The organism is Achromobacter sp. LC458 (assembly GCF_001005835.2).
Lineage (GTDB): Bacteria > Pseudomonadota > Gammaproteobacteria > Burkholderiales > Burkholderiaceae_B > Achromobacter > Achromobacter spanius_B.
Genome location: NZ_LBHW02000034.1, coordinates 1 through 57,671 on the forward strand (window position 1 = coordinate 1; position 57,671 = coordinate 57,671).

The following is a 57,671-nucleotide window of genomic DNA, read 5'->3' on the forward strand; positions in this document are numbered from 1 at the left end:
CGACAGCCGCCTGGGGCCGGTGTTCGAGTTCCTGGGCGCGGGGCGCTACGTGTGGCTGCCCTTCACGGCGCTTAAATGCCTGCGCCTGCTGGCCCCCGAGGGGCTGTGCGATCTGGTGTGGTCGCGCGCCGAGATCGAACTGGTGGGCGGCCGTACGCTGCAAGGCCTGGTGCCGGCCCGTTACCCGCCGGCGCCGGGCGCACGCATGATCGACCAGCCCGATCCCGTCAAGCTGGGGCGCGTGACGGAGTGGCGGCCGTTGTATGCCGACACCTACGCGGGCGTGGGCCAGAAGATGTGGCTGACCGACGCGGGCGAGTTCGCACTGCTGGACCTGCGCCGCGTGGAGTTCGCGTGATGGGCCATGCCGACGACACCGCCCGCTGGAAGCCGGCCGTGCACGGCTCGCAGAGCGCGCAAAGTGCGCCTGCCGAGCGTACGCGGCGCGCCATGCGGGATCGCCTGCAGCCGTCGTTGCTGGACCGCTTGATGGACAACGACCCCACGCGTCGCGAAGAACCTCGCGACAGCGCCATGCTCACGCATGAGCAGCTGCGCGCGGCGGTGTTGCGGGATCTGCGCTGGCTGCTCAATACCGTCAACTTGCAGACCTCGCAGGACTTGTCGGCGCATCGTCAGGTTGCCACATCGACCGTGAATTTCGGCGTGCGCGCGATGGCCGGCAAGCGTATGTCGGAGATCGACTGGATCGACGTCGAAGAGTCCATACGCGATGCGATATCCGCGTTTGAGCCGCGCATCCTGGATTCCTCGGTCGAGGTGCGCTGCGTAACGGACACGGGCACGCTCGAACATCACAATGTGCTCAGCCTGGAAATACGGGGCATGCTGTGGTGCGTGCCACACCCGCTTGAGTTCCTGTTCCGTACCGACATCGATCTGGAAAGCGGCCACATGGATCTGCGCGATCTGGGTGGGCTCTGATGGACGCGCGCTTGCTGGACTACTACAACCGCGAGCTCGTGTATCTGCGCGAGCTGGGGGCGGAATTCGCGCAGGCGCATCCCAAGGTCGCCGGGCGGCTGGGCATGAACGCGACGGAAGTGGCCGACCCTTACGTCGAGCGCCTGCTGGAAGGCTTCAGCTTTCTGACGGCGCGCATCCAGATGAAGATGGACGCGGAGTTTCCGCGCTTCTCGCAGCGCTTGCTGGAAGTGGTGTACCCGAACTATCTGGCGCCCACGCCGTCGATGGCGATCGTGCAGTTTGCACCCAGCATGAACGAGGGCACCTTGGCCGGTGGCTTCGAATTGCCGCGCGGCACGCTGCTGCGCGGCCGTGTACCGCGTGGCGAGCAGACGCCGTGCGAATTCACGACCGGGCACGCCGTGCGCTTGTGGCCGCTGCAAGTCACTCACGCCGACTTCACCGCGGCTCCGCAAGACTTGCCGTTGGCGCGGCTGGGCCTTGCCGGCCGCGCCGCGCGCGTGTTGAGCGCATTGCGCATACGGATCGAAATCGGCGGCGGGCAGCGGCTGGAAGACCTGGACCTGGACCAACTGGTGTTCCATCTGCACGGGCAGGATTTGCAGATGCAGCGCCTGCTGGAAGTGCTGATGGGGCACACGGTGGCATTGCTGGGCCACGACACGGCCCGGCCGGTGGCGTGGATCAACAAGCTGCCGGCAGGCGCGGTGCGGCATGAAGGTTTTGCCGACGACCAGGCGCTGCTGCCGGGCGATGCGCGCGTATTCCAGGGCTATCGCTTGCTACAGGAGTACTTTGCCTTTGCGCAGCGCTATCTGTTCTTCAGCGTGAATGGCTTGAAGGCGGGATTGAAAACGGGGCCGAGGTCCGCATCGGATGCGGGCGCCGGCGGCGCGCTGCCGTCGTCATCCACCCCACGCGAGACCCGCGCATTCGATCTGACCTTCCTGTTCTCGGTGGCCGCCCCGGAACTGGAAGGCGCGATCTCCGCCGCCAATCTTGCGCTGCATTGCGCGCCCGTCATCAACCTGTTTCCCAAGCGCGCCGATCGAGTGGCGATCACGCCGCGCACGTCGGAATATCACGTGGTGGTGGATCGCAGCCGCCCGCTGGACTATGAAGTGTTCGGCGTGACGCGGGTCACCGGGCACGCGTCGGCGCAGCAACAAGAGCAGGAGTTCCGTCCGTTCTACGGGTCCTTGGGCAGCGATCCGGACGACTACGGCGCGTACTACTCCGTGCGCCGCGAGCCCCGGCTGATCTCGGACACCGCGCAGCGCAACGGCACGCGCACCGGTTACACCGGCAGTGAAGTGTTCCTGTCGCTGGTGGACCGCCAGGAAGCGCCGTTCTCCGGCCAGCTGCGCCATGTGTCGCTGGAAACGCTATGCACCAATCGGGACCTGGCGATGCTGCTGCCGCTGGGCACCGACACCGACATGACGCTGCGCGTGTCGGCGCCCGTGCGCGCGGTGAAGGTGCTGCACGGCCCCACGCGCCCCTGTGCGGCGCTGGCCGAGAACGCCGCCACCTGGCACCTGATCAGCCACTTGGGGCTGAACTACCTGAGCCTGACGGACCTGGACACCGAGCAGGGTGCGCAAACGCTGCGCGAGATGCTGCACGTGTACGGCAACCTGGCCGATCCGGTGGTGCGCAAGCACATCTCCGGGCTGCGGCACGTCAGCGCCAAGCCCGTGTATCACCGCTTGCCGGTGCCGGGTCCCATCGTCCATGGGCGCGGCGTGCGCATCGCGCTGCAAGTGGACGAGGCGGCCTTCTCCGGCATCAGCCCGTATTTGTTTGGCGCCGTGCTTGAACAGTTTTTCGCGCGCCATGTGTCGATCAACATGATGTCGGAGCTGGTCCTGTCGACCCTGCAGCGCGGCGAAGTCGCCCGCTTCAAGCCCCGCATGGGACGCCGGCCCGCGGTCTAGGCAGGCACCCCCACGAACCGGAGCGCATGATGAAATCCGCCGCAAGCTTGAACCGAATTGCCTATGACCCGGTGCATTTGCTGGGTGAGGTGCTGCATGTCGAAGCCGACGGCCGCTACGCCGTCGCGTGCGATGGCCGCACCTGGCTGGCGCGTCGCGCCGCCAGTTGCCTGCTGGCACCCCAGCCGGGTGATGAGGTGCTGATCAGCGGGCCGGACCCGTCGCGCGTGTATCTCATCGCGGTCACCGTGCAGGCGGTATCCGCCGGCACGGTGTTGGAGACCCAGGGTGATCTGGTGCTGCGCTCGCAGGGCGGCAACGTGCGCGTGGAAAGCGCGGGCGACGTGACCTTGCAAGGCCGGGACGCCGTCCACATCCGCACGCCCGAATATTCCGTGGACGCCGACGAAGAACGTCATGCCGCAAAACGCATTCGCATGGTGGCCGAACACCTGCACGCCACGATCGGTGAGACGCGGCTGGTCGGGCGCAACTACGAAGCGGTGCTGGACCGCATGACGCTCATGGCGCGCGTGTCCATGCGCAGCGTCAGTGACGTGGACCAGGTGCGTGCGGGCTCCATCGATTTCCAGGCCGAGCAAAGCGCGCGGCTGCATGCGTCATACACGCTGGTAACCGGCGCCGACCTGGTCAAGGTTGACGCCAAGCAGATTCACATGGGGTGACGGGATGGACGTCACGCATCCCGTCGCCGACGCGCAGTGGTGGCGTGCCCTGGAGCGCGAGCCCTACGCGCACGATCTGTTCCACGCCCTGCGCTGGATCGATGCGCATTGCGGCGCGCGCAAGCCGCTGGGGCGCGATACCGTGGCGCGTTACGAGCCCGTGCGCTTGCGGCAAGAGCCGTCGATGGCGTTCGCACCGTCCACGGTGGCGCGCGTGCGGCCGGCGCAGAACGGCCGGCCGGCTGAAGTTTCCATCTATGGCTTCGGCCTGTTTGGCCCCAACGGCCCCTTGCCGCTGCACCTGACGGAGCATGCGCACGAACGCATGGCGCACTACAGCGACCGCACGCTGGCAGCCTTTGCCGATGTGTTCCATCACCGCCTGATCCTGTTGTTCTACCGCGCCTGGGCAGATGCGCAAAGCACGGTCAGCCTGGACCGCAAGGACGCGCGCTTCACGCGCTATGTGGCCAGCCTGTTGCATATGGGCGAGCCGTCGATGCAGCGGCGCGATGCCGTGCTGGATCATGCCAAGTACTTCATGGCGGGGCACCTGGTGCGCCAGACCCGCAACCCCGAAGGGCTCAAGCACATCCTGCAAGCGTTCTTCGGCCTGCCGGTGCGCATCCGCGAATTCGTGCCGCAATGGATACGCCTGGAGCCCGAGCAGCGGCTTGGGCTGGGCAGCCCGATGGGCTTGGGGCGCGACTCGGTGCTGGGCGTGGCGGTGCGCGATGCCCAGCACAAGTTCCGCATCGAGGTCGGTCCGTTGACGTTCGACGATTACCAGAGCTTCCTGCCGGGCGGCTTGCGCGCGCGGCAGCTGACGCATTGGGTCAGGCATTACATCGGCGTGGAACTGGCGTGGGACGTGCGCCCGGTGTTGCGCGCCGATGAGGCCGGCGGCGTGCGCCTGGGCGCGCAGCGGCCGCTGGGCCTGTCGGCGTGGCTGGGAAGGCGCCGGCCCGCGCAGGGCGACGCCGACGATTTGCTGCTGGACTATGAACGCCGCGAACAGACGCCGGCACGTGGCCGCTTGCAGGCCCAACCTTCCAGGACACCGCGCGCTTGATCGCGCCATGACGCCATGTCGGATATCGGTCGCATCGAACTGTTCGGAAAGCTTAATCCGCTGCTCTACCAGGCGCTGGAAGGCGCAACGGCGTTCTGCAAGCTGCGCGGCAATCCTTACGTGGAACTGGTGCATTGGGTGCATCAGATTCTGCACGCGCAGGATAGCGATGTGCACCGTATTGCGCGCGCGTTCGAACTGGACCTGGGGCAGTTGCAGGCCGACCTGACGGCAGAGCTTGATCGGCTGCCGGCCGGCGCCGGATCGGTGTCCGATCTGTCGGAACACATTGATCACGCCGTGGAACGCGCGTGGGTGCTGGGCTCGCTGCGTTATGGCGCCGCGCGCATTCGCAGCGGCCATCTGTTGGCGGGCCTGGTCCGGACGTACGCGCTGCGTCATGTGCTACTGGGCATGTCGCCGCAGTTTGCGCGCATCGTGCCCGACAAGCTGCTTGAGCAGATGGACGAGATGGTGCAGGGGTCGCCGGAAGGCGTCAGTGCGACGACCGCCGCCGGCGACGACGCGCAGGCGCCGCGCAAGGACCTGGCCGCGTTGGAGCGGTTTGCCGTTGACCTCACCGCCAAGGCTCGCGCGGGCGAGATCGACCCGGTGTCGGGGCGCGACGAAGAAATCCGCCAGATCGTCGATGTGCTGATGCGTCGGCGGCAGAACAATCCACTGCTGACGGGCGAGGCCGGCGTGGGCAAGACCGCCGTCGTGGAAGGTCTGGCACTGCGACTGGCCACGGGCGATGTACCGCCGCCCCTGCGCGACGTGTCTTTGTATCTGCTGGACATCGGGCTGCTGCAAGCCGGCGCGGGCGTAAAGGGCGAATTCGAGCAACGCCTGCGCAGCGTGATCGATCAGGTCCAGGCAAGCGACCGGCCCATCGTGCTGTTCATCGATGAGATCCACACGCTGGTGGGCGCGGGCGGCGCGGCGGGCACGGGGGACGCGGCCAACCTGCTCAAGCCCGCGTTGGCGCGCGGTCAGCTGCGCACCATCGGGGCGACCACGTGGTCGGAATACAAGAAGCACATTGAAAAGGACCCCGCGCTGACCCGCCGTTTTCAGGTGGTTCAAGTGCACGAGCCGGACGAGGCGCGCGCGTTTGACATGCTGCGCGGCCTGGCCGAAACCTTGCAGGCGCATCACGGCGTACTGCTGCTGGACGAGGCCATCACGGCGGCGGTGAGCTTGTCGCATCGCTACATTCCCGCGCGCCAATTGCCCGACAAGGCGGTGGCGTTGCTGGACACCGCGTGCGCGCGCGTGGCGATCAGTCAGCACGCCGTGCCTCCCGCGCTGGAGGATGCACGCCGACGCATCCAGGCGCTGGAAACGGCGCTGCGCATTGCCCGGCATGAAACACATCTTGGCGCGGGCGACGCGCAGCGCGTTGAACGCCTGGAGGCCGAACGGGCGCAAGCCGCGCAGGCGCAAGCCCAGCTGGCCGCCAGCTGGGAGGCCGAACGCGAGCTGGCCGCAAAGGTGCTCTCGCTGCGCGAAACCTTGAGCGCGCCGGCAACGGCGGGCGTTGAGCACGCGTCGACACGGCAGGCGCTTGCGGGCGCCGCACAGGCACTGGCGGGCGGCCAGGGCGAGGCGCCGATGATACACACCGCCGTAGACGCGGCGGCTGTGGCGGCCGTGGTGGCCGACTGGACCGGCATCCCCGTGGGCCGCATGGTGCGCGACGAGGCACACGCCGTACTGGCGCTGGCGGACACGCTGGAAAAGCGCGTGATCGGCCAGCGCGAGGCCCTGGAAGCCGTGGCGCGCCGTATCCAGACATCACGGGCCGGTCTGACCGACCCGGCCAAGCCGGTGGGCGTGTTCCTGCTTTGTGGGCCCAGCGGGGTCGGCAAGACCGAAACCGCGCTGGCCCTGGCCGAAGCGCTGTATGGCGGCGAACAGAACCTGATCACCATCAACATGAGCGAATTCCAGGAGTCGCACACCGTCTCCACCCTCAAGGGCGCGCCGCCGGGTTACGTGGGCTATGGCGAAGGCGGCGTGTTGACCGAAGCCGTGCGCAGGCGGCCGTATTGCGTGGTGCTGCTGGACGAGGTCGAGAAGGCGCACCCCGACGTGCACGAGATTTTCTTCCAGGTCTTTGACAAGGGCTGGATGGAAGACGGCGAGGGCCGCTACATCGACTTTCGCAATGCGGTCATCATCCTGACGTCCAACGTCGGCACCGAGCGCATTGCCACGCTGTGCCGCGATCCCGCGTTGATGCCGGATGCCGAAGGGCTGGCGGCGGCGCTGCGCGAACCTCTGTTGCAGGCATTTCCGGCGGCGCTGTTGGGACGGCTGGTGGCGGTGCCCTATCTGCCGCTGTCGGACGACATGCTGGCGCGCATCGTGGCGTTGCAGTTTGACCGAGTACGCCGCCGTTTGCAGGAACACCACGACGTAGCGCTGGAGGTCACGCGGGAAGCAACGGCGCTGGCCGTGACGCGCTGCACGCAAGTCGAGTCAGGCGCGCGCATGGTTGACGCCATTCTTACCAACACGGTCCTGCCGCAAATCAGCCGCGAACTGCTGGGCGCGTCCATGCAGGGCCGCAAGCTGCAACGCGTGCGCCTGTCGGCCAATGGCGGGGAATTTCGCTATGACTATGACTACGCGTGAATCGCTAGCGGTCGGTGTCGTCCGGCACTTTCTTCACGGACGCGGGCCGCATGAAGCTGCCGATTTCCCGCAAGTGGTCGGCGGCGGCGCGGCTATCCGTGGCATCGCGCGGACCGCGCAGGGCGTCGTCGACGGGATGGCGCCGATGGTCGGCCAGCGGGTCGTGGGCGGGCAGCGTGGACGGCGTGCCGTCGGCGAAGACGCTGGGCGAGCCCTCATGGGCTGCGTCGAACAACGCCAGGGGGTCGGTGACCGGGCGCGAGACGGACGCGTCGCCGCGTGGCAGGTGGCGCAGCGGGTCGTCGGGGTTGCGCGCGGCGGCGGAATCCAGATCGAAAGGGTGGGTGGATACGTCTGGGGCGCTGCCCACGGGCAAGGTGCCGGGGCCGATCAGGTCGCTGAAGACGTCTTCGATGACCGGGGCGGCGGCCGGCTGGGCTTGGGCATCGGTTGCGGCGGACGCGGCCGAATCTGCTCGCAGGCGGTAGGTGCCTATTTCCAGTTCGTCGCCCGGCACCAAGGGCAGTTCCTGATCGCATTGAACGCGCTGCCCATTGATGCGCACGGTGCTCATGCTGCTCAAGTTCATCAGAAAGCCGGTGGTGTCCCCGTCGCGGACGCGCAGTACTGCCTGCACTCGGCAGATGTCGCCCGTGGGGTCGGGCAGGGCCAGCTGATTCTCGGGGCTGCGGCCCATTGTGCCGCCGGGCGCCCGGAATTCGGTCTGGATGGGAGCGAAAGCCGGGTCGCCGGCATGTTGGAACACCGTGAGCTTCATGCCTTTCTCCTTGGCGTCGGCGGCGCGTCAGCGGGCCTGGGCTGCCTTGGCCGACTTGAAAACCGGGCCCCATTGGGGATGCCCTGCTTCGTTGGGCGCAAGGTCGAACGAGGGCTGCAATTGCAGGATGCGAGTGAAGCTGTCCTCGCAAAGCTGGTGGTAGCCGATGACGCAGTAGCTGAAGGCTTGCAGCTTCAAGGCCTCGACGCGCACGGGCACCGGCGCGGTGGCCAGGGCGTCGGACGTGGCCACGGTGCGCGCGACGTCACCGAAACGGCTGGCGGCGTATTCGTTGCGCACCTGCTGCAAGGCGTCGGCGGCTTGCGGGGACGGCGAGGAACTACAGGCCGCGAGCACCGCAAGAATGGCAATCGGGCTAAGACGAACGGGCTGTTTCATGGCGCGGGCGTGTCGATGCACAAGGAAAGTGGCTCGGTTGTTCAGCCGATGATAGCGGCCCGGCGCGTGGCGGTTGCGTCGTGGCGTAACAGACGTGTGTGTTTTATTTCCGAGGACTTATGAACCGGTTTTCTTACGAGACAAGCTTGCCCACGGGGCGTCCCCGGGGGCGTTGGCCGCGCGTCGCGGCATGTCTGGCGGCGGGGGCGCTGATCGTCGGATGTTCATCCACCGCCAAGCGCGTGCCCGCGCCTTACGCCATCGAACTGCGCGCGGACCCGAAGGTAAACGCCAGCGCCAGTGGCAGGCCCTCGCCGGTGCAGGTGACCATCTATGAATTGAAGTCGGCCAGCACCTTCCAGGCCAGCGACTTTTTCACTTTGCAGGCCGATGCGCGCGCGGCGCTGGGCACCGAGCTGCTCAACACCGAACAGGTCATCTTGCGGCCGGGGGATACGAAGGTGCTGCATTACCCCGGCAACGCGGACGCGCGCGTGGTGGGCGTGGTGGCCGCGTACCGGGATCTTGAGCAGAGCAAATGGCGTTTGCTGGTGTCGCTGCCCGAACCGCAGAACACGAACATCTACAAGGTATGGCAGTTTTCACCGAATGAGGAGACGGTGAAAGTGGCCGTGACGCGCGCTGGCCTGGAAGAGGTGGACCGCAGCCGTTCGTGGTGGCCTTTCTAGCAGCACAAATCAAACGATAACAAGAGAACCTGAGCATGGTGAGCAGAGACAAAGTGATCTGGTCGGAGGGCATGTTCCTGCGGCCGCAGCATTTCCAGCAGCTGGAGCGTCATGTGCTGCACGCGGCGACGCAGCGTGCGGTGGCGGCGCAAGGGTTCTTCTGGGGGTTTTCGCATCTGTCGGTGGACCGCGAAGCACTCGCGATCGGCAAGCTGGTGTTGACTGACGCGTCAGGCGTCATGCCCGACGGCACCCCGTTCGACTTTGCCGGTCCGGCCGCCGCACCCGCCGCGCTGGAGGTGCCGGCGCGGGCGCGCGACGCGCGCGTCATGTTGGCGATTCCCCGTATACGTCCCGGCGCGACCGATGTTGTCTACGAAGGCGAAGAAGACACCCTGGCCCGCTATCTCGTGCACGAGGCCGATGTGCACGACACCGGCTCGGTGGCGCTGGAGCCCGCCCTGCTGCAACTGGGCCGCCTTCGACTGCGGCTGATGCTGGAAGACGAGCTCACCGACGATTGGCTGGGCCTGGGCGTTGCGCGCGTGGTGGAGCGCCGGCCCGACAACCGCATCGTGCTGGACGACGGCTACGTGGCGCCGTGGCTGGCGGCCGGCGAACACCCTGTGCTGCGCGGGTGGATCAACGAACTGTATGGCCTGCTGGGTGCGCGTAGCGAAGCCCTGGCCGCGCGGCTGTCGCAGCCCGGTCGTGGCGGCGTGTCCGAGGTCTCCGACTTCATGCTGCTGGAAACCGTCAACCGCTACGTCGGGGCGCTTTGGCATGCCCGCCAGAGCGCCGGCCAGCATCCCGAGCGGCTGTTCCACGACTGGTTGATGCTGGCCTGCGATCTGGCCACCTTCACGTCCACGACACGGCGTCCAGAGGTGTTGCCCGAGTACGTGCATGACGATCTGCAAAACACGTTCGCGCCGCTGATGCACGAGTTGCGCCGGTCGCTGTCGGCAGTGCTTGAGCAGCGCGCGTTGCAGATCCCGCTGCAAGACCGGGGCCAGGGCGTACGCGTGGCGCAGATTGCAGACGCCGAGCTGCTGCAAACCGCCGGCTTCGTGCTGGCGGTGCATGCGGACATGGGCACGGACACCGTGCGCGCGCGCTTTCCCGCGCAGGTCAAGATCGGCCCGGTCGAACGCATCCGCGATCTGGTGCACCTGCAACTGCCGGGCGTTGCGGTACGCGCACTGCCGGTGGCGCCGCGCCAGATTCCCTACAGCGCGGGGCATGTGTATTTCGAGCTGGATAAAAGCGGGGAGTTCTGGAAGCAGCTGGAGCGCACCGGCGCGCTGGCCTTGCATTTGGCGGGTGACTTCCCCGGCCTGACGATGGAGTTCTGGGCGTTGCGGGATTGAACGCGGAGACAGCTATGCATGCATCGGACCACACCCTGTCCGCCCCGCCGGGAAGCCTGGGCGACACGCCCGGCCAGGCCTCCAGCCGGCTGCGGCCTCATGACTACGTCATCAGCGGCGCCAACCCGCTGGTGGCGGCGGCCAACCCCTTGTTGGACTTGATCCCGCAAATCCGCGCCACCGCGTCGCACCCGTCGCCCGCGATGCTGCGCGAGCACTTGCTGGACGAGATCCGTCAGTTTGAGTTGCGCGCACAGCAGGCGGGCATTCCCAACGAAACGATCCTGGGCGCGCGCTACTGCCTGTGCACCGCGCTGGACGAAGCCGCCGCGTTGACCCCGTGGGGCGGGGGCGGTGTGTGGTCGGCCCACAGTCTGCTGGTGACCTTTCACAACGAGACCTGGGGCGGCGAGAAATTCTTCCAGCTGCTGGCCAAGCTATCGCAAAACCCGGCGCAACACCTGGACCTGCTTGAACTGCTGTATTACTGCCTGCTGCTGGGCTTTGAAGGCCGCTACCGCGTGATGGACAACGGCCGTTCGCAACTGGAAACGCTGCGCCAGCGCTTGCTGCGCATCCTGCGGGGGGCACGTGGGGAGTACGCGCTTGCGCTGTCGCCCCATTGGCGCGATGAGCCCGCGCAAACGCCGCTGCGGCGGTTGCCCGTGCCGCTGTGGGTCTTCGGCGCCTTGGCTGCCGTGCTGGCGCTGGCTTTGTATTGGGGGCTGGGATGGCGGTTGGGCAGCCAGTCGGACGGCGTGTTTGCGTCCATCAGCCAGCTCAAGCCGCCTGTCGTGCAGATCGCCCCGGCGGTGGTGAAGCGGCCCGCGCCCGCGCCGCGCCTGGCGGTGTTCCTGGCGCCCGAAATCCGCGACCAGCTGGTCAGCGTGCGCGACGAGGTGGACCGCAGCGTGGTGGTGTTGCGCGGAGACGGCGTGTTCGAGTCCGGTGCCAGTTCCGTTCGCGATCAGTACCTGCCCGTGCTGTCGCGCGTGGCGGACGCGTTGCGCGAGACGCAGGGCAGCATTCTTGTGCGCGGGTACTCCGACAACATACCGATGCGCAGCGCGCGCTTTCCGTCCAACTGGCATCTGTCGCAGGCCCGCGCGGACGCCGTCAAGGACATGCTGGAACAACGCCTGGGGCAATCGGCTTCGGCGCGCGTCCGGGCGGAAGGGCGTGGGGATGCGGACCCGGTCGCACCCAACGATACGGCGGCAGGCCGCGCGCTGAACCGCCGCGTGGAAATCACGGTGCTGGTGCCGCCCACCCCGCATGAGGGCGATGCACAAGGAGGCAAAGAATGATCTACCGATTGTTCGGATGGTTCTTCAGCCGGCGCGTGTGGAATTTCCTGGGCCTGGTGGCGCTGGCGCTGCTGATCTGGATTGCGGGGCCGCTGATCGCGGTGGGTGCCGTGCGGCCGCTGGAAAGCCAGACGGTGCGCATCATCGTCATCGTGGCGATGTTTGCCATATGGCTGCTGCGCTGGGTGTGGCGCAAGTGGCGGGAAGGGCGCTTGAACGCGCAGTTACTCGGCCAGTTGCGTCCCCGGCCGCGCGCCGAAAAGGCCGTGCAAGACGTTGCCGAGAACGACGAGATCCGCCAGCTGGAAGCGCGGTTTGATGAAGCCGTCGAACTGCTGCGCAAGACGCGCTTTGAGAATCGCGGCAAGCGCCGTCCGCTGGATCGATTCTCGAAACAGTATCTGTACCAGCTGCCCTGGTACGTCATCATCGGCGCGCCGGGGGCGGGCAAGACGACGGCGCTGGTGAACTCGGGCTTGAACTTCCCGTTGGCCGAGCGCTACGGCAAGGTCGCCTTGCGCGGGGTGGGCGGCACGCGCAATTGCGATTGGTGGTTTACCGACGACGCGGTGCTGCTGGATACGGCGGGGCGCTACACCACCCACGAAAGCGACCCCACGGGCGACGAGGAAGAGTGGCGCGGCTTTCTTCGCCTGCTGACCAAGTACCGTGGCCGGCAGCCGATCAACGGCGCCATGTTGACGGTCAGTGTCGAAGACCTGTTGTCGGCATCCGATGCGCAGCGTGCGCAGCACGCGGCGGTGCTGCGGCGCCGCTTGCAGGAACTACGCGAGCAGCTGGGCATCGCGTTTCCTGTCTACGTGCTGGTGACAAAGACAGATCTGTTGTCCGGCTTCGAAGAGTACTTTGCGTCGTTCAGCCGCGATGAGCTGGCGCAGGTGTGGGGCTTTACCTTGCCCTACGCGCGCACGCAGGAGCCTGACTTCGATTTGTACGACGCCTTCCATGCCGAGTACGCGCTGCTGCAACGGCGGCTGGATGACGCCTTGCCGGAAGTGGTGGCCGCCGAGGAAGACCCTGCGCGGCGCGCACTGGCCTACATGCTGCCGCAGCAATTTGCCGGGCTGCAAAACATCCTGGGCCATTTCCTTAGCGACGTGTTCGCCACGTCGAAGTTTGAAGCGCGCGTCATCCCGCGCGGCGTGTACTTCACCAGCGGCACGCAAGGGGGCGAAACCTTCGACCAGGTGACCGGCCATCTGAAGCGCTACCTGCGCATCGATGGTGCGCCCTCGCCCGCGCCCAGCGTGCCGGGCGAGGGCGAGGGCCGCAGCTACTTCCTGAAAAACCTGCTGCGCGACGTCATCTTTCGGGAAGCGGGCCTGGCAGGCCGTAACCTGCGTTGGGAACGCCGCTATCGGCAATTGCACTGGGCCGGTTACGGGCTGGTCACGGCGATGTTCGTGGCGCTGATTGCCGGCTGGGCATTGAGCTATCGCAACAACTCGGCCTATGTGGATGAAGTGGCGCGGCGCGTGCCGGCCGTGGAAAAGCTGACGCGCGACATCAAGATCACGCGCACGGGCGACCTGCTGGGCTTGATGCCGTTTCTGGACAGCCTTTGGTATCTGCCGCGCCACGAACGCTTTGAGATCGACTCGCCGCCACTGGCGTTCCGCTTCGGGCTTTATCAGGGCTTCAAGCTGCAAGCGGCCGCGCAGGGCGTGTATGACAACACGCTGGATCAGGTGCTGTTGCCGCAGGTGGCGCGGCGCGTGGAGGCCGCGTTGCGGGATGCGTCGGCAAGCGACCTGGAGTATTCGTACGAGGCGTTGCGCGCCTATCTGATGTTGTACGAGGCCGACCGCTATGACGCCGAATTCATGCATGCGTGGCTGTTGTCGGATATGCAATCGACGTTGCCCGACGGGTACACGCGCCGCCAGTACGAACAGTTGTCGCTGCATTTGCGCCACCTGACACAGGGTCACGTGCTGGCATCGCCTTTTCCGAAGGACGAGGCGCTGGTGGCGCAGGCGCGCGAGAAGCTGGCGCGCTATACGCTGGCGCAACGCGCCTACAGCCGCTTGCGCCGCACGCTTGCCAATACCGATATCGCGCCCGAGAACACCGCCGTGACCTTGGGCGGGGCACAGGCCAGCGCGGTGTTCGTGCGCAAGAGCGGCAAGCCGTTAAGCCAGGGCATCCCGTCGCTGTACAGCTATCGTGGCTATTGGGACGTGTTCAACAAACGCGTGTCCAGCGTGGCCGAGGTGCTGCGGTCGGACGATGCGTGGATCTTGAACATTCCGGCCCCCGGCATGTTGGACCAAGCGGCGCAGCGCCAATTGGTGGCGGGCATCAAGCGCCTGTACATGAATGATTATGTGGCGCAGTGGGATGGCTATCTGAACGACTTGCAGCTGGCGCCCAGCAAGTCGTTGCTGCAAAACATCCAGATGGCGCGTACCTTGTCCGCGCCGGAATCACCGCTGGTGCAGTTGGTGCGCGGGGTCGCGCGCGAGACTTCCTTGCTGCGCGATTCGGCCAAGGACGAGCGGTCGCTGGTGGACCAGGCGCGCGATCGTGTCGGCAGCACGCGCGAGGCGCTGGAGCAGATGTTCGGCCCGACGGGGCCGGGTGCCGCCGCGCGCGCGGATGCGTCGGATGAAAAGCTGGAGCGCATCGTTGACCAGTACTTCGAGCCGTGGCGCCGGCTGGCGCAGAACGAAGGCGGGGCGGCAGGCGCCGCGCCGCCCATTGCCGCCACCACGGGGTTGATCAATGAGCTTTACACCTATCTGACGGCGGCGGACGCGGCACTGCGTAGCGGCAGCCCGACCCCGAGTTCCGATTCGGTGACCAAGCTGCGCGCCGAAGCCGGACGCCTGCCCGGCCCGTTGCGTGACGTGCTCAACGCCTTGTCGGTGAACGCGTCAGGCGAGGTGTCGGACGTGGCCCGCGCGCGCATGGGCGAGACGGTGTCGGCCACGATCGGCGTGTTCTGCGGGCAATCGGTGGCGGGCCGTTATCCGTTCTCCAGCCGCTCCACGCGTGACGTTGCCCCCAACGACATGGCCAGGTTATTCGGGCCGAACGGCATGATGGACGACTTTTTTCAGAAGAACCTGGCGACGCAGATCGACGTGTCCGGGCCGCGCTGGCGCTTCAAGCCCGGTGTCGATGGCCGCTCGGGGGGCAGCTCGGCCACGCTGGACGCGTTCCAGCGCGCGGGCGTCATCCGCGATGTGTACTTCATGGCGGGCAACCCCATGCCGTCGTATCGCGTGGCGATCCGGCCGGTAGAGATGGACGCGGGCATCACGCAGTTTGTGATGGACGTGGATGGCCAATCGGTGCGCTACGCGCATGGCCCGCAGGTGGCGACCACGGTGCAATGGCCCGGGCCGCGTGGCAGCAACCAGGTGCGTATCGAATTGACGCCGCAAGTCGGCGCGGCAGGCCTGACGACATCGGGCCCATGGGCGCTGAATCGCATGCTGGACCGCGCGCAATTGCAACGCGGCTCCTCGCCGGAGATCACGTTGGCCACGTTCGACCTGGGCGGTCGCAAGGTGGTGTTGGAGATCACGGCCAGCAGCGTCAAAAGCCCTTTTCATCTAGCCGAGATGCAGGGTTTCGCCTGCCCCGGCGCGTCGTGACCAGGACATCGACATGGAGCTTGGAGTGGAGAACGGGCAGGTGGGCTGGTACGGAAAGATCCCGGCCGCGGGCGACTTCGTGCATCGGCGTCTGCCGCGTGAACTGATTGCGTGGTGGGACCACTGGTTGCAGTTCGGGCTGGTGGCGTTGAAGCAGGCGCCGGACGCGGCCGCGGCGCGCAGTTTTGCTTCGGCGCCCATCTGGAACTTTGCCATTCCGGCAGGGCCCGGCGCCGGCGTGGCGCAGCTGGGTTGCATCACCCCCAGCCGCGACCGCGTGGGGCGCGGGTATCCGCTGTGTGTCGTCGCGGCGCTGCCGCCCGCGCAATATCACAGCAGCATGCTGGATGGCGCCGGCGACTACTACCGTCAAGTGGGCTCCAGCATGTTGGCCGCCGTACGCCATGGCTGCGCGCCCGAACAGTTTGACCGCAGCCTTCAGCAAGTGCGCATGCCCGCTGCCGCGCCCGGCCCTGCCGCGCCGCGAGGGGGCAACGACATCATGGACATCTTGCGGGCGGGGCTGGACGCGGAATCCGCGCCCTTGGCGCGCCGTGCGTTGAATGCGTGGCCCGATCTGCCGTTTTGCTTCAACCCCAGTTCGCACACGAGCTATTGGTGGACCAACCAGGCGGACGGCGCGGCGTTGCAAACCTATGTGCATGGCGGCGCGCTGAACGCCACGTTGTTCGCCAGGCTGTTCTCGTCCCTGCCCACGTGGCGGCCATGAGTCTGATCGACCCCGGAGGACCGCGTATGACGACCGCTTCCATCACGCCACCGAGCCCGGGCACGGCTGGCATACCTGCCGCGCCTTGCCACCCGCGCCTGGCCGACCTGATGCGCTTGCCGCCAGGTCGCAAGCGCCAAGACGAGATCACGCGCATCGTCGCGGGGCTGGCTGCGTCGCTGGCGCCGTTGCACGCGGCGGGTCGGGTGCATGGCGGTATCCATCCGGGGGCGGTTGCGTTTGATGGGGGCGGGCCGTGGGACCCGATCGTCGGCAGGGCCGCAACGGGCGCGGCCACGTTGACGCCGCCGCCCGTAGCACCGGCGCCCGACGCCGAGGACGCGCCCCGGCATGCCGGTTATGCGGCGTTCGAGCAATACACGGATGATCCGGCGTATGCCTGTGGGCCGTGGACCGATGTGTACGGACTGGCGGCGCTGGCTTACTTTCTGGCAACCGGCAGCGCGCCACCAAGTGCGCTGGCGCGTCGCGTCCGCGATGACTGCTTGCCGCTGGAGGAATGGGGCGCTAACGAGTACGACAGGGCGTTTTGCGACGCGGTGGATAGCGGTTTGGCGATGACGATGCACGCAAGACCGCAAACGGCGCAAGCGTTCGCGGCAGCGATAGGAACGCCGCCGCTGCGTACGTCGCCGATATTGCCCGCGGCCTTGCCGACGGTGGCTACGCCTGCTGAGGTCAAGACGCCGCCGACCGCAGCATCGCCGCCCGCAGCGCGGACGGCACGCGAACTTCCGCGTGAACGCGCGCGCGTCTTGCCTTGGATCTTGGCGTGCGCCTTACTGCTGGCGGGCAGCGGGTACGCCTGGGTTCGCATGACGTCTACGCCTGTTGAACTGGCCGGTACGCCCGAAGCGTCGGCACGTACCCCCCAGGCGTCGCCTGCCGTGACAGCCTCCGCTCCCGCCCCTGCCCACGCGCCGACCCCGGATAGGGCGCCGGCGCCGCGGCAACCTCTGGCGACGGCGCCTGAACCGCCACAGGCTTCTCAGTCCACGCGCGCGACCCAGGCGTCGCAGGGGTCTTCGCCTGTTCCTGCAACTCAGCCATCGCAGGCTTCTCAGCCCACGCCTGCAACGCCGTCGGCTCGTGTTGAAGCGGCCTCCAGCGGCGGCGCGCCTGCGCCGGTGTCTGATGGCAGTGCGAGCAATATCGACGCCGCTTCCGCTTCCGCATCCGCACCCGCACCCGCACCCGCACCCGCACCCGCACCCGCATCCGCATCCGCATCCGCATCCGCATCCGCACCCGCACCCGCACCCGCACCCGCACCCGCATCCGCAGCCGCGCCCGTCTCAACCGCGCCACCCAAGGCCGCGCCTGTTTCGGTGCGTGTTGCCGTGCGTCCGTGGGGAGAAGTCTTGATCAACGGCCGTTCACGCGGGGTCAGCCCGCCCTTGCGGGAACTGTCTTTGACGCCAGGACGCTACCAGGTGACCGTGCGAAATGCGACGGCGGGCGAGCATCGGATGACCTTGACGGTTGCCGCCGACAAACCGGCCGCGATCTCGCACGAGTTCAAGTGATACGCAAAAGTTGCGTGCGACGGAAATCGCGCCGGCGGATGACAAGCGGCTTGGCGACGCGACGCCTGCCGCCGCCCCGGCGCGCCTTCAAGGTAGCGTGGACTCGCCCTTGAGCAGATCGTCCAGCGTCTCGCGTTGGCGCACCACGTGGTAGTGGTCGCCATCGACCATGACTTCGGCCGCGCGGGCGCGTGTGTTGTAGTTGCTGGCCATGGTCATGCTGTAGGCGCCCGCGGATTCCACCGCCAGCACGTCGCCTTGCTGGATGGCCAGTGCGCGCCCCTTGGCCAGCCAGTCCGCGCTTTCGCATACTGGTCCGACGATGTCGTATTCCACCTGATCACCGGCGCGCGGGCGTAGCGGCTGCACGCCGTGATAGGCCTCGTAAAGCGCGGGACGCAGCAGATCGTTCATGGCGGCATCGACGATCGCGAAATTGCGCGCCGGCGAATGCTTCAGATATTGCACCGTGGTCAGCAGCATGCCGGCATTGCCCACCAGCGAACGGCCGGGCTCCAGCACCAGATGCAGATGCCCGTGGCCGCGCGCGTTCAGCCGTTCAAATACCCGGTCCAGCAACGCCTTGGGCGAAGGCGGCGTCTCGTCCGTATAGCGGATGCCCAGCCCACCGCCCAAATCCAGATGGGCGATGCGGATGCCTTCGCGTTCCAGCGCATCGATCAGGTCCAGCAGCTTTTCCAGCGCATCGAAATAGGGGCTGATATCGGTCAACTGCGAGCCGATATGGCAGTCCACGCCCACGATCTCCAGGCCCGGCAGCTCCCGCGCGACGCGATAAACGTCCAGCGCCGATTCAATGGCGATGCCGAACTTGTTCTCTTTCAGGCCGGTGGAGATATAGGGATGCGTTTGCGCGTCCACATCGGGGTTCACGCGCAGTGACACCGGCGCGCGCAAGCCCATGTCCTGCGCCACTTCGGACAGGCGGCGCAATTCGTCTTCCGATTCGACGTTAAAGCATTTCACCCCGGCGACCAGCGCGTCGCGCATTTCCCAGGCTTGCTTGCCCACGCCGGAAAACACGATCTTGGAGGGCTCGGCGCCCACCGCCAGCGCGCGCTTGAGCTCGCCGCCAGAGACGATGTCAAAGCCCGCGCCCAACCGCACGAATTCCTTGAGGACCGCCAGGTTGGAGTTTGCCTTCATCCCGTAGCAGACCAGCACGGGCAGCGGCCCGATGGCGCTGCGATAGGTTTCCCAAGCGGCCTTGAGCGCCGCGCGAGAGTACACGTACAGCGGGGTGCCTAGCCCATGCGCCAGATGGTCCAGCGGCACATCCTCGGCGTACAGTACGTTATTGCGGTACTGGAAATAGGGATGGCCGGTCAGCTCCGGCGGCAGGGGAAAGGCTGTCGTCATGGGATCGAAGGAGGGGGAGGGATCTGCGGCGCGGGCTGCGAACGCGACGGCGGCTTGCCGTCAGGCGTCGGCATGTATAAAGGCCCCTTGTAGCCGCATGCCGCCACCATGCCGGAGGCCACAAGCGTGGCTACAATGCGAAGAGCCATGCGGCTGAATGCCAATTGGAACACTGGGAACTCCGTAATTCTTGCAGGCTCGATTATGACCGAAACCGAATTTCTTGCGTTGATCGACCAGGTGCTGGACAGCATCGAAAGCCAGGCCGACGACTGGGCGGCTTCGCTCGACGTCGACGTGGAAACCACCCGCAGCGGCAATGTCCTGACCATGGTTTTCGAAGATAACACCCATGTCGTCGTCAACAGCCAGGCCGCCATGCAGGAACTGTGGGTAGCCGCCCGCAGTGGCGGCTTCCACTACCGCTACGACGGCCACCATTGGAACGACACCCGTGGCGGCCCGCAACTGCCGGACGCCCTGTCGCAAATCTGCTCGGCCGCGGCCGGCGTGCCGGTTACGCTGAAACTATAAAGCCGTCGTACTCGCAAAGTAACAAGGACTGATAAGGCCGGCCGTCATGGGCCGGCCCTTCAGATGCAACGAAGCCCCGGGTTTTACACCCCGGGGCTTTTCTTTATTTTCGCTTGGGGTTCGGTCAATGTGGGTCAGAACTTGAAGACTTCTTCCAGGTCCACCGATTCTTCCACCGATTCCAGCTTCACGCTTTGTTCGATGTGCTCCAGGTGATGCAGCGTCAATTCCTCGGCGCGCTGGGCGTCGCGCGCCGCGATGGCTTCGGTTATCAGCTCGTGTTCGTCGTCGCGGCAGCTGGTGGCGGTGGGCAGGTTGTACAGGAAGATGACCAGGCAGGTCAGCGTGGACAGCTCGCGCATCGTGCGCGCCAGTTCGCCGTTGCCCGCCAGCTCGCTCAAAAGAATATGAAATTCGCCGGCCAGCCGGATGATGGCGCGCTTGTCGTCGCGCTTGCGGGCATCGTGTTCCAACAGCACGTGTTCGCGCAGGCGCGCCAGCTTCTCGGCGGTCAGGTTCTGCGTCAGGCGGCGCACGACGGCGGGCTCGATCAGCCTGCGCGCCTCGAAGACGTCGCGCGCTTTTTCGATGGACGGCTTGGCGACGTAGGCGCCACGCTGGGGGAAAAGTTCGACGATCTGTTCGTGGGCCAGGCGCGCAAGAACCTCACGGATGCGCGGCCGGCTGACTTCAAAGATTTCGGCCAGGCGCTCTTCGACCAGCTTGGTGCCGGGCTTGAGGCGGTTGTCCAGGATGGCGCGGTAGATGCGCTCGTAGATGCCGGTGACCGAGTTTTCGCGTTTGTCTGATGCCATGGGCTCGTTCTTGGTTTGCGCGTAGGAAGCCGGGGCGGGATCGCCGCCACGGGTAATGAGCGGTCTGTTGCCGCTTGTAGGTTTGCTTATAGGCTGCACGTTGGCCGCAACTTGGCGGATGAACGTGAAGATACCCGATCATCCGTCGGCATTGGGCAAGGTCCAGAAGTCAGCGTCAAAAATAATGTTAACAATTCGACCTTGAAATGTATATTTCAGGGTAATCACTAGCGTAATCATTTTTGTATTCGGCCTAGAATCCGCTCACAACATGCCCATTCCGCCACGCTTTCGCGGCAGGGAAAGGGCGGATCAGACGGGCTGACGCATATGACGAAGCAAGGTTTTGATCTGGTGCTGCGCGACGCGGTGCTGGCAACGGCCGGCGATACCTGTCGCGCGGATCTGGGGATCGTGGACGGCCGCATTGTGCAGATCGGCCGCGGCTTGGCGGCGGGCATGTGTGAAATCGACGTGGCCGGACGCGTGGTCACGCCGGGCGGCATCGACGCCCATTGCCACCTGGACCAGCCGATGGCGCCGCCCGTGAAGTTGGCGGATGACTTTTTCACGGGTACGCGCTCGGCCGCCTGCGGGGGCACGACCACCGTGATCCCCTTCGCGGCGCAGCGCAAGGGCGCCACGGTGCAGGCCGCCATCGACGATTACCACCAGCGCGCCGACGGCCGAGCCTGCGTGGACTACGCCTTTCACCTGATCCTGACCGACCCCACGCCCACCGTGCTGGCCGACGAGCTGCCGCGCCTGATAGCGGCCGGCTACACCTCGTTCAAGTTGTATATGACGTATGACGCGCTGAAGTTGTCCGACGCCCAGATCCTGGACGTGCTGGACGTGGCGCGCGTGCATGGCGGCATGGCGATGATTCATGCCGAAAACTCCGATTGCATCGCCTGGCTGACGCGCCGCCTGGAGGCCTCTGGCCGCACCGCGCCGCGCTTTCATGCCGTTTCGCGGCCGATGCTGGTGGAGCGCGAAGGCGCCCATCGCGCCATCGCGCTGTCCGAACTTATCGACGTTCCCATCTTGCTGGTGCACATCTCGGGCGGCGAAGCGGTCACGCAAATCCGCGAGGCGCGCGCCAAGGGCTTGAATGTCTATGCCGAAACCTGCCCGCAATACCTTTTTCTGACCGCTGCGGATCTAGGCACGGACGACAGCTATTTCGGCGCGCGCTGCGTGTGCAGCCCACCGCCGCGCGACAAGTCCAGCCAGGAGCAGATCTGGCAGGGGCTGGCGGACGGCCTTTTCACGGTGTTTTCGTCCGACCACTCGCCCTTCAACCTGACCGGCGAGGACGGCAAGACGCCCGGCGGCAAAGAGGTGGCGTTCCGTCATATTCCGAACGGCATTCCCGGCATCGAAACGCGCATGCCGCTGCTGTATTCGGAAGGGGTGTTGGGCGGCCGCATCAGCGTGAATCGCTTCGTGGAGCTGACCGCAACCCAGCCGGCGCGCGCCTATGGCCTGTACCCGCGAAAGGGCACGCTGGCCATCGGCAGCGATGCCGACCTGGTGATCTGGGAAGAGCGCGAGTTCACGCTCACCAATGAACATCTGCACCACGCGGTGGACTACACGCCGTACGCGGGCACGACGCTGCGGGCGTGGCCCGCGATGACGTTGTTGCGCGGACAAGTCGTTTGGGATGGCGAGCGCTTTACGGGCACGCCGGGCCAAGGAAAGTTTTTGCCGCGCGGGCTGCCCAGCCTGGCGCCGCCCAGCGCCCGCCAGGGCTCGCGGCCAGACTGGCGCTAACGCAGCGCGCCACATGGATATCCGCCCTTCATTTCAGAGGAAATAACGTTGAAGACTACCCTGATCAAGAACGCCGACGTTGTGGTTGCCTGGGACGCCTCGCGTCAGCAGCACGTCTACATGAAGAACGCCGACGTGGCCTTTGAGGACGGCCGTATCACGCACGTCGGGGCGGGGGCGCAGGCGGCCACGCCGGATGCGGAAATCGTCAGCGGCAACGGCATGATGGTGATGCCGGGCCTGGTGGACATCCACAGCCATCTGGTGCATGAGCCCATCAACAAGGGCTACACGGACGAAACCGGGTCACCGGGCCTGTACAACTCGAATCTGTACGAGTACATGCCCACCATGGAAGGCGACGACGAGGCCGCGCCCGCGCAGCTGACGCTGGCCGCCGCCGAACTGCTGATGTCAGGCGTGACGACCGTGGTGGACATGTCGGTGGCACACGAGCACTGGATCGACATCATGGTGCAAAGCGGCCTGCGGGCGTATATCGCGCCCATGTTCCGCTCGGCGCGCTGGTACACGCGCAACGGCCATGTGGTGGAGTACGACTGGAACGAGAAGGCCGGCGAGGCGGGCATGGAGCGCGCGCTGGCGTTGATCGACAAGGCCGAGGCGCACGCGTGCGGCCGCCTCACAGGCATGCTGGTGCCCGCGCAGATCGACACCTGCACGCCCGAATTGCTGAAGGCCAGCCATCAAGAGGCAAAGCGTCGCGGCATCGGCTGGCAGACTCATGCCGCGCAGTCGCTGCCGGAATTTCACGAAATCACGCGTCGCCATGGCCTCACACCGGTCCAGTGGCTGCATAGCCTGGGCGTGTTGGACCCGGGCAGCATTGTCGGCCACGGCATCTTCGTGGACGACCACCCGAATACGCACTGGGGTACGGCGACCGACCTGTCCATCCTGTCCGAGACGGGCGCCAGCGTGGCGCACTGCCCCACGGTCTTCATGCGCCGGGGCATGGCGCTGCGCGACTTTGGGCGTTATCGCCGCGCGGGCATCAACCTGGGCATCGGCACGGATACCTATCCGCACAACATGATCGAGGAAATGCGCCACGTGGGCTATCTGGCTCGCTTGATGGCGCAAACGCCGCGCGCGGTCACCACCGGCGAAGTGTTCCACGCCGCGACGGTCGGTGGCGCGAAGGCGCTGGGCCGCGAAGACCTGGGCCGCATCGCGGTGGGCGCGCGCGCCGACCTGGTGATGGTGGACATGACGCATTACCTGATGCGCCCGTCGCGCGATCCGGTACGCAGCCTGGTTTACGCCGCTGCGGACCGCGCTGTGCACACCGTGTATATCGACGGCCGCCGCGTGCTGCACGAGGGACAGGTGCATACGCTGGATTACCGCAAGGCCGCCGAGCAGGTAGACGAGGCCCAGCGTCGCGCCGAGGCGCTGGTGCCTTCGCGCGACCTGGTGGCCGGCCGCAGCGCGCAACAGATGTCGCCGCTGTCATTCGACGTCGTGTGACCTGATCGACACTCCATCCGAAGGGCCGGCACAGGCCCAGTTCGTCCATAACACTACAAGGGAATGACATGGCTTATCTGAATGCTGAAAGACTTGAAGCCCGCTATGGCCTGGGCCGCGTTGGCGCGGCAGTGGCTTGCGCCGCTGCCCTGGCCTGGGCGCCCGCGCAGGCGGAAACGCTGACTGTGGTGATGGCCAGCAAGCTGACGGTGCTGGACCCTGTGCTGACGGCGTCGCACCAGACGCGCAACCACGCCTACATGATCTACGACACGCTGCTGGCGACAGACGCGAACAACAAGGTCCAGCCACAGATGGCGGACAAGTGGGAGATCTCGCCGGACGGCAAGACCTACACCTTCACGTTGCGCGACGGGTTGAAATGGCACGATGGCACCGCCGTGAAGGCCGAGGATTGCGTGGCGTCGATCCAGCGCTGGGCGCAGTCGGACAAGACCGGTCGCCAGCTCATGCCGCTGGTTGCCTCGATGGACGTCATCGATGACAAGACTTTCAAGATCGTGCTGACGGCCCCTGCCGACGTGCTGTCGGCACTGGGCAAGCCCAGCGGCCTGCCCAGCTTCATGATGCCCAAGCGGGTCGCGCAAACGCCGGTGGCACAGGCCATCAGCGATTACACCGGATCCGGTCCCTTCAAGTTCGTGCAGAAGGAATTCCAGCCGGGCGTGAAGACGGTCTACGAAAAAAACACCGACTACGTGCCGCGCAAGGAAGCGCCTAGCTGGACGGCGGGCGGCAAGGTGGTCAACGTGGATCGCGTGGAATGGGTGGCGATGGCCGACCCGATGACGACTGTGAATGCCCTGCTGGGCGGCGAGGTCGATTACATCGAGACCGTGCCTTTCGACCTGGTGCCGATGGTGAAAGGTTCACCGGACCTGACGCTGCGTGTGTTGGACAAGATGGGCTACCAGCCCATGTACCGCTTCAACCAACTTAATGCGCCGTTCGACAACAAGCTGGTGCGCCAGGCGGCCATGTATGCGGTCGGCCAGGGTGACATCCTGAAGGCGCAAGTGGGCGACCCGGAATTCTTCAAGACTTGCGGCGCGGTGTTCGGCTGCGGCCTGCCGTATTCCAGCGATACGCGCGCCGACATGATCGTGCCGTCCAACATCGAGAAGGCGAAGGCGTTGCTGAAGGAGGCCAAGTACGACGGCGCGCCTGTCGTGATCCTGCATGCCACCGACATTGCCATGGCGTCCGCCATTCCCGTGGTGATGGCGCAGCAGCTGCGCCAGGCCGGCTTCAACGTGCAATTGCAGGCCATGGATTTCATGACCATGCTGTCGCGCCGCGCCAACCGCGACGTGCCCGCCAAGGGCGGCTGGAGCATTTTCGTGACCACGTGGCACGTCAGCGAAATCATGGACCCGCTGCGCAACTATGGCGTGTCCGCCAACGGCGAGAAGGCCTGGTTCGGCTGGCCGACCGTGCCTAAGGTCGAAGCGCTGCGTGACCAGTTCCTGGTGGCGGCGACGGAACCGGAACGCAAGCAGATCGCCGACCAATTGCAGGACGTGATGCTGGATGAAGGCGTGGCCGTCACACTGGGCCAGATCGAGACCGCCGCCGCTTACAGCAAGAAGCTGTCCGGCGTGTTGGAATCGCCCGCGCCGGTGTTCTGGAACATCAAGAAAGCCAGCCGGTAAGCCAGCATGTTCAGCTACCTACTCAGGCGCATCCTGGCGACCGTTCCGGTGGTGCTGACGGTGGCCGTGCTGGTGTTTTGCCTGCTGCGCCTGACGCCGGGAGATCCGGCGCTGATGCTGGCAGGCGATGCCGCCACCGAAACGCAGCTGGCGCAGATTCGCGAGCACATGGGGCTGGACCGATCGCTGGCCACCCAGTTCCTTCTGTGGAGCGGCCAGGTGCTGCAAGGCGATCTGGGCGTGTCGCTGCATTCGGGCACGCCCGTCACCGCGATGATCAGCGCTCGCGTGGGGCCGTCGCTGGCGCTGGCGCTGTCGACCATCCTGCTGTCCACGCTGATCGCGGTGCCGCTCGGTGTGTTCTCGGCGTGGCGCCGCGGCACCCGGACTGACCGGGCGGTGATGGCGTTTTCGGTGCTGGGCTTTTCGGTGCCCATCTTCGTCACCGGCTATGCGCTGATCCTGTTGTTTGCCATGAAGTTGGGCTGGCTACCCGTGCAGGGCTATAAGTCGCCGTCGGCGGGTCTTGTTGCCTTCGGCATGCACCTGTTGCTGCCCACCATCGCGCTCAGCACGGGGTTTGTGGCCCTGATCGCGCGCATCGCCCGCAGCAGCGTGCTGGAGGTGATGGGTGAAGACTTCATCCGCACCGCGCGCGCCAAGGGCATCACCGAACGCGCCGTGATGATGGCGCACGCGCTGCGAACCGCGGCCGTGCCCATCATCACCGTGATCGGCGTGAGCATCGCGTTATTGATCAGCGGCGTGGTCGTCACGGAGTCGGTCTTCAACCTGCCCGGTCTGGGGCGGCTGGTGGTCGAGTCGGTGCTGGCGCGCGATTATCCGCTGATCCAAGGGCTGATCCTGCTGTTCTCGCTGGTCTACATCGGGGTGAACCTGACGATCGACGTCCTGTATTCGGTGTTCGATCCGCGCATCCGTTATTGAAGGAACCTGCATGTCTACTTCCATACACTCGATCGCGGGTGGGGCCGGCGCTGCGCCCGCCATCCGCAAGCGACCCGCGCCCGCGCTGGTGCGCACGCTGTCCACGTGGCCGGTCATGGCGGCACTGGCTGTGCTTGGGGTCATCGTCCTGGCCGCCATCTCGGCCAATCTGCTGGGGCTGGCCGATCCCATGGCCATCGATCCCATGCAGCGCCTGAAGGGCTTTTCCGCCGAGCACTGGTTTGGCACCGATGCGTATGGCCGCGACGTGCTGTCGCGCGTGGTCCATGGCGCGCGCATTTCGTTGATGATCGGGGCGGGCACGGCCGTGGCCGCGTTGATACCGGGCTTGGCGCTGGGCGTGGTCGCGGGCTACTTTCGCACGGCGGACATGGTCATCATGCGCGTCATGGACGGCATCATGTCCGTGCCCGGCATCCTGCTTGCCATCGCGCTGGTGGCGGTGACGGGCGCCAGCATGTTGACCGTGCTGATCGCCATTGCCGTGCCCGAGTTCCCGCGCGTGGTGCGCCTGGTACGCGGCCTGATCCTGAGCCTGCGCGACGAACCCTATGTGGAAGCCGCCATTTCGCTGGGCACGCCCACGCACGTGCTGATGCGTCGCCATCTGGTGCCCAACACGGTGGCACCGCTGATCGTGCAGGGCACCTTCATCTTTGCATCCGCCATGCTGTCCGAGGCGGTCATGAGCTTTCTGGGCGTTGGTATGCCGCCCGAGTTTCCGTCCTGGGGCAACGTGATCGCCGAAGGCCGGATGTACTTCCAGATCAAGCCCGAGCTGATCCTGCTGCCGGGCATGTTCCTGGCGCTGACCGTGCTCAGCGTGAACATGCTGGGCGACGCCCTGCGCGACGCCCTTGATCCCAAGATGGCGCGAAGGGTCTGACATGAACAATTCCACAATACCCGTGCTGCAAGTGCAGAATCTGTCGGTGACGCTCGTCGGCACGCCGGCGGATGAGCCGCGCCACGTGGTCGATGGCATCAGCTTCGACATACACGCCGGCGAAACACTGTGTGTGGTCGGAGAGTCCGGATCGGGCAAATCCGTCACGTCGTTTTCGGTAATGGGCCTGTTGGCGCCGGATGCGCTGCGACCCAGCGCGGGCCGCATTCTGCTTGACGGCGAAGACGTGCTGGCGTGCACGCCGGAGCGTCTGCGTGAGCTGCGCGCCACCCGCATGTCCATGGTCTTCCAGGAGCCCATGACGGCGCTCAATCCGGTGCGCACGGTTGGCTGGCAGATCGACGAGGTACTGCGCACCCATAGCGCGATGGACGCGGCCTCGCGCAAGCGCAAAATCCTGGACATGCTGGAGTCGGTGCGCTTGCCGGAGGTGGAACGTATCTACCAGTCCTATCCACATCAGCTTTCCGGCGGACAGCGCCAGCGCATCGTCATCTGCATGGCGCTGATCCTGAACCCCAAGCTGCTGATCGCCGACGAGCCCACCACCGCGCTGGACGTGACCACCCAGAAGCAGATCCTGGCGTTGATACTGGAACTGCAGAAGTCGCACAACACCGCGGTGCTGTTCATCACGCACGACTTTGGCGTGGTGGCGGAAATTGCGGATCGTATTGCGGTAATGAACCGCGGAAAGCTGGTCGAGGTGGGGACGCGCGATGAGGTGCTGGCGCGTCCGAAAGAGGCTTATACACGCATGTTGGTGTCATCGGTGCCGGGCCTTGCGCCGTCCGCTCGGCAGGCGCCCGAAGGCGAACCTGTGCTGGTGGTCAACGGTCTGCAAAAGACCTACAACGAGCGCGGCTTCTTCAAGGCAAAGCGCGCGGTGCACGCCGTGCGCGACGTCAGCTTCACACTGCGCAAGAAAGAGATCGTCGGCATCGTCGGCGAGTCGGGGTCGGGCAAGTCCACGCTGGCACGCTGCATCGCTCGCCTGATCGATCCCAGTTCCGGCAGCGTGCGTCTGGACGGCACCGAGATCGCCACGGCCAGCAAACGGCAATTCCATCCTGTGCGCAAGCGCATCCAGGTGGTGTTCCAGGACCCGTACCGGTCGCTGAATGCGCGCATTCGCGTGGGCGATTCCATCATCGAGGGCATGCGCAACTTCGGTGTGCCGCAAGATGAGGCGCAAGCGAGGGCGATCGAACTGCTGGATATTGTCGGGCTGGGCGCGGACACCATGGAGCGCTATCCGCATCAGTTCTCGGGCGGGCAGCGCCAGCGCATCTGCATCGCGCGCGCGTTGGCGCTGCGGCCCGACATCCTGATCGCCGACGAGGCGGTTTCGGCGCTGGATGTGTCGGTGCAAGCACAGGTGCTGGAACTGATCGAAGACATACGTGCCCGCACTGACACCGCGGTGCTGTTCATCACACACGACCTGCGCGTGGCGGCGCAGATATGCAATTCGATCGTCGTGATGAAGTCGGGGCAGATCGTCGAGGCGGGGGAGGCGGCTGCGGTGCTGACTCGACCGCAGGATGGCTACACGCGCCAGCTGCTGGATGCCGCGCCGGGTCGGCATTGGGATTTCAAGCGGTTCAGGCCGGCGCAAGCGGCGTTGCAGTGAGCCGCCGGGGCCTACCCAAAAACTAAAAGGCCGGCCTATCCAGGCCGGCCTTTGTTCGTCAGAACGGGATCTTCTGCGACCACGGAGCCGCGTTTTGCGTTCCCACGCCCGGCGCCACCTTGATCTTCGTATCCGGGCTGCTGCTGCCGCCCAGGCCGTTCAGGAACTCGCCCAGGGTGTCGGCTTCGGCCAACCCCAGACGGGCCACGGCCTGTCCGGGCGGGAATTCAGAGAAGTAGAACTCGCCGTTTTCCACGATCAGGCCATCGGGGCGGGGGCGCGGCTTTTCTTCCGGCACGCCCTTGAGCACGTCTTGCATGTAGTCGACCCAGATCGGCATGGCGACGCCGCCACCGGTCTCGCGCGAGCCCAGCGATTTGGGCTGGTCAAAGCCCAGCCACGCCGTTGCCACCAGGTTCGGTGTGTAGCCCGAGAACCAGGCGTCCACGGATTCGTTGGTGGTGCCGGTCTTGCCGGCGATGTCGTTGCGCTTGAGCAGTGCGCGGGCGCGCGCGGCCGTGCCGTAGGTGGCCACGCCGCGCAGGATGTCGTCCATGACCCAGGCGGTGCGCGGGTCGATGGCGCGGGCCGCCGCGTCGCCGGCCACTACGGGCTTGGACTGCATGATGACCTTGCCGCTGCTGTCGGTGACGCGGTCGATCAGGTAGGGCGTGACGCGGTAGCCGCCGTTGGCGAATACCGAGAACGCGCCGGCCAGTTGCAGCGGCGTGACACTGCCTGCACCCAGGGCCAGCGGCAGCACGGCCGGTTGGCGTGCCTTGTCGAAGCCGAAGCGGGTCAGGTAGTCCTGTGCGTACTGCGGGCCAATGGCTTGCAGGATGCGGATCGACACCATGTTCTTGGACTTGTACAGGCCCTGGCGCAAGGTCAGCATGGGCTCGTACTGATTGCCGTAGTTCTTGGGGTTCCAGGCCTTCGAGCCGGTTTGCGCCGCCGTCAGTTCGAACGGCTGGTCGGAAATCTGCGTGGCGGGCGTCAGGCCGCGCTCCAGGGAGGCCGCGTAGATGAACGGCTTGATGTTCGAGCCCGGCTGGCGCCACGCTTGCGTTACGCGGTTGAAATTGCCGCGATAGAAATCGAAACCGCCGACCATCGCGCGGATGGCGCCATCTTGCGGCGACAAGGCGACGAAGGCGGCCTGCACCGACGGCAGGTTGATGATTTCCCAGTTGTCGCCGAACTTGCGGATGTAGACCACCGAGCCGCGCTTGATGCGCTGTTCGGGCTTGGCCTTGTCATTGAGCGCGCGGGCGACGACGCCCAGCACCTTCTTGTCGGTGACGGTGATGATCTCGCGCGAGCTGCGCGCCAGCTTCACTTCGGTGGGGCTGGCCGACAACACCAGGGCGGTCAGCAGGTCGCCGCTGTCGCTGAATTTGTCGAACACGCCGTCCAGGAATTCATCCAGCGCGGCCGGATTGTTTTCGGTGCCCGGGGGCAGGTCCAGTTGCTCTTCGGGGCCGGGGTAGGGCGCGCGACGCGTGTATTCCAGCACGCCTTCGCGCACGGCGCGATACGCGGCTTCCTGGTCCTTGGACTGCACGGTCGTGTAGATGTTGATGCCGCGCGAATAGACGTTGTCCTGGTAGACGTTGTAGAGCAGCTGGCGTGCCAATTCCGCCACGTATTCGCCGTGAATCGAATAGCCGCCCGCCGGCGTGCCTTCCGCCGACTTCATGATGATGGGCTGCGCCATCGCCTGCTTGTATTCCGGCTCGGTCAGGTAGCCCAGCGACTGCATCCGGCCCAGCACGTAACGCTGGCGCAGTTCGGCGCGGGGGCGGTTCGAAATCGGGTTGAAGCGCGAAGGCGCCTTCGGGATGCCGGCCAGCATGGCGGCTTCGGCCGGGGTCACTTCCGACAAGGGCTTGCCGAAGTACGTGCGCGAGGCGGCGGCGAAACCGTAGGCGCGGTGACCCAGGTAGATCTGGTTCATATAGAGCTCAAGGATCTGGTCCTTGGTCAGCTCGGACTCAATCTTGAACGTCAGCAGCAGTTCGTAGAACTTGCGCGAATAGGTCTTTTCCGACGACAGGTAGAAGTTACGCGCCACCTGCATCGTGATCGTGCTGGCGCCCTGCGTCTTGGACATGTTGATCAGGTTGGTCAGGCCCGCCCGCACCACGCCCGTCCAGTCGATACCGCCGTGCTGGTAGAAGCGGTCGTCTTCGGCCGCCAGTACCGCCGACTTCATAACGTCGGGAATTTCGTTGAAACGCAGCACGTTGCGGCGTTCTTCGCCAAATTCCCCGATCAGCACGCGGTCGGCCGTGTACACGCGCAGCGGCACCCGCGGGCGGTAGTCCGTCATGGCGTTCAGGTCGGGCAGGTTCGGCCAGGCCAGCGCCAGCGCCATTCCGGCCAGCAATACGCCGCACAGGAACAGGCCGGCAAAGAGGATGCCGGTTTTTACGAAGAATCGCAGGATCGGGGAGCCGCTCTTGGCGGGCTTGTCTTTCTTGGAGGAATTCTGGGGCTTGCTCATCGCGGCGATTTTACGGGTATCTCCGGTCCCATCTCAGCGTGAGGGATCGGTTTCTGTAACAAGATTGTTCTGTGTGGTGCGCGGGCAACTGGCGGCAGATGTGATAATGCCGACATGAACTTTTCCGCCCACTCATGTCCGGAGGCTGACCCGGACCCAGCGCCCTCCGACCAGGGGCCTGACCACGTGCCTTGCGCCATCGAGTGCACAGGCAAGACCGTGCCATTGCCGCATGACCTGCCCGTGTTCCTGGTGGGAATGATGGGCGCGGGCAAGACCACCATAGGCCGAAGCCTGGCGCGTGCGCTGGGGCGCGAGTTTATGGATCTGGATCATGAGCTCGAGGCGCGTTGCGGCGTTCGGGTGCCGGTTATCTTCGAAATCGAGGGCGAAGCCGGTTTTCGTCGCCGAGAGTCCGCCGCCTTGGAGGAGTGTACCCAACGGCGCAACATTATTCTTGCTACCGGTGGCGGCGCCATCCTGGCAAGTGAAAACCGCCAACGCCTGCGCGAGCGCGGAATCGTCATCTATTTACGGGCCAGCGTGGACGAATTGTTCCGCCGTACGTGCCGCGACCGCAATCGCCCGTTGCTGGCCACCGCCGACCCGCGCGGCACCCTGCGGGATCTGATGACCCTGCGGGAACCCCTCTATAAAGAAGTCGCCGACCTGGTCGTGGAAACCGGGGCCATGCCCATCCACACGCTGGTCAAGGCGCTGCTGCCGCAATTACAAGCCTTCGAGAAGCGCATATGAACGTTGTTGACGTCGACACCCCGGGCGGAAGCTATCCGATCCACATCGGCCCAGGCCGCCTTGATGCCCTGGACCAGTGCATTCCCGCCGACGCCACCGCGATTGCGGTCGTGACCAACCCCACGGTGGCCGCCCTGTACGGCGAGCGTGCCGAGGCCGCGCTGGCCCGCACGGGCAAGCGTGTGCTGCGCATTGAACTGCCGGATGGCGAGGCCTATAAAGACTGGCAGTCGCTGAACCTGATTTTTGACGCCTTGCTGACGCATCGCCTGGACCGCCGCTGCGTGCTGGTGGCGCTGGGCGGCGGCGTCATCGGCGACATGACGGGGTTCGCCGCCGCCGTCTACATGCGCGGCGTGCGCTTCGTGCAAGTGCCCACGACGCTGCTGGCCCAGGTGGATTCGTCGGTAGGCGGCAAGACCGCCGTGAACCATCCGCTGGGCAAGAACATGATCGGCGCGTTCTATCAGCCGGTGGCCGTCGAAATCGACACCAACGTGCTGAACACCTTGCCCGCGCGCGAAGTGTCCGCCGGCTTGGCCGAAGTCATCAAGTACGGCCTGATCCTGGACCCGGACTTCTGGACCTGGTGCGAAGACAACGTGCAAAAGCTGCGCGCGCTGGACCCGCAGGCCGTCGCCTACGCCATTCGCCGCTCTTGCGAACTGAAGGCGCAGGTGGTCGGCAAGGATGAACGCGAATCCGGCCTGCGCGCCATCCTGAACCTGGGCCACACCTTTGGCCACGCCATTGAATCGGGGCTGGGCTACGGCGCCTGGCTGCACGGCGAGGCCGTCGGTTGCGGCATGGTGCAGGCGGCTGAGTTGTCGGCCGATGTGGCCGGTTTCCAGCGAGCCGACGTGGAACGCGTGCGCGCGCTGGTGGCGGCTATCGGCTGCCCCGTGGTGGCGCCCGACCTGGGCGCCGACCGCTGGCTGGACTTGATGCAGGTCGACAAGAAAACCGAAGGCGGCTCGATTCGCTACGTGCTCATGCCGCGCATAGGCCAAGCGCTGATGCGCGCGGCCCCGGATGAGGCGGTGCGCGCCGTCTTGTCCCGAACCACCCAGTAACCGCGATGGAGACGGTGTTGCAGATGAAAGAGCTGGCTTCCTACGCATCCGACCCGTCCCAATCGCGCGGTCGGGCCTATGCCGAACCACCGCCCGAAAACCGGACCGAGTTTCAGCGTGACCGCGACCGCATCGTCCATTCCGGCGCCTTTCGCCGGTTGGAATACAAGACGCAAGTGTTCGTCAACCATGAAGGCGATCTGTTCCGCACGCGTCTGACGCACAGCCTGGAAGTGGCGCAGATTGCGCGCACGCTGGCTCGCAGCCTGGGGCTGTCCGAAGACCTGACCGAAGCCATTTCGCTGGCGCACGATCTTGGCCACACGCCCTTCGGCCACGCCGGCCAGGACGAACTGAATGCCTGCATGCGCGAGCTGGCGCCCGAGGCCGGCGGCTTCGAGCACAACCTGCAAAGCCTGCGCGTGGTGGACGAGCTTGAAGAGCGCTACGCGGATTTCAACGGGCTGAACCTTTGCTTTGAAACGCGCGAAGGCATCCTCAAGCATTGTTCGGCCGCGCATGCGCGCCAGCTGGGCGATGTGGGCGAGCGTTTCCTGAACCGCACGCAGCCGTCCCTGGAAGCGCAGCTGGCCAATCTGGCCGACGAAGTGGCCTACAACAACCACGATATCGACGATGGCCTGCGTTCAGGCTTGATCACGCTGGAACAGCTGCAAGACGTGTCGATCTTCGAACGCCACCATGCTCAGGTGCTGGACCGCTATCCCGGCCTGGCGCCACGCCGCGCGGTGGCCGAGACGATTCGCCGCATGATCAACACCTTGATAGTCGACCTGACGCAAACATCGCTGGCTCGCATTCGTGACGCGGCCCCGACCAGCGTTGACGATGTGCGCCGCGCACCGCCTTTGGCCGGATTCTCGGACGAAATCCGGCGCGAGGCCGACGCACTGAAGAAGTTCTTGTTCGACAACTTGTACCGGCATTACCAGGTGCTGCGCATGACCGCGAAGGCGCGCCGCATTGTGCGCGAGATGTTCGCGGCGTTCCTGGATGATCCGCGGCTGTTGCCGCCCGACTACCGGCGCGAGGCATTCAATGAACAGGCCCGCGCCATTTCGGATTACATCGCGGGCATGACCGACCGCTACGCCATTCGCGAGCATAAGCGGCTGTTTGAAATGGGCTAAGCGGTGCCGCCGGCGTTGACGGGCTGCCGGGCCGTGGTGCGCGCCCCGTTGTGCCCGTCAGTTGTGCCCGTTCAGCGATGCGTGCGGTACGGCTCGTCTTCCGGCACGAATGTCGCTTCCGCATGCGCGTCGCGCATCCATTCCTGCATGGCGGGCAGCGCAATCACCGCGTCCATGTAGTCGCGCACGGCGCCCGTCGCGGCAACGTTGTAGGTGGTAAAGCGCGACACCACCGGTGCATAGAACGCGTCGGCAATCGAAAATTCACCGAACAGGAACGGGCCGCCCAGGCCGAACTTGGCGCGCGTGTCGCGCCAGATGGCTTGCACGCGTTCGATGTCTTGCTGCACGGCCTCGGGCACGTCGATGTCCGGCAGATGCGCTTCGATATTCATGGGCATTGTGTTGCGCAGCGCCGTAAAGCCGCTGTGCATTTGCGCCACAATCGACCGCGCCCGCGCGCGCGCCTTTGCGTCCTTGGGCCACAGGGCCGCGTCGGGGTGCTGTTCAGCCACGTATTCGCAGATGGCCAGCGAATCCCACACGGCGAAGTCGCCGTCCAGCAGCACCGGCACCAGCCCGGCGGGCGACACCGCCGCCACTTGTCGCGTGAACGCTTCCGTGAAGAACCCGAGCTTTTGCTCGTTAAATTCGATGCCCGTCGCACGCAGCGCCAGCCAGGGCCGCAAGGACCACGATGAGTAATTCTTGTTGCCGATGATCAGGGTGTACATGGTGCGGTTTCTGCCTTAAGGTGCGCGTCGATTGGGTGTGCGTCGACTGGGTGCCCGTCGATCTACCGGCCTGCGTTGCGGCGCAGCAGCTTGCCCAGGTATTGCCCGGTGTGGCTGGCCTTTGTGTTGGCAACAACCTCGGGCGTGCCTTGTGCCACGACATAGCCGCCGCCGTCGCCGCCTTCCGGGCCCATGTCGATCAGCCAGTCCGCCGTTTTGATGACGTCCAGGTTGTGCTCGATGATCAGCACGGTATTGCCGCTGTCGACCAGCTGGTTCAGCACTTGCAACAGCAGTTCGATATCGCGGAAATGCAGGCCGGTGGTGGGTTCGTCCAGGATGTACAGCGTGCGCCCGGTGCTGCGGCGCGACAGCTCCAATGACAACTTCACGCGTTGCGCTTCGCCGCCCGACAAGGTGGTGGCGCTTTGACCCAGGCGAATGTAAGACAGGCCGACATCGATCAGCGTATGCAGCTTGCGTGAGATCGCGGGCACGGATTCGAAATATTCCAGCGCCTGCTCGACCGTCAGGTCCAGCACTTCGCTGATGTTGCGGCCCCGGTAGCGGATTTCCAGCGTTTCGCGGTTGTAGCGCTTGCCGTGGCACACGTCGCAAGGCACGTACATGTCAGGCAGAAAGTGCATTTCAACCTTGACCACGCCGTCGCCCTGGCACGCTTCGCAGCGGCCACCCTTGACGTTGAAACTGAACCGGCCCGGGTCATAGCCACGCGTACGCGCTTCCGGCACGCCGGCAAAGAGCTCGCGGATCGGGGTGAACAGCCCGGTGTAGGTTGCCGGGTTGCTGCGCGGCGTGCGGCCGATGGGGCTTTGGTCGACGCTGATGATCTTGTCGAAATTCTCCAGGCCCTGCATCGACACGTAGGGGGCGGGTTCGCTTTGCGCGTGATGCAGCTGGCGCGATACGGCAACCGCCAACGTGTCGTTGATCAGTGTGGACTTGCCGGAACCGGACACGCCCGTGACGCAGACAAGGCGGCCGGCCGGCACGCGCAGTTCTACGTCTTTGAGGTTGTTGCCGCTGGCGCCGGTCAAGGTCAGCCACGGCAGTTCGTCGCTGACCGGACGGCGCGGTGGAATTGCGATCTCGCGTGCGCCGCTCAGGTACTGGCCGGTCAGCGAGTTCGGATCGCGCTGCACCGTTTCAGGATCACCCTGCGACACGACTTCGCCGCCGTGCTCGCCCGCGCCCGGACCCATGTCGACCACCCAGTCCGCCATGCGGATCATGTCTTCGTCGTGCTCGACGACGATGACGCTGTTGCCCAGGTCTCGCAGGTGTTGCAGGGTGCCGATCAGGCGGTCGTTATCGCGTTGGTGCAGGCCGATGGATGGCTCGTCCAGCACGTACATGACGCCGGTCAAACCGGAACCGATCTGGCTGGCCAGGCGTATGCGCTGGGCCTCGCCGCCCGATATGGTGTCGGCGCTGCGGTCCAGCGACAGATAGTTCAGGCCCACGTTGTTCAGGAAACTGAGCCGCGCCTCGATTTCACGCACGATGCGCTGCGCGATTTCCTGCTTGGCACCCGTCAGGCTCAGGTCACGGAACCAGGCCAGGCAGCTGGACAGCGGCATGGCCTCGACCTCATAAATGGCCTGGCCGTGGCGCTCGCCGCCGCGCGGATCGTGGCCGATCAGCACGTTGCGGGCTTCGGGGCGCAAGCGCGAGCCAGCGCAGTCCGGGCAGGTCTTGATGTTGCGGTACTTGCCCAGTTCTTCCCGCACGGTCGCGGAATCCGTTTCGCGCCAGCGGCGTTCCAGGTTCGGGATGACGCCTTCGAATGTGTGGCGCTTGACGGTGCTGCGACCTTTCTCGTTCAAGTAGAGGAACGAAATTTCTTCTTCGCCCGACCCGTACAACACCTTGTCGCGCAGGGCTTCGGGCAGGTCTTCAAACGGGGCTTCAATATCGAATTCGTAATGCGCCGCCAGGCTGCTCAGCAGCGAATGCGTGAAGGCGTTGCGGCGGTCCCAGCCCCGGATGGCGCCGGCGGCCAGGCTCAGCTCAGGAAAGGCCACGACCCGCTTGGGGTCGAAAAAACCCACCTGGCCGATGCCGTCACAGCTGGGGCAGGCGCCCATCGGGTTGTTGAAGCTGAACAGGCGCGGTTCCAGTTCGGGCAGGCTGTGGCTGCACACCGGGCAGGCGTAGCGGCTGGAGAACACCTGCTCGTGTTCGCTGTCCATGTCCAGCGCCAGCGCGCGCCCATCCGCCAGTTGCAGCGCGGTTTCGAAGCTTTCCGCCAGGCGCTGCTTGCTTTCCGGCTTGATGCGCAGCCGGTCGATGACGACGTCGATGTCGTGCTTTTCGGTTTTCTTCAACGGCGCCATGCCGTCGATTTCCATCAGCTGCCCGTCCACGCGCAGCCGCACATAGCCTTGCGCCTGCAAACTGGCGCATTCGTCCTCGAAGCTGCCTTTCTTGCCGCGCGCAATGGGCGCCAGCACGGCCAGGCGCGTTTCGGGCGTCCAGCCCAGCACCGCGTCGACCATCTGGCTGACGGATTGCGCCTGTAGCGGCAGGCCGTGATCGGGGCAGTAGGGCGTGCCGACCCGCGCATACAGCAGGCGCAGGTAGTCGTGGATTTCGGTAATGGTGCCGACGGTGGAACGCGGGTTGTGGCCCGCGGCCTTTTGCTCAATAGAGATGGCCGGCGACAACCCTTCGATCAGGTCGACGTCCGGCTTGTCCATCAGCTGGAGAAATTGGCGGGCATACGCGGACAGGCTTTCCACATAACGTCGTTGGCCCTCCGCGTACAGCGTATCGAACGCCAGCGAAGACTTGCCGGAGCCGGACAAGCCGGTGACGACCACCAGTTTGTGGCGCGGCAGGTCCAGCGAAACGTTCTTGAGGTTGTGGGTGCGTGCACCCCGTATGCGTATTGTCACGTCGATCGGGTGTCCATCAGGCTCTTTTAAGCGGTTTCAAAGGCCAACTTGTTACTATAGCGCGCCGAAACCTCCCGCGTTCAAGGCAGTCCGACAAGTTGGACTGAACGGCGTTCGGCGCCGCACCGCCAGATCAGACTGTGAGCGTGTGACATCCACGCGCGCGCACCGCCCTTGTCATTGTTGAATTTTTCGCATGCCGGCAGACATCAAGCTGAAATTGACCCCCTCCGAACGTCGCGCCAGCGTCGCGTTGGCCGGCCTGTTCGCCGCCCGGATGTTGGGGCTGTTCCTGTTGCTGCCGGTGTTCGCCGTCGCGGCTGCCGGCCTGCCCGGCGGGGACGACCCCGCGCGCGTCGGCCTGGCGCTGGGCATGTATGGCCTGACCCAGGCATTCATGCAGATCCCGTTCGGCCTGGCTTCCGACCGCTGGGGGCGGCGCCCCGTTGTGCTGTTCGGACTGCTGCTGTTCGTGGTGGGCAGCATCGTCTGCGCGCAGGCGACCGACGTGTACTGGATCACCATCGGCCGCGCCATCCAGGGCGCGGGCGCGATCTCGGCCGCCGTCACCGCCTGGCTGGCCGACGCCACCCGCGACGAAGTCCGCACCCGGGCCATGGCCATGGTGGGCGGGTCGATCGGACTGTCTTTCGCGGTGTCGCTGGTCTTGTCGCCCGTGTTGGTGGGCTGGTGGGGCCTGTCGGGCTTGTTCTGGACCATCGCCTGCCTGGGCGTGATCTGCCTGGGCGTGGCGCGCTTTGTGGTGCCGGTCGTGCCGCGCACCCAAGCCCGCACCATGCAGGCCGCCCGGCCGCGTGAAGTGCTGACCCACCGTGACTTGCTGCGCCTGAACTTTGGTGTGTTCGTGCTGCATCTGATTCAGGTGTCGCTGTTCGTGGTGGTGCCGGCCTTGCTGGCCAAAGTCGGCGGGCTGGACGCGCGCGAGCTGTGGAAGGTCTATCTGCCCGTCATCCTGGTGTCGTTCGTGCTGATGGTGCCCGTGGTGTTCGTCGCGGAAAAGCGTCGTGCCCACCGGGGCGCCTTGCGCGCCGCCGTGGCGGGCCTGGTGCTGGTGTGCGCGCTGCTGCCGGCGGCCAGCCATGGTTTTTACACGCTGGCTGTGGCGTTGACCGGTTTCTTTGTCGCCTTCAACGTGCTGGAGGCCTTGCAGCCTTCGCTGGTGTCGCGCGTGGCGCCGCAGGCGTACAAGGGGCTGGCGCTTGGCTTCTACAACACGGCGCAAGCGGCCGGGCTGTTTACTGGCGGTGCGCTGGGAGGCTGGCTGGCGGCCCATTCAGGCGCCAGCGCGGTGTTCGTCGGCGCGGCGATTCTGTCGGCGGTGTGGCTCGCGGTGACCTGGGCGCTGCGGCCGCTGGCGTAAGACCGCCAAGGCGGGATCAAGGCGGCAAGGGCGGTGATCGAGGGCGGGTGATCAGGGCTGGCGATTGGGCTGGCTACAGGGCCGGCTACCGGGCCGGCTACCGGGCCGGGGATGCGTCCCCGACTACGCCTCAACCGTCGCTGATCGCGCTGCCTATGGCGCCCAACAGCCCCTAAATCGATTCCCGGGGTGGATCGCTTTGTCACGAATCGCGTTTGGCGTGGCGGGGGCTTTTCGTCGATAATACGTACCAATTTAGGGCTTCACGGAAGTGGGGGTCGTCACGATCCCAGGCGTCGCCGGTCATTGTCATGATGACCGGCGTGTTTCATGAAGCCGGTCTTCAACATCGCTTTTTATGTTGTTGCCGGCGCGCTCGCGGCAACGCACAGGCGCAGGCTGTCAACAACTGAGGGACATCGGCATGGCATCGGTTAACAAAGTCATTCTCGTGGGCAATCTGGGTCGCGACCCGGAAGTCCGCTATAGCCCGGAAGGGGCTGCAATCTGCAACATGTCCATCGCCACGACCTCCACCTGGAAGGACAAGGCTTCCGGCGAACGCCGCGAAGAAACCGAATGGCACCGCGTCGTCATGTACAACCGCCTGGCTGAAATCGCCGGCGAATACCTGAAGAAAGGCCGCTCGGTCTACATCGAAGGCCGTCTGAAGACGCGCAAGTGGCAAGACAAGGACACCGGCGCTGATCGCTACAGCACCGAAGTGGTGGCTGACCAGATGCAAATGCTGGGCGGCCGCGAAGACGGCGGTGGCGGCGGCGCCAGCTACGGTGGTGGCGGCGGCTACGACGACGCCCCGTCGCGTCCGCAACAGCAACGCGCCCCGGCGCAACGCCCGGCGCCGCAACAGCGCCCGGCGCCTGCTGCGGCCCCGGCCAGCAGCGGTGCGAACCTGGCGGATATGGACGACGATATTCCGTTCTAACCGGGAAGACAGTTTATAGTGTAAACAAACTCAGCCCCACTATTGATTTAGTGGGGTTTTTTCTTGTTTACGTTTTTCTAATATTTCGGATAAACTGCGGCATATGGTTCACCTAATAAAGATGTAAACAAATGCCCAATCCGTATGTTGTAAGAACATTGAGATTGTCTTCAGGCGAACGCATGCCGGTGCTCGTCGATACACGGGTTGGAATGCCGTTGTTCAACCCTACCGTTTATGCTCTGACTCAGCTCCGAGGGCGCAACCTGGCGGCGAATACCATCGTGCAGGCGTTGCGCCACATTATGGTATTCATTTTGTTCTTAGAGCAAAGGGGCATCGACCTTGATGCCCGATTGCAGAAGGGTCATATTGTCGACCTGGCCGAGATTGAGTCCTTGGTCCGGACTTGCTACCTGCGCCTAGCGGATATGGGCGTTGACGAAGGTGCGAAAGCAACGCCCGCGGGCTTGGTCTCCTTGGAGCGGATTCGACGGGGTTTCGCTCGCCAAGCCGCACCGGCTATAGATCCAGACTCCGTTGGTAATCGAGTTCGACGTATTGCTGACTATTTATCTTGGATGGCCTCTGCTTATCTGCTTAGGCTGCCTTTCGGAAATCCTGCTCTGAGCGCCTTGGAATCGTCTCGGCAGCAGGTGATCGGAGCACTGCGAGCGCGTGCACCTTCTTCTGGTGGCAGGACTGTTCTAGACGCTCGGGAAGGTCTTTCTCCGGAGGTATCTGCTCGACTTTTAGAAGTTACGGCTAGGAATTCACTTGAAAATCCCTGGGCCGGTGAATTCACTAAGCTTCGCAATGAGCTGATATTCCGTTGGATGTATTCCTTCGGCCTGCGCCGGGGAGAACTCTTAAACGTGAAGGTTTCCGACGTTAACTTCCGGAAGGAAACAGTGGTCATTATTCGCCGTGCAGATGCTCCAGAGGACCCACGACAAGAGCAGCCCACAGTGAAGACACGCGACCGATTGCTACCTATGGCGCCAGACCTTTGTCGATTGACGCATGACTATGTTATTCATGCTCGCAGCCGGTTAAAGGGAGCGCGCAAGCACGAGTATCTATTTGTGGCCGACAAGACCGGAGCACCCATGTCACTTAGCACCTTGAACAAGTGCTTTGCTTTTCTACGCACCAAGATTCGTGAGCTGCCGGACGACTTTTCTCCTCATGTTTTGCGGCACACATGGAACGACAATTTCTCTGCCGCGATGGACCGGTTGGATATCCCAGCGGCGGAAGAGCAAAAGATGCGTTCATTCCTGATGGGATGGTCAGAAACATCAGATTCGGCACAAAACTATACCCGGCGGCATGTGCGAGAGAAGGCCAAAAAGGTGTCGCTTCACTTGCAGGCTGACATGGCCGGGAAGGTTGATCTGTAATGGCACTGCTAGCGACAGCTATCCCCTTGGAGCCCACGTCTGTCCGGACGCGTGGTGGGATCTTGTTCGACCCTAATGACGAGAGGTGGACCATCCGTGAGGCACAGGGTATTGCACGCATCGATTTTTCAAGGTTGAGGGGTGCGGCTACTCCGAAATTCGTTTCTGGTTTCCGAAGTACGCTGGTCTGGTACGCCGAAAATAGGTCGCTGCGACACCTGGAAAATATGTTCAATCGGTCCGAGCACCTTTTTAAGTATCTTGGCGAAGCCCGGGAAGGAAGCGTGGAAGAAATCACAGGAACTGATTTGCTCAACTACCATGCAATGCTTGATAGCGATAAGAGGTGGTATTTAGGGTCTTTGGCTGGGCTCCTTAAGAAGTGGTATGCCCTTGGCCACCAGGGCGTTGCTGGCAGCGCGATAGCGGCGTTGCGAGAACTTAGACTCAAAGGCAACCAAAAAGGTGTGGCAGTTTCCACAATGGATCCTCATGATGGGCCATTCACCGATATTGAGTTGGAATCCATTCAGGTGGCGTTGAATCGTGCCTACGCTGCCGGCGCACTGTCCACAGACGACTATCTCCTATCCTGGTTGTTCATGCTACTTGGGCAACGGCCTGCGCAATACGCCTTGCTGAAACTGTCGGACTTCACTGTCTTGGAGGTTGGCGATGGCTCGCTTACTTATTGTTTGAACGTGCCACGCGTTAAGCAACGCAAGCCAGCTAGGCTCGAATTCCGAGAGCGGCTGATTACACCGCAGATTGGCAAGCTTCTTCATGACTATGCGAACGAGGTTAGAGCGGCTCTAGAAGGAAAGTTGGGCGACGTTAACCAAGCGCCGCTCTTTCCTGGCCGTAAAACCGGGGATCAGCCAGTTGGTATGGAATACCATAGGACCGGACAAGAGGTTGCCAACCAGTTGGTAAGGGCATTGGGCAAACTCAAGGTTTACTCCGAGCGTACCGGAAATCACATTCATATTACCGCGACCCGCTTCCGACGAACCCTCGGAACCAGGGCAGCAGTAGAGGGCCACGGCGAGCTCATCATCGCAGAATTGCTTGACCACACGGACACTCAAAACGTTGGTGTGTATGTGCAAGCGACTCCTGAAATCATCAAACGTATCGATCGGGCGGTGGCGATGGCGCTGGCACCTATGGCTCAAGCATTCGCGGGTGTCATTATCCCAGATGAGTCCAAAGCGCTTCGAAATGGGGATCCGTCTAGCAGGGTCTTCGACCCTCGAATAGAGTCAACCTGTAAGCCGATGGGTAGTTGCGGCAGTCATGGATATTGCGGTTTCTCGGCACCCATAGCTTGTTACACATGTCAGAGTTTCCAGGCGTGGGCGGATGGGCCACACGAAGCGGTGCTGGGCTATCTGTTGGCCGAGCGCGAACGTAAGATGGTCGTAGCTGATGAGCGTATTGCCTCGATAAACGACCGAACCATCCTGGCCGTCGCTGAGGTTGTTCGACAATGCCAGGCAAAGCACGATGTAGCAACGGAGGATGGCCATGAGCGCTGAATTGGTCCTCTTCGTCCCCAAGGCAGAAAAAGGTGCTCAAGAGAACCTTAAGCAGTTCATTGGGCTTTGCCGTAATGAGCTGACAGCCTATGGCCGAGATTTGGATTTCGATGTCGACGAGTGGGATATCTCTGCCCATGTACAACTCAAGGGCATGGGAAATAAGCGTACGAGACTGCGTTTCTACACTCAGCCCTCCCTAACGCTGCCGACCCCGGAGGCAATGGTGGAGCCTTTTAGGTCGTTCGCCAAGGCATACATCCGATATACCTACGCGTTGCGTCCAGTCAAAAGCCAAAACTTCGTCCTTAGTGCGCTTCGAATGGTTCATGAGGCTCTGGTGGAGTCCGGAAAGGATAGTCCGGTTCACCTTGATGCTACTCTTTTGAATCGTGCTGCACAGATGGCGGGCGAATGTTTCGAGGGTAGCGCTTTTGGTACTGGAAACCAGATTGAGCGAATTGCGTCTTTCTTAGAAAGGCACCGCCTTATCATGATTCCATCCAATAACTGGCAGAATCCTATAAAACGACAACGGGATAGGGGCAGAGTCGGTAAGCAATTTGATGAGGAGCGCGCCGCAAAGTTGCCCTCGGAAGCGGCGCTCGAAGCGCTTCCGAAAGTCTTCCGGCTTGCAGATGAAACTCCCTACGTGCTGGTGTCATCTATTGCTGCAATCCTGTGCGCTGCTCCTGACCGAATTAATGAGGTCCTCCTTTTGCCCGTTGACTGTGAGGTACGGCAAAAGCAATCGGATGGATCGGAGGCCTATGGTCTTCGGTGGTGGCCTGCTAAGGGCGCTGACCCAATGGTGAAATGGATCGTTCCGTCCATGGTCGATGTGGTGGTAGACGCGATTGCGAAGGTACGCAAACGCACAGATCACGCTCGTAATGTAGCGCGATGGTACGAAGAAAATCCGAGTCGAGTTTATTTATCGACCGAGTTTGAATACTTGAGAGGGCAAGAGTACCTTAAGAACATTGAAGTCGGACGGGTTCTCTTCGGAAAGGACGTGGACCGGAGCATCATAAATTTGTGGTACCGGAACAAAAACATACAGACAGCCACTATTGGCGGGGTACGGTGCTATCGCTTCGTTGATATTGAGCGCAATGTACTATCCATGCTCCCATTGCACGCTCCTTGGCTAAACAAGGATCTCGGTCTGAAGTATAGCGATGCACTCTTCACTGTATGTAGAAATGACCTAGCGGCGGATAAGGCTACTTGGCCTGGGGTTGTTGCGACGGTAAGCATCAACCAGGTGAACAACAGGCTGGGCCCGAAAACAGGCAGTCACCATGAAACCATCTTTAGTCGTTACGGATTTACAGAGCCTGACGGTAGCCCGATCAAGGTTACGACACACCAGTTCCGGCACTATCTAAATACACTGGCACAAGCGGGGGGGTTGAGCCAGCTCGATGTTGCCAAATGGTCCGGACGGAAGGACATTCGCCAAAATGCGACGTATGACCATGTGTCCGCTGATGAGCTAGTATTAAAGATTCGTGGTGCATTAGGGGATGACAGCCAGATGTTTGGCCCGTTGGCCAATCTTCCCAAGCGCATCGTAATTCACCGAGATGAATTCGCTCGCCTTAAAGTTCCGACTGCTCATACTACCGAATTCGGTGTGTGTATCCATGATTACACGATGGCTCCCTGCCAGCTACATGCTGACTGCCTCAATTGTTCTGAGCAGGTCTGCGTAAAAGGCGATGAGGTTCGGTCAGCCAGGATTCGGGATGAGCTGGTGACTGCTAGAGAGAATCTAGAGGCAGCCAAGCAGGCTCATGCTGACGGTTACTTTGGAGCTAGTCGCTGGGTGGACCATCACGAGCTGACGGTAAAAAGGCTGGCTCAATTGTGTGCCCTTCTTGATGACACCAGTATTCCTCATGGTGCGGTCATCCAACTGTCAAACCTTCCTGTCCCGTCAAGAATCGAGCAAGCCAAAGTAGCTCGGGCCGCTTTAACGCACCGGCCGGAGCCGTCTGCTGATGCGAGTATATCGACTGAAACCATGCGCCGCCTGATGCTCGCGATGGAGGAAAATGGTGGCTAAGAACCGACCGAAAGCTCGAGCACGTAACTTGGGAGGCGAAGATATAGAAGCCATAGTTAGCATTCTGGATGGCTGGGATGGGAAGCTTACTTGGGAATTACTCATCGATGTCGTCGAGCAGCGACTTAGCGCCCGGTACACAAGACAGGCTCTAAATCAACGCGTCCGAATCAAACAAGCCTTCCAGCTAACAAAGGACCGCGTGGCCGGGCTCCCACATGCTAGGCGCAAAGGAGTCTTTGGCCTGGGAGCTACGGAAGCACAGGCGCTTTTAGAGCGTCTTGAGCGTATTGAGGCCGCAAACACCCGGCTTAAGGTCGAGAACGAAAGATTGTTGGAGCAGTTTGTTGTGTGGGCCTACAACGCTAGCAACCGGGGCCTGGATGCCCGGTTGCTGAGCCAACCGCTGCCAAGAGTTCACCGAGATCAAACTAAACTCGGAGCTGTCCAAAAGGCTGCCAAGTTGTAGTTGACCTTACTGCGAGATTACGAGTTATTAATAAGCTTGTATGGGGCGATGCGGGCGTCGGCCTATGGGCCGTGCACAATACCAGCTCAATACCGTCTAATCTGTACCTCCGCAACTGTGCCGTTAAGCATAAAGCTGCCATCCGGAAGACTTATGCTTTAGATCCCGATCGGCGACATGATGCTTTATCGGGATGAGAAGCTAGACTTCAAAGGTTTTGTCCTCAAAATTTCAAGAGCCAGTCGTTTGACTGGCTTTTTTGTTTGTTGTCCTAGCCCATATCTATCACTCCGCCGTAGCCGAAGCTGCCGTGGCAAGAATCGGCGTGGCGACGCGACAGCCCGAACTTCGGCGCCCAGGGTCGGCGGCGGCGTTACAAGCCGAGCTCCACAAGCCAATTCAGTGCGGACGGCTCAAAAGTATGTCGACGAAAGCAGCGATGGACGGATGCTTCAGCATGCCATTCCGAAACACGATGTAGATCTCCTTCCGGGGCGGATCGCCCTCAAAGGGAACCGTTGAAAACAAGACAAGTCGGGACTCGTTCGCGACGGACGCTTTCATCACGACTGATATCCCCAGTCCTGCCTGCACAGCGCTTTTTACAGCGGCGGTACTGCCCAGTTGCAAGGAAACCCCCAGCGTATTTGCCCGTGTACCAAGATACCGCCGAAGGACCCGTCCGGTGCCCGAGCCCGCCTCGCCTCCGATCAAGACTTGGTTTTCAAGCTGGTTCGGCCCAACACTCCGCATGCCCGCCCACGGATGCCCCAGCGGTACGATGAGTACCAGCTCTTCTCGTCGCCACAGCTTGGCAGCGAATCCCGGGCGCTCGTCCCATCTTTCGACGACAGCGATGTCCACGTCGTAATTCTCTATGGTCCGCGCTATCGCCTCGTTTCTATCGATGACCACCTTGACCGAAAATGGCGTTCGCTCTTTAAACTTTTTTATATATGGCTGAAGCAAGTATATGCCCGTGTTAGAACTCGCCCCAATCGTGATTTCATCTTTCTTTTCAAATAGAGTTCCGGCTTTACACGCCAGGTTGACAAGCTGTTGCGCATACGGCAAAAAAGTTTCACCCTCGGCTGTCAAACTGCAACCGGCATTGCTTCGCACGATTACTTCCGTCTTAAGCGACTCTTCAAGCTGCTTGATATGCTGCGTCACCGTCGACTGCGAAATGTCGAGTTGTTTTGCGGCGTCGCGGAAGCCTCCGGCTGCGACTACGGCCAGAAAACTCTCAACGTGATCGAGATTGATCACTCAGTCATCTCCCCGCTCCAACATGGTTGACCGCTCCGCGTGGAATGCGCCCTTGCAACGCTTCGAGGATACTGAGGGCGGCTTCACGCTCGATTTCCATCCGTACCGATTTGACCGCCGAACCCAGGTGAGGCGTAAAGAATGTGGGTAAAGCAGGATCAAGCAATTCGTCAGGAATAGAATGCGGCCTGTCGGGACGCGCCCATTCCTCCATCTCGAAGACGTCTGCGGCGTAACCGCCCAGATGCCCCGTCCGAAGCGCATGCACCACGGCCCGCTCATCTACGATGGAGCCGCGACAGGCATTGACGAGGTACGCACCGGGCTTCATGCGGTCTAATGCCCGAGCATTTATGGTGTGGTGGGTATCTGACGACATCGGCAGCATGGGAATGATGAAATCGCTTGTCGCCAATAGCTGGTCCAGCGATGTTCTGCTTGCATTCCACGCCCTTTCCGACTCTTGCGGCAAAGGCTGCGGATCCGTGTACTGAATTTGCATATCGAAGGCGGCCAGCCGCTTTGCGACCGCCCGCCCGACCGCTCCCATCCCAATGATGCCGGCGGTTTTACCCGTCAAACCTGTGCCATAAAACCGCGGGGTCCAACCATTGAACTGGCGTGATCGAATGTAATTATCACCTTGCAGCATATTCCGTGTGATGCTCAGCAACAGGCCAATCGTTAGTTCAGCTGTGGGAATCGTAAGCAAATCAGGAACAATCGTAAACCAAATCCCATGGCGGGTACATGCCTCGACATCAAAGTTGTCATATCCTTTAAGCGCGGCGCCGATGACCTTCAGATTGGGGCACGCGGATAGGAAATCCGCATCTATGCTATCCGGCATAAACACCATCATCGCGTCCGCATCATTGGTGCGCAACAGTACCTCTTCCCGCGACATGGTTGAATCGGACTGATTGGAAATTACTTCAGCGGCGGTCTCAAGGAGGGCCAGCGTGTCGGGGTGGATTCGATGCGTTGTTACGATTCTTGGTTTCATGGGACCTCTGAGGAACGAACTACGCGACATGCCGCTGCAACGGCTCGTCTCTGTCGCTGTGTACGGCACGCTGCTGATAAATGGATCGTATCTTTTGCATCATGCCTTGATCATTCGGTTGGTTAGCCATATTCAAACTGATTCGCCCATCCCGCAATCCCACGACTCGATCAGACACTTCAAGTGCCAGGTCTACCTGGTGCAAGCTGCACAGGACCGCGACATTAAGATCTGTAGCCGCGGCTTTCAGCGTTTGCAGAACCGAGCGCGCCGTCAGCGGATCGAGGCTGGAGACGGGTTCGTCCGCAATAATAATCTTGGGCTTCTGCGCCAAGGCTCGCGCTATCGCAATACGCTGTTGCTGACCGCCTGACAGCAGTTGCGTAGGCGTGTTTGCATAATCGAGCATGCCGACCCGGTCCAGACATTCGAACGCGAGCACTTTGTCAGCCCGGCTGAAGCTTTTCAATGTGACGCGCCAAATGGGCATCTCTGCCAGACGCGCACCCAATACATTCTCGAGTGCTGAGAACCTTTTCACCAGGTGCAGTTGTTGGAACACGAACCCGATCTGGCCACGTACTGCCCGCAGACGCGCCGGAGACAGTTCATGTATGGATTCTCCGAGCGCCACGATAGAACCGGAGTCAATCGGCTCAAGGCCAGTGAGACATCGGAAAAGCGTCGACTTCCCTGCCCCGCTTGTGCCGAGCAAGGCAACCATTGAGCCGTGACGTACTTCGAAGTCAATCGATTCCAGGACAACTTTATTGCCGTATGACTTACCGACATTCTTTAACTGCAACGCTACATCTTTCATTGCGAACCGCCCTTCCAGTAATACGTGAAGCAATCAGTTATTCGCAGGGAGAGTTTCGAATCCCTCGCGTTTTGTGTCCAATATCAAGTACCTGAGCCGGTCACTGATGAAATCGATTGCCGACACCATCAGCAATACAACCGCCAGTACCGTAATCATCTTGTTGAATTCCAACAAGTCCACAGTATCTTTCAGGGTCTGCCCAATTCCACCTGCGCCTACGATGCCCAGTACTGTGGACGTTCTGACACTGAATTCCCAAATGTATAGAACGCTCGCGATCAGGTGCGGCATAACATCCGGGATCAGACCGTAGCGGATAATCTTTGCCCTGCTGGCACCGGTCAAGGCGAGCGCATCCAACGGCCCTTGGTCAACGGGCTCGATGGCTTCAGCAAACATTTTGCCGATTGCCCCTACCATGTGGAAAGTAATGGCCAGTACGCCGGAGAACGGACCGAAGCCCACTGCTGCTACAAATACAAGTGCATAGACAAATGTCTCCGTGCCGCGGCTGGCGTTCAGGATGGCGCGGGATACCCGATAGGTCCACTTGTTCGGACAGGTATTACGCGCAGCCATGAGTGCCAGCGGAAATGCAATGATTGTGGCGAATATCGTGCCAATCGTCGCCATGGCGAGCGTCTCGCCAGCCCCTTTTAGAATGACGTCCAGGTCGCTCAGGTCGGGTGGAAACATCTGCACGACGAATGACCATAGTCTCGGTAAACCGGCGCCTAGCTTCTGGAATTCTATCTGACACACGTACCAGGCCACTGCCAGCAAACTGAGTACTACGACCGACGTTGCAAAATGCCGCTTTCTCCTGGCTACGTCCCTCTTGACATTAGCCAGCATGACTTCTTCGATTCGCTGATTCATTGGTTCATCCTCTGTGGTATTGCGATGCGCGCCCGTATGTTCGTGCAGCGGAGACAAGGAGCTGGCGTGCGTCAGTCCACCTTGTCGTCCGCTGCCCTCATCCAAGAACGGACCCCTCGTGCTTTACAGTTTTCCCAGGATGCGGCCGGCGTCTTCGATTACCTTGTAATCGCTGTGCTTTGCCTTCACGAAGCCGTTATAGCCCGAGCCCATCAGCGACTGTGCTTTCTCTTCGGACAAGGACGTCAGTATTTCCGTGATGCGCGCTTTCAGAGCAGGATCAAAATCCTTCGGCACGGATATCGCGTCGTTCGGCAGCTTGCTGGATTCCCACACGATCTTGGACTTCGAAGGATCGATTTGACCCGCTTCGATCATCCCGTTCCGGCCCCGATCCATATCGGATCCGAGGTCGATCAGTCCGTGCTGAATCTGTGATTCGTTCTGGCCAAACGTGGCACCTTCACGATATTCAAAATAGCTCGCAGGGTCGATGCCGATGCTCTTGAAGTACGCCATCGGGATGAGCCAGCCAGAAGTGTTGCCCTGATCACTGAGTGACAGCTTCAAACCCTTCGCGTCCTCGGGCCATTTTTTGATCGGCAGATCGGCGCGACCGACAATGAGGGCTTTGTAGAACGGCTCCCCGCGGTACTTGGCCGTTGCAAGCACTTCGGTGCCGGCCTTTTTATTCGACAAGACATAGCCCCAGGGTCCGAGCCAGCCCACATCGACATGGCCATTTGTCATTGCCACAGATATTGCCGCCCAGCTTTCCGGGGAGACGATTTCATAGGTCGCGCCGAGCTGGTCGGCGAGATACTTGAATATCGGCTCAAACTCTTTGATGGTCTGGCTAGGCGTTGGACGCACCGGCGCAATTGCAAAACGCAGGTGAAGTTTCCCATTGACAACCTCAGCTGCCTGCGCGGGTGTGCACACTATGATTGTGGCGATAAAGGCAAGAATGGCGCGCGTTAACGCCTTCTTGAATTTCGAAAACAGAGTAAAAACTTGCATTATGACCTCAGTGAGTTAAAGACTTCAGTAGTACTTTTGAGTCAAAGCTCGTTGACTTTCAAAGATGCGATCACCGTACATCGACAACGGATACGGGATAGTCAAAGGGAGTTCCACCATGCGCGGGAATACGGTGGATCGGCCAGAGACCATGAGGCTTTCATAATCCCCATAGTTGCCACAGCCCAGAAGTGGCCAAGCATCAGCCGCGGCATAGCCGATGAGCAGAAAACGCCGCCTGATCGTTGAGTGGTTTGGGCCTGAACCATGAAGGGTCCGGACGTGATGCAACGTGACAGTTCCTACGGGTCCCGTTAGTAACTCCCCTTCTGTCGGGTCGAGCGCTTCGTCCCAGTTGGAGCGAGAGATCGCGTGGCAAAACTTGCCCGTCTCGACGTTCCGGTGGTCGTACACTTTTCCTTTGTGGGAGCCTGGCAAGCATGCCATCGCGCCATTCTTCTCACTTGTCTCGTCGAGGAAAATTCCGAGAGTAAGAAAATCATCGTTTGTGTGGGGATAGAATGCCCAGTCCTGATGCCACTGGACTGGCGCGCCTGATGGCGGCTTGAAGTTGATTTTGCTATTGTGCAAACGGATGTTTTCGCCCAGGAAATGCCGAAGCAAATCGACGACTTTTTCCGACCTGACCAAAGAATCTATTGCATCGAAATAAAGGTGAGGATTCTCGACGCGACGCAGTAGCTTCGTCGTCTCGCCATTCTTCTTTTCGAACTGGTAAGTCTCATTGTCCGAAGCTACGCCAATAGCTCCCAATTCAATTTGCTTGACGTCTTCAAGAATCTTCGCTACTTCCTCCGCGGAGAAAAAGCTTTCAATCTTCGTATATCCCTTGTCGAGATATTCGCGTTGCTGCTCTGCAAACATGGTGATGCTCCGAGGTCTTCCAACGAATAATCGGGAGGGCAAACTGCGGCTCCTTCCGGCATGTTTGATTCGACTATGCAATCAATAAGTTACTTTGATCTACAGATCGATCATGAAAGGATGGTAGATCGTCGGTATGACATAGGCATGGCAGCGGGACGCGGAATGCAACACAGAAGGATGGTCGCAGCGCCTGGTAAGCGCCGCCCGTGTCGCTTTCTGCCTACGTCACAATAGGCCTTTGCACGGTAATATCTGCAGTTCACCCCGCAAATGGCAGTGAACAACCCGCTGCCACCAAACTGGAGAGAGCCGCTATGCAACTCACCGTCGAGACGAACGTACGAGCCCCGATTGAACGGGTGTGGGAGGCGTACACCACACCCGACGAGATAATTCGCTGGAATGCGGCCTCAGATGACTGGCACACCACCAGGGCCATTGTGGAGGAGTGCATGCTGTGCCATCAGTGGCGGTCGCTCAGAGGACGGCGCCGAGTATGTGACAGAGGCCATCCTTTACTTGGAGGACTCCAATCCGCATGACAATCGAGCCGTTCGAGTGACTATTGAAGGACAGAGAGTAGGGTATCTGTCGCGACAGAATGCGCGCCTTTATCGAAAGCAATTAAAACAATTGGGCCATGCGCAGATCGTCTGTAAGTGTGATGCAATGATAGTCGGCGGGTGGCACCGTTCACCTGCGGATGCGGGGCACTTCGGTGTCAAGCTTGATCTGCCAGTTGTATAGTTCCTGCCTGTCCATTCAAGCCCATACGCTTCACGGGTTCGTGGAGGACTGTAAACAACCTCGTTGGTCGGTCGGCATTTGTTTACATGAACCTTTTCTCAGTGCTCTCCCTATTGAGAAAATCCCCATCGTTGCTGGCGAAATTTAGAAGTTTACAAACTTAGGTATGCATAACCGTTCTGATTTTTCCGAACGGCTACGCAGCTATGAAAGAGCCCTCGCAAAAGCGAGGGCTTTTTTTATATTCGATCAATAAGAAGAATACGAAATATGCAGCGTAATCATCATTATTAAGTTGCCGATTTTATGATTTCGCGTTTCCGTTATATCGCGTGCTAGCCTCGTCTGGATTATCAAGACGAGGAGAACGTAATGATTCACCGCGGCCTTAACACCAAGAATAAAAGACAACGACGTGCACGCCCTCTATTGAGAACGGCATTGCCGATTTTGGCGGGCATGTCATCCTCCATGCTATTGCTTGCAGGTGCGGCCTATGGCCAGAATCTGCCCTCCGGCGGCAAGATCACCATCGGGCAAGCCAGCATCTCCGAACCCAATCGCCTGTCGCAGAAAATCGAGCAGACCACCTACAAGCTGTCCATTGATTGGGACAGCTTCAATATTGCCTCGGGTAGTCGGGTCGATTTTCACCAGCCGCACGTCAACGCCATTGCACTGAACCGCGTCATCGGCAACGACGGCAGCAAGATCATGGGCCAGCTTAACGCCAACGGCCGCGTGTTCATTATTAATCCGAACGGCATCTTGTTCGGCAAGACGGCAAAGGTCAACGTGGGCGGGTTGGTGGGGTCCACACTGAACCTGAGCAATATTGATATGCAAGGAAACATACTGCGCTTTGTCGGCGATCGCGCGGCACCGGCAGGCGTTGTTAACGAAGGCGTGTTGGTCGCGACGGAGGGCGGAACGATCGCGTTGCTGGGCGGGCAGGTCGAAAACAAGGGTGTTATCCGCGCAAAGCAGGGCGCCATCGCGCTGGCGGCGGGTAAACGAATTACGCTCGGTGCTTCAGACGATGGACTGCTGAACGTGGAGATAGATCAGGACACCCTGAATGCGCTGGTCAGCAACCACAACGCGCTGACGGCGCAAGGTGGCCAAGTGACGCTTAAAGCGCGCGCCGGCGATGCCGTGGCGCATGCGGTGGTGAACAACCAAGGGCTGATCGAAGCACAAAGCTTGAATGGCCGCTCGGGCAATATCGTGCTGGACGGTGGCGTGCAAGGCACGGTATTGGCCGCAGGCACATTGAACGCCAGCGCGTTCAGTGGCAGTGCTGGCGATATTACGGTGCAAGGTCAACGCGTGGACCTGCGGGGCAATCTACTGGCGACAGCTGGCGGCGAAGGCGACGGCGGCAATGTTCTGGTCCAAGGTCGGCAAGTGCAGATGGAAGGCAGCGCACAAGTTGATACGCGCGCGGCCGCGGGCAACGGCGGCTGGTTGACGCTTGAAGCCGATCAGATCAGCGTGACAACGCAGGAAGTGCCGTTGGTCAGCGGCATCAGTGGCGAGCATCTGAACCAGCAGTTGGCCAACAACAATATTGCGCTGACATCCACCCAAGCCGACATTCGCGTCCTGGAAGAGATCAGCTGGGATGCTGACACTACGCTGAGCCTGGATGCCAATAAATCCGTGCGGCTGAATGCGAATGTCGAAGCAAGTGGGGATAAGGCGGGGGTTGTCATAAACCACGGTACGGACGCGGACTATATCCTGGGCAAGGATGTCGCAGTGACGTTGCCGGGGTCACAAGCAAGCTTGCGTATCAACGGGCAGCATTATCAACTTATCCGCGATGTGCATGAGCTTCAGGCCATTGAGAAGGGTCTGGACGGTCACTACGCTTTGGCCAACCAAATCGACGCGAGCGAGACGGCGGATTGGAATGCGGGCAGGGGATTTGCTCCCATTGGAGGAGATCGATGGAGCACCAAAGACAGATTCACGGGGACGCTGACTGGCTTGGGACATTCGATCGACAATCTGACGATTAAATTCGATTCCTCGAATACCGTAAGACAGGTGGGAGTATTCAGCGCTTCCTATGGTGTGCTCCGGAATATCGGCGTGCTGAACCAGAACATTTCCGTCGACCGCCCCGACCGATTCAATTCCGTTGGGGGGCTGGTTGGCGCCAACCATGGTGTGGTCAAGTACGCCCACTCTTCCGGCCAGATCAGTACGTCGCAATACAGAGACTCGCTTGGGGGGCTTGTGGGCTTCAACGAGGGCGAGGTGCTTCATTCACATTCCAGCACCGTGGTGCGAGGCGTTTCCGTCTATAGCGGTCAAGTCGGAGACGCCGGCGGCTTGGTCGGCGACAACGCCGGGCGCGTCGCGCATTCCTATTCGACAGCAGACGTTCATGGGGGGCTGGCGATGAGCGGTGGTTTGGTCGGTACAAACAGCCGCGAGGGAACGATCGAACATTCCTACGCAACGGGGAATGTCACTTCCACCTTCTATTCGGGAGGGCTGGCCGGCGTTAATCGCGGCAAAATCAGCAACAGCCGTGCTCGCGGCAACTCCGTTGGAGATTATGACTCCGGCGGTTTGACTGGAGTCAATACGGACACAGGGATAATCACCGATTCTCGGGCATCAGGAAACGCAACAACCCGTTCCTTCTTCCGAGGCGCGGGCGGGTTGGTCGGAAATAACGCCGGGTTGATCGATCGCAGCCACGCATCGGGCGATGCGAATGGCGGCCAGGATAGCGCGGTAGGGGGCTTGGTCGGAGAGAACACGCGACGCGGAACGATCCGCGATTCTTCCGCAAGCGGTACGGCGACTGCCGGCGCTCACAACCCCAGGCATCCGATCGGTACGATTGGCGGGCTGGTAGGCGGCAACGACGGTTTGATCGCGAATTCGTACGCTAGCGGCAACGCCATAGGGCGACACGATCAGGACGCAGTGGGAGGATTGGTCGGGCTTAACACCGGCGTGATCGAGCAGTCTTATTCCAGCGGAGCCGTCTCGGGCAACGGTATCAAGGGCAGTTTGGTGGGATGGAACGTCCACCCCGATTCCTATGGATCGATCAGCGAAATCCGCCAATCCTTGGGTTCCGGCGCTGTTGACGGTGAAGACGGCCCCCAAGTTGGCATCGACCAAGGCACCTTCGACTGGTAATCATCCCGCCCGCTGAAACACCTCAACCAGATAATCAATAAACGCCCGCGCCCGCGCAGTTTGATTTCTGCGTTGCGGGTAATACACAAAGAGGTCGGCGGACGGCAGCGTGTAGTCGGGTAATACCACTCGCAGCCGTCCGCTTTTTAAATACTTGGCCAGATCCCATTCCGAGCGGATCAAGATGCCATGGCCGTCCAGTGCCCAGCCCAGCACGATATCCCCGTCATTACTGGACAGCGCCCCATCCACCTTGATTGCCACGCTTTCGCCTTCGCGGGTGAATCGCCAGACGCCGTGTGCTTCGTCGTTTTGCGTATGCAGGATGCAGCGGTGCGAGGCCAGATCGGCCAGCGTGGCGGGGGTGCCGTGCTTGTCCAGATAGCGCGGGGACGCGCACAGGAAGCGGCCGTTGGACATGACGCGCCGGGCGCTGAGGCGTCTGTCGGGCAGTTCGCCGAAACGGATCGCCAGGTCGAATCCGCCTTCCACCAGGTCCACCGGCCGGTCCGTCACGTCCAGCTGTACCTGCACGTCGGGATAGCGCTTGGCAAAGTCCGAGACCAGCGGGGCGATGGTGGTGCGGCCAAATCCCAAGGTGGCGTTCACTTTTAGCGGGCCGCGTGGTATGCCGCCGCTGCTGGAAACCGCGTCTTCCATCGCGCGCAGGTCTTCAAGGATCTTTGACGCGTGCGCCAGGTAGGTTTCGCCCTCGGGAGTCAGGCTGAGGTTGCGGGTGCTGCGGTTGACCAGCCGCACGCCCAAGCGCCGTTCCATCAGCGCCAGGCGCTTGGTGGCGGCGGGGGGCGTCAGGTCGAGTTCGCGCGCGGCCGCCGAAAGGCTGCCCAGGCGGGCCAGATGGATGAAGAACTCCAATTCGGACGCGATGTCGGTTTTCACTGAAAGTTAATAATCAAATGAATATGGGTGAATCTTAGTGCGGGTATTCGCCTCTACGCTAGGGGTTCTGAACTTACCTACGCCGCCACAGCCGGCGCATCAGGAGACACCCATGAGAATCGTCGAGATCCGCGAACAGACGCTGCCCATCAGCTCGCCCATCCGCAACGCCTATATCGATTTCAGCAAGATGACGCTGAGCTTGGTCGCTGTGATCACCGACGTGATCCGCGACGGCAAGCCGGTGGTGGGCTACGGCTTCAATTCGAATGGCAGATACGGCCAGGGCAAGCTGATGCGCGAGCGCTTTATTCCGCGCGTGATGGAAGCCGACCCAGAATCGCTCGTGGACGCGACGGGCAAGAATCTGGACCCGCACAAGATCTGGGGCGCGATGTTCACGAACGAAAAGCCGGGCGGCCATGGCGAGCGCTCGGTGGCGATTGGCACCATCGACATGGCGGTGTGGGATGCGGTCGCCAAGATCGAAGGCAAGCCGCTGTTCCAGTTGCTGGCGGATCGCTACGGGAATGGGCAAGCCGACCGCCGCGTGTTTGTCTACGCGGCCGGCGGGTATTACTACCCGGGCCAGGACCACGGCAAGCTCAAGGATGAAATGCGCAGCTACATCGATCGTGGCTACACGGTGGTGAAGAAGAAGATTGGCGGCGCGTCGCTGGACGAGGACCTGCGCCGCATCGATTCCATCTTGAGCGTGCTGCAAGACGGGCAGAAGCTGGCGGTGGACGCCAACGGCCGCTTCGATCTGGATACGGCCATTCAGTATGCCAAGGCGCTGTCGCAGTACGACCTGTTCTGGTACGAAGAGGCGGGCGACCCGCTGGATTACGAGTTGCAGGCCACCTTGCGCAACTACTACAACAACCCGATGGCGACGGGCGAAAACCTGTTTTCCATGCAGGACGCGCGCAACCTGATCCGATACGGCGGCATGCGCCCGGACCGCGATTGGCTGCAATTCGATTGCGCGTTGAGCTACGGGCTGGTGGAGTATCTGCGCACGCTGGACATGCTGCGCGAGCACGGCTGGTCGGCCAGCCGCTGCATTCCGCACGGCGGCCACCAGATGTCGTTGAACATTGCAGCGGGCTTGGGCCTGG

General features: G+C 62.5%; 45 protein-coding genes (1 of these 45 running past the window's edge). 30 read left to right on the forward strand and 15 right to left on the reverse strand.

From position 1 onward, the window contains the following. The 6 genes from YH64_RS22845 to tssH form a co-directional block, all read left to right on the forward strand. Positions 1-358, forward strand: a 358-nt coding sequence (locus tag YH64_RS22845; RefSeq protein ID WP_304503187.1) for a type VI secretion system accessory protein TagJ, incomplete at its 5' end; no start/stop codon positions are given. Positions 359-450: 92 nt separating this feature from the next. Beyond that, the gene (gene tssE, locus YH64_RS22850; RefSeq protein ID WP_120157674.1) at positions 451-945 is read left to right on the forward strand and encodes a type VI secretion system baseplate subunit TssE; all 495 of its coding nucleotides are present in this window, start codon (positions 451-453) and stop codon (positions 943-945) included. Beyond that, a complete protein-coding gene (tssF, locus tag YH64_RS22855) occupies positions 945-2,885 on the forward strand; it encodes a type VI secretion system baseplate subunit TssF (protein ID WP_046802891.1) in 1,941 nt (646 codons plus the stop codon). The genes tssE and tssF overlap by 1 nt, the downstream gene beginning before the upstream one ends. A gap of 29 nt (positions 2,886-2,914) precedes the next feature. Beyond that, entirely contained in the window at positions 2,915-3,571 is a 657-nt protein-coding gene (locus YH64_RS22860) for a DUF3540 domain-containing protein (RefSeq protein WP_046802892.1), read from the forward strand. A 4-nt stretch (positions 3,572-3,575) separates the two neighbouring features. Beyond that, positions 3,576-4,643, forward strand: coding sequence for a type VI secretion system baseplate subunit TssG (gene tssG, locus YH64_RS22865; RefSeq protein WP_046802893.1), 1,068 nt, complete (start codon positions 3,576-3,578; stop codon positions 4,641-4,643). Positions 4,644-4,658: 15 nt separating this feature from the next. Next, positions 4,659-7,283 carry a type VI secretion system ATPase TssH gene (tssH, locus tag YH64_RS22870; protein WP_046802894.1) on the forward strand — a complete coding sequence of 875 codons (2,625 nt, stop codon included), beginning with the start codon at positions 4,659-4,661 and terminating at the stop codon, positions 7,281-7,283. A gap of 4 nt (positions 7,284-7,287) precedes the next feature. Here tssH and YH64_RS22875 read toward each other — a convergent pair whose 3' ends face one another. Next, the gene (locus YH64_RS22875; protein ID WP_046802895.1) at positions 7,288-8,061 is read right to left on the reverse strand and encodes an FHA domain-containing protein; all 774 of its coding nucleotides are present in this window, start codon (positions 8,059-8,061) and stop codon (positions 7,288-7,290) included. 27 nt (positions 8,062-8,088) lie between these two features. Then, positions 8,089-8,460 carry a TssQ family T6SS-associated lipoprotein gene (locus YH64_RS22880; protein WP_046802896.1) on the reverse strand — a complete coding sequence of 124 codons (372 nt, stop codon included), beginning with the start codon at positions 8,458-8,460 and terminating at the stop codon, positions 8,089-8,091. Between the two features lie 119 nt (positions 8,461-8,579). Between YH64_RS22880 and tssJ the strand changes: the two genes are divergently transcribed. The 6 genes from tssJ to YH64_RS30260 are packed head-to-tail and all read left to right on the forward strand — an operon-like array spanning position 8,580 to position 17,726. Then, complete coding sequence (gene tssJ / locus YH64_RS22885) at positions 8,580-9,149, forward strand: type VI secretion system lipoprotein TssJ (protein ID WP_046802897.1); 570 nt, start codon at positions 8,580-8,582, stop codon at positions 9,147-9,149. Positions 9,150-9,184: 35 nt separating this feature from the next. Continuing rightward, positions 9,185-10,519 carry a type VI secretion system baseplate subunit TssK gene (tssK, locus tag YH64_RS22890; RefSeq protein ID WP_046802898.1) on the forward strand — a complete coding sequence of 445 codons (1,335 nt, stop codon included), beginning with the start codon at positions 9,185-9,187 and terminating at the stop codon, positions 10,517-10,519. 14 nt (positions 10,520-10,533) lie between these two features. Beyond that, entirely contained in the window at positions 10,534-11,826 is a 1,293-nt protein-coding gene (locus YH64_RS22895; protein ID WP_046802899.1) for a DotU family type VI secretion system protein, read from the forward strand. Continuing rightward, complete coding sequence (gene tssM / locus YH64_RS22900; RefSeq protein ID WP_046802900.1) at positions 11,823-15,449, forward strand: type VI secretion system membrane subunit TssM; 3,627 nt, start codon at positions 11,823-11,825, stop codon at positions 15,447-15,449. Before YH64_RS22895 ends, tssM begins: the two co-directional genes overlap by 4 nt. 13 nt (positions 15,450-15,462) lie before the next feature. After that, positions 15,463-16,179, forward strand: coding sequence for a type VI secretion system-associated protein TagF (gene tagF / locus YH64_RS22905; RefSeq protein ID WP_046802901.1), 717 nt, complete (start codon positions 15,463-15,465; stop codon positions 16,177-16,179). Positions 16,180-16,205: 26 nt separating this feature from the next. Beyond that, a complete protein-coding gene (locus YH64_RS30260) occupies positions 16,206-17,726 on the forward strand; it encodes a hypothetical protein (protein WP_185975417.1) in 1,521 nt (506 codons plus the stop codon). 87 nt (positions 17,727-17,813) lie between these two features. On the opposite strand, the gene lysA is transcribed toward YH64_RS30260, so the two are convergent. Together lysA and YH64_RS30850 are read right to left on the reverse strand one after the other, a co-directional pair. Then, entirely contained in the window at positions 17,814-19,106 is a 1,293-nt protein-coding gene (gene lysA / locus YH64_RS22915) for a diaminopimelate decarboxylase (RefSeq protein ID WP_046802903.1), read from the reverse strand. Further along, complete coding sequence (locus YH64_RS30850; RefSeq protein WP_332609465.1) at positions 19,103-19,360, reverse strand: lipoprotein; 258 nt, start codon at positions 19,358-19,360, stop codon at positions 19,103-19,105. The genes lysA and YH64_RS30850 overlap by 4 nt, the downstream gene beginning before the upstream one ends. Here YH64_RS30850 and cyaY point away from each other — a divergent pair. Next, positions 19,311-19,640, forward strand: a complete 330-nt coding sequence (cyaY, locus tag YH64_RS22925; RefSeq protein ID WP_046802904.1) for an iron donor protein CyaY — start codon at positions 19,311-19,313, stop codon at positions 19,638-19,640. The two genes, YH64_RS30850 and cyaY, sit on opposite strands and share 50 nt — an antisense overlap. A 134-nt stretch (positions 19,641-19,774) precedes the next feature. Here the strand turns inward: cyaY and YH64_RS22930 are convergent, their stop codons facing one another. Continuing rightward, positions 19,775-20,455: a GntR family transcriptional regulator gene (locus YH64_RS22930; protein ID WP_046802905.1), complete on the reverse strand. Its 681-nt coding sequence runs from the start codon at positions 20,453-20,455 to the stop codon at positions 19,775-19,777. Positions 20,456-20,785: 330 nt separating this feature from the next. Between YH64_RS22930 and hydA the strand changes: the two genes are divergently transcribed. The 6 genes from hydA (at position 20,786) to YH64_RS22960 (ending at position 28,907) form a co-directional block, all read left to right on the forward strand. Further along, positions 20,786-22,234 carry a dihydropyrimidinase gene (hydA, locus tag YH64_RS22935; protein ID WP_046802906.1) on the forward strand — a complete coding sequence of 483 codons (1,449 nt, stop codon included), beginning with the start codon at positions 20,786-20,788 and terminating at the stop codon, positions 22,232-22,234. Between the two features lie 48 nt (positions 22,235-22,282). After that, on the forward strand, positions 22,283-23,725 hold the full coding sequence (locus tag YH64_RS22940) for an amidohydrolase family protein (RefSeq protein WP_046802907.1): 1,443 nt from the start codon (positions 22,283-22,285) through the stop codon (positions 23,723-23,725). Between the two features lie 68 nt (positions 23,726-23,793). After that, complete coding sequence (locus tag YH64_RS22945) at positions 23,794-25,398, forward strand: ABC transporter substrate-binding protein (RefSeq protein WP_104142491.1); 1,605 nt, start codon at positions 23,794-23,796, stop codon at positions 25,396-25,398. Between the two features lie 6 nt (positions 25,399-25,404). Beyond that, positions 25,405-26,346 (forward strand): ABC transporter permease, encoded by a 942-nt coding sequence (locus tag YH64_RS22950; protein ID WP_046802908.1) that lies wholly within the window; start codon positions 25,405-25,407, stop codon positions 26,344-26,346. A 10-nt stretch (positions 26,347-26,356) separates the two neighbouring features. Beyond that, entirely contained in the window at positions 26,357-27,253 is an 897-nt protein-coding gene (locus YH64_RS22955; RefSeq protein ID WP_052945923.1) for an ABC transporter permease, read from the forward strand. A 1-nt stretch (position 27,254) separates the two neighbouring features. Further along, positions 27,255-28,907: an ABC transporter ATP-binding protein gene (locus YH64_RS22960; protein WP_046802909.1), complete on the forward strand. Its 1,653-nt coding sequence runs from the start codon at positions 27,255-27,257 to the stop codon at positions 28,905-28,907. Between the two features lie 58 nt (positions 28,908-28,965). On the opposite strand, the gene YH64_RS22965 is transcribed toward YH64_RS22960, so the two are convergent. Then, positions 28,966-31,413, reverse strand: a complete 2,448-nt coding sequence (locus YH64_RS22965; RefSeq protein ID WP_046802910.1) for a penicillin-binding protein 1A — start codon at positions 31,411-31,413, stop codon at positions 28,966-28,968. Positions 31,414-31,527: 114 nt separating this feature from the next. On the opposite strand from YH64_RS22965, the gene YH64_RS22970 reads away from it, so the two are divergent. From YH64_RS22970 to YH64_RS22980, 3 genes are read left to right on the forward strand one after another with little or no spacing between them, the layout of a single operon-like run. Next, positions 31,528-32,169 carry a shikimate kinase gene (locus tag YH64_RS22970; RefSeq protein ID WP_046802911.1) on the forward strand — a complete coding sequence of 214 codons (642 nt, stop codon included), beginning with the start codon at positions 31,528-31,530 and terminating at the stop codon, positions 32,167-32,169. Then, a complete protein-coding gene (gene aroB / locus YH64_RS22975) occupies positions 32,166-33,242 on the forward strand; it encodes a 3-dehydroquinate synthase (protein WP_046802912.1) in 1,077 nt (358 codons plus the stop codon). The genes YH64_RS22970 and aroB overlap by 4 nt, the downstream gene beginning before the upstream one ends. A gap of 23 nt (positions 33,243-33,265) precedes the next feature. Then, a complete protein-coding gene (locus YH64_RS22980; RefSeq protein WP_046803121.1) occupies positions 33,266-34,393 on the forward strand; it encodes a deoxyguanosinetriphosphate triphosphohydrolase in 1,128 nt (375 codons plus the stop codon). A gap of 71 nt (positions 34,394-34,464) precedes the next feature. Here YH64_RS22980 and YH64_RS22985 read toward each other — a convergent pair whose 3' ends face one another. Continuing rightward, positions 34,465-35,127, reverse strand: a complete 663-nt coding sequence (locus YH64_RS22985; RefSeq protein ID WP_046802913.1) for a glutathione S-transferase family protein — start codon at positions 35,125-35,127, stop codon at positions 34,465-34,467. A gap of 62 nt (positions 35,128-35,189) precedes the next feature. After that, positions 35,190-38,045: an excinuclease ABC subunit UvrA gene (gene uvrA / locus YH64_RS22990; RefSeq protein WP_370512771.1), complete on the reverse strand. Its 2,856-nt coding sequence runs from the start codon at positions 38,043-38,045 to the stop codon at positions 35,190-35,192. A 196-nt stretch (positions 38,046-38,241) separates the two neighbouring features. Between uvrA and YH64_RS22995 the strand changes: the two genes are divergently transcribed. The 5 genes from YH64_RS22995 (at position 38,242) to YH64_RS23015 (ending at position 45,384) form a co-directional block, all read left to right on the forward strand. Further along, complete coding sequence (locus YH64_RS22995; protein WP_046802915.1) at positions 38,242-39,426, forward strand: MFS transporter; 1,185 nt, start codon at positions 38,242-38,244, stop codon at positions 39,424-39,426. A 424-nt stretch (positions 39,427-39,850) separates the two neighbouring features. Continuing rightward, positions 39,851-40,372 (forward strand): single-stranded DNA-binding protein, encoded by a 522-nt coding sequence (gene ssb, locus YH64_RS23000; RefSeq protein ID WP_046802916.1) that lies wholly within the window; start codon positions 39,851-39,853, stop codon positions 40,370-40,372. Between the two features lie 131 nt (positions 40,373-40,503). Further along, on the forward strand, positions 40,504-41,775 hold the full coding sequence (locus YH64_RS23005) for a site-specific integrase (RefSeq protein WP_045952929.1): 1,272 nt from the start codon (positions 40,504-40,506) through the stop codon (positions 41,773-41,775). Between the two features lie 62 nt (positions 41,776-41,837). Then, positions 41,838-43,313, forward strand: coding sequence for a site-specific integrase (locus YH64_RS23010; RefSeq protein ID WP_234352748.1), 1,476 nt, complete (start codon positions 41,838-41,840; stop codon positions 43,311-43,313). Beyond that, positions 43,303-45,384 (forward strand): hypothetical protein, encoded by a 2,082-nt coding sequence (locus YH64_RS23015; RefSeq protein WP_020925840.1) that lies wholly within the window; start codon positions 43,303-43,305, stop codon positions 45,382-45,384. Before YH64_RS23010 ends, YH64_RS23015 begins: the two co-directional genes overlap by 11 nt. 868 nt (positions 45,385-46,252) lie before the next feature. Here YH64_RS23015 and YH64_RS23025 read toward each other — a convergent pair. From YH64_RS23025 to YH64_RS23050, 6 genes are all read right to left on the reverse strand, one after another. Continuing rightward, on the reverse strand, positions 46,253-47,122 hold the full coding sequence (locus YH64_RS23025; protein WP_045952930.1) for a LysR family transcriptional regulator: 870 nt from the start codon (positions 47,120-47,122) through the stop codon (positions 46,253-46,255). Positions 47,123-47,126: 4 nt separating this feature from the next. Beyond that, entirely contained in the window at positions 47,127-48,128 is a 1,002-nt protein-coding gene (locus YH64_RS23030; protein ID WP_045952931.1) for a phosphonate dehydrogenase, read from the reverse strand. Positions 48,129-48,147: 19 nt separating this feature from the next. Further along, positions 48,148-48,948 (reverse strand): phosphonate ABC transporter ATP-binding protein, encoded by an 801-nt coding sequence (gene phnC / locus YH64_RS23035; protein ID WP_041682765.1) that lies wholly within the window; start codon positions 48,946-48,948, stop codon positions 48,148-48,150. A 33-nt stretch (positions 48,949-48,981) separates the two neighbouring features. Then, the gene (gene phnE, locus YH64_RS23040) at positions 48,982-49,830 is read right to left on the reverse strand and encodes a phosphonate ABC transporter, permease protein PhnE (protein WP_003118416.1); all 849 of its coding nucleotides are present in this window, start codon (positions 49,828-49,830) and stop codon (positions 48,982-48,984) included. 123 nt (positions 49,831-49,953) lie between these two features. Continuing rightward, entirely contained in the window at positions 49,954-50,850 is an 897-nt protein-coding gene (locus YH64_RS23045) for a phosphate/phosphite/phosphonate ABC transporter substrate-binding protein (protein ID WP_013743894.1), read from the reverse strand. A gap of 24 nt (positions 50,851-50,874) precedes the next feature. After that, a complete protein-coding gene (locus YH64_RS23050) occupies positions 50,875-51,735 on the reverse strand; it encodes a phytanoyl-CoA dioxygenase family protein (RefSeq protein ID WP_045952932.1) in 861 nt (286 codons plus the stop codon). 317 nt (positions 51,736-52,052) lie between these two features. Here YH64_RS23050 and YH64_RS23055 point away from each other — a divergent pair, with 317 nt between their 5' ends. Next, positions 52,053-52,280 (forward strand): SRPBCC domain-containing protein, encoded by a 228-nt coding sequence (locus YH64_RS23055; RefSeq protein WP_108914056.1) that lies wholly within the window; start codon positions 52,053-52,055, stop codon positions 52,278-52,280. 577 nt (positions 52,281-52,857) lie between these two features. Beyond that, entirely contained in the window at positions 52,858-55,650 is a 2,793-nt protein-coding gene (locus YH64_RS23060) for a GLUG motif-containing protein (protein WP_082134335.1), read from the forward strand. Here YH64_RS23060 and YH64_RS23065 read toward each other — a convergent pair whose 3' ends face one another. Continuing rightward, positions 55,651-56,550, reverse strand: coding sequence for a LysR family transcriptional regulator (locus YH64_RS23065; protein WP_046802919.1), 900 nt, complete (start codon positions 56,548-56,550; stop codon positions 55,651-55,653). Positions 56,551-56,662: 112 nt separating this feature from the next. On the opposite strand from YH64_RS23065, the gene YH64_RS23070 reads away from it, so the two are divergent. Next, positions 56,663-57,671, forward strand: the 5' portion of a protein-coding gene (locus YH64_RS23070; RefSeq protein ID WP_046802920.1) for a mandelate racemase/muconate lactonizing enzyme family protein. Its footprint extends 158 nt past the window's final position; only the first 1,009 of its 1,167 coding nucleotides appear in the window; it begins with the start codon at positions 56,663-56,665; its stop codon lies off the right edge, out of view.

What these genes read in the sequence shown, in the direction of transcription:
- YH64_RS22945 (WP_104142491.1), top strand. Translation starts at nt 23,794, where the DNA reads ATGGCTTATCTGAATGCTGAAAGACTTGAAGCCCGCTATGGCCTGGGC.
- YH64_RS23055 (WP_108914056.1), top strand. Translation starts at nt 52,053, where the DNA reads ATGCAACTCACCGTCGAGACGAACGTACGAGCCCCGATTGAACGGGTG.
- YH64_RS23050 (WP_045952932.1), bottom strand. Translation starts at nt 51,735, where the DNA reads ATGTTTGCAGAGCAGCAACGCGAATATCTCGACAAGGGATATACGAAG.
- ssb (WP_046802916.1), top strand. Translation starts at nt 39,851, where the DNA reads ATGGCATCGGTTAACAAAGTCATTCTCGTGGGCAATCTGGGTCGCGAC.
- tssF (WP_046802891.1), top strand. Translation starts at nt 945, where the DNA reads ATGGACGCGCGCTTGCTGGACTACTACAACCGCGAGCTCGTGTATCTG.
- tssJ (WP_046802897.1), top strand. Translation starts at nt 8,580, where the DNA reads ATGAACCGGTTTTCTTACGAGACAAGCTTGCCCACGGGGCGTCCCCGG.
- YH64_RS23015 (WP_020925840.1), top strand. Translation starts at nt 43,303, where the DNA reads ATGAGCGCTGAATTGGTCCTCTTCGTCCCCAAGGCAGAAAAAGGTGCT.
- YH64_RS23030 (WP_045952931.1), bottom strand. Translation starts at nt 48,128, where the DNA reads ATGAAACCAAGAATCGTAACAACGCATCGAATCCACCCCGACACGCTG.
- YH64_RS22995 (WP_046802915.1), top strand. Translation starts at nt 38,242, where the DNA reads ATGCCGGCAGACATCAAGCTGAAATTGACCCCCTCCGAACGTCGCGCC.
- YH64_RS22960 (WP_046802909.1), top strand. Translation starts at nt 27,255, where the DNA reads ATGAACAATTCCACAATACCCGTGCTGCAAGTGCAGAATCTGTCGGTG.
- YH64_RS22860 (WP_046802892.1), top strand. Translation starts at nt 2,915, where the DNA reads ATGAAATCCGCCGCAAGCTTGAACCGAATTGCCTATGACCCGGTGCAT.
- tssE (WP_120157674.1), top strand. Translation starts at nt 451, where the DNA reads ATGCGGGATCGCCTGCAGCCGTCGTTGCTGGACCGCTTGATGGACAAC.
- tssK (WP_046802898.1), top strand. Translation starts at nt 9,185, where the DNA reads ATGGTGAGCAGAGACAAAGTGATCTGGTCGGAGGGCATGTTCCTGCGG.
- tssH (WP_046802894.1), top strand. Translation starts at nt 4,659, where the DNA reads ATGTCGGATATCGGTCGCATCGAACTGTTCGGAAAGCTTAATCCGCTG.
- phnC (WP_041682765.1), bottom strand. Translation starts at nt 48,948, where the DNA reads ATGAAAGATGTAGCGTTGCAGTTAAAGAATGTCGGTAAGTCATACGGC.
- YH64_RS22880 (WP_046802896.1), bottom strand. Translation starts at nt 8,460, where the DNA reads ATGAAACAGCCCGTTCGTCTTAGCCCGATTGCCATTCTTGCGGTGCTC.
- tssM (WP_046802900.1), top strand. Translation starts at nt 11,823, where the DNA reads ATGATCTACCGATTGTTCGGATGGTTCTTCAGCCGGCGCGTGTGGAAT.
- YH64_RS22895 (WP_046802899.1), top strand. Translation starts at nt 10,534, where the DNA reads ATGCATGCATCGGACCACACCCTGTCCGCCCCGCCGGGAAGCCTGGGC.
- YH64_RS23045 (WP_013743894.1), bottom strand. Translation starts at nt 50,850, where the DNA reads ATGCAAGTTTTTACTCTGTTTTCGAAATTCAAGAAGGCGTTAACGCGC.
- hydA (WP_046802906.1), top strand. Translation starts at nt 20,786, where the DNA reads ATGACGAAGCAAGGTTTTGATCTGGTGCTGCGCGACGCGGTGCTGGCA.
- YH64_RS23005 (WP_045952929.1), top strand. Translation starts at nt 40,504, where the DNA reads ATGCCCAATCCGTATGTTGTAAGAACATTGAGATTGTCTTCAGGCGAA.
- YH64_RS22930 (WP_046802905.1), bottom strand. Translation starts at nt 20,455, where the DNA reads ATGGCATCAGACAAACGCGAAAACTCGGTCACCGGCATCTACGAGCGC.
- YH64_RS22955 (WP_052945923.1), top strand. Translation starts at nt 26,357, where the DNA reads ATGTCTACTTCCATACACTCGATCGCGGGTGGGGCCGGCGCTGCGCCC.
- YH64_RS22965 (WP_046802910.1), bottom strand. Translation starts at nt 31,413, where the DNA reads ATGAGCAAGCCCCAGAATTCCTCCAAGAAAGACAAGCCCGCCAAGAGC.
- lysA (WP_046802903.1), bottom strand. Translation starts at nt 19,106, where the DNA reads ATGACGACAGCCTTTCCCCTGCCGCCGGAGCTGACCGGCCATCCCTAT.
- phnE (WP_003118416.1), bottom strand. Translation starts at nt 49,830, where the DNA reads ATGAATCAGCGAATCGAAGAAGTCATGCTGGCTAATGTCAAGAGGGAC.
- YH64_RS22985 (WP_046802913.1), bottom strand. Translation starts at nt 35,127, where the DNA reads ATGTACACCCTGATCATCGGCAACAAGAATTACTCATCGTGGTCCTTG.
- tagF (WP_046802901.1), top strand. Translation starts at nt 15,463, where the DNA reads ATGGAGCTTGGAGTGGAGAACGGGCAGGTGGGCTGGTACGGAAAGATC.
- YH64_RS30260 (WP_185975417.1), top strand. Translation starts at nt 16,206, where the DNA reads ATGACGACCGCTTCCATCACGCCACCGAGCCCGGGCACGGCTGGCATA.
- YH64_RS22950 (WP_046802908.1), top strand. Translation starts at nt 25,405, where the DNA reads ATGTTCAGCTACCTACTCAGGCGCATCCTGGCGACCGTTCCGGTGGTG.
- YH64_RS23060 (WP_082134335.1), top strand. Translation starts at nt 52,858, where the DNA reads ATGATTCACCGCGGCCTTAACACCAAGAATAAAAGACAACGACGTGCA.
- YH64_RS30850 (WP_332609465.1), bottom strand. Translation starts at nt 19,360, where the DNA reads ATGCTGTCCAGCACCTGGTCGATCAACGCAAGAAATTCGGTTTCGGTC.
- aroB (WP_046802912.1), top strand. Translation starts at nt 32,166, where the DNA reads ATGAACGTTGTTGACGTCGACACCCCGGGCGGAAGCTATCCGATCCAC.
- YH64_RS22970 (WP_046802911.1), top strand. Translation starts at nt 31,528, where the DNA reads ATGAACTTTTCCGCCCACTCATGTCCGGAGGCTGACCCGGACCCAGCG.
- YH64_RS22980 (WP_046803121.1), top strand. Translation starts at nt 33,266, where the DNA reads ATGAAAGAGCTGGCTTCCTACGCATCCGACCCGTCCCAATCGCGCGGT.
- YH64_RS22875 (WP_046802895.1), bottom strand. Translation starts at nt 8,061, where the DNA reads ATGAAGCTCACGGTGTTCCAACATGCCGGCGACCCGGCTTTCGCTCCC.
- cyaY (WP_046802904.1), top strand. Translation starts at nt 19,311, where the DNA reads ATGACCGAAACCGAATTTCTTGCGTTGATCGACCAGGTGCTGGACAGC.
- tssG (WP_046802893.1), top strand. Translation starts at nt 3,576, where the DNA reads ATGGACGTCACGCATCCCGTCGCCGACGCGCAGTGGTGGCGTGCCCTG.